General features: G+C 40.1%; 46 protein-coding genes, 1 pseudogene and 1 riboswitch (1 of these 48 cut by a window edge). Of the genes and pseudogenes, 11 read left to right on the top strand and 36 right to left on the bottom strand.

Annotated elements, in window-relative coordinates:
* Together pdsS and BCU84_RS17200 are read left to right on the top strand one after the other, a co-directional pair.
* On the top strand, positions 1-1,272 hold the 3' portion of the coding sequence (pdsS, locus tag BCU84_RS17205) for a proteobacterial dedicated sortase system histidine kinase (RefSeq protein ID WP_102529302.1). 894 nt of this gene lie to the left of the window's left edge; the window shows 1,272 of its 2,166 coding nt (coding positions 895-2,166); its start codon lies off the left edge, out of view; its stop codon occupies positions 1,270-1,272.
* Between the two features lie 117 nt (positions 1,273-1,389).
* Entirely contained in the window at positions 1,390-2,583 is a 1,194-nt protein-coding gene (locus BCU84_RS17200) for a cystathionine beta-lyase (RefSeq protein WP_102529301.1), read from the top strand.
* Between the two features lie 95 nt (positions 2,584-2,678).
* On the opposite strand, the gene BCU84_RS17195 is transcribed toward BCU84_RS17200, so the two are convergent.
* From BCU84_RS17195 to yegD, 3 genes are all read right to left on the bottom strand, one after another.
* Positions 2,679-3,161: a zinc ribbon domain-containing protein gene (locus BCU84_RS17195; protein ID WP_102529300.1), complete on the bottom strand. Its 483-nt coding sequence runs from the start codon at positions 3,159-3,161 to the stop codon at positions 2,679-2,681.
* Positions 3,162-3,231: 70 nt separating this feature from the next.
* On the bottom strand, positions 3,232-3,663 hold the full coding sequence (locus BCU84_RS17190; protein ID WP_198589606.1) for a CreA family protein: 432 nt from the start codon (positions 3,661-3,663) through the stop codon (positions 3,232-3,234).
* 107 nt (positions 3,664-3,770) lie between these two features.
* Positions 3,771-5,135: a molecular chaperone gene (gene yegD / locus BCU84_RS17185; protein WP_102529299.1), complete on the bottom strand. Its 1,365-nt coding sequence runs from the start codon at positions 5,133-5,135 to the stop codon at positions 3,771-3,773.
* A 328-nt stretch (positions 5,136-5,463) separates the two neighbouring features.
* Here yegD and ppk1 point away from each other — a divergent pair, with 328 nt between their 5' ends.
* Together ppk1 and BCU84_RS17175 are read left to right on the top strand one after the other, a co-directional pair.
* Positions 5,464-7,614 carry a polyphosphate kinase 1 gene (gene ppk1 / locus BCU84_RS17180; protein WP_102529298.1) on the top strand — a complete coding sequence of 717 codons (2,151 nt, stop codon included), beginning with the start codon at positions 5,464-5,466 and terminating at the stop codon, positions 7,612-7,614.
* 2 nt (positions 7,615-7,616) lie between these two features.
* The gene (locus BCU84_RS17175; protein WP_241906473.1) at positions 7,617-9,113 is read left to right on the top strand and encodes an exopolyphosphatase; all 1,497 of its coding nucleotides are present in this window, start codon (positions 7,617-7,619) and stop codon (positions 9,111-9,113) included.
* A 156-nt stretch (positions 9,114-9,269) separates the two neighbouring features.
* On the opposite strand, the gene BCU84_RS17170 is transcribed toward BCU84_RS17175, so the two are convergent.
* Complete coding sequence (locus BCU84_RS17170) at positions 9,270-10,247, bottom strand: rhodanese-related sulfurtransferase (RefSeq protein WP_102529297.1); 978 nt, start codon at positions 10,245-10,247, stop codon at positions 9,270-9,272.
* 241 nt (positions 10,248-10,488) lie between these two features.
* Here BCU84_RS17170 and BCU84_RS17165 point away from each other — a divergent pair, with 241 nt between their 5' ends.
* Together BCU84_RS17165 and BCU84_RS17160 are read left to right on the top strand one after the other, a co-directional pair.
* Positions 10,489-11,199, top strand: a complete 711-nt coding sequence (locus BCU84_RS17165; protein ID WP_198589604.1) for a glutathione S-transferase — start codon at positions 10,489-10,491, stop codon at positions 11,197-11,199.
* Between the two features lie 192 nt (positions 11,200-11,391).
* Positions 11,392-11,598, top strand: coding sequence for a hypothetical protein (locus BCU84_RS17160; RefSeq protein WP_102529295.1), 207 nt, complete (start codon positions 11,392-11,394; stop codon positions 11,596-11,598).
* Positions 11,599-11,806: 208 nt separating this feature from the next.
* On the opposite strand, the gene BCU84_RS17155 is transcribed toward BCU84_RS17160, so the two are convergent.
* The 11 genes and pseudogenes from BCU84_RS17155 to hinT all read right to left on the bottom strand — a co-directional run bounded on the left by BCU84_RS17155 (position 11,807) and on the right by hinT (position 20,705).
* A complete protein-coding gene (locus tag BCU84_RS17155) occupies positions 11,807-12,355 on the bottom strand; it encodes an NAD(P)H nitroreductase (protein ID WP_102529294.1) in 549 nt (182 codons plus the stop codon).
* Between the two features lie 91 nt (positions 12,356-12,446).
* Entirely contained in the window at positions 12,447-13,037 is a 591-nt protein-coding gene (locus BCU84_RS17150) for a DoxX family protein (RefSeq protein WP_102529293.1), read from the bottom strand.
* A gap of 94 nt (positions 13,038-13,131) precedes the next feature.
* Complete coding sequence (locus BCU84_RS17145) at positions 13,132-13,977, bottom strand: DUF6279 family lipoprotein (RefSeq protein WP_102529292.1); 846 nt, start codon at positions 13,975-13,977, stop codon at positions 13,132-13,134.
* A gap of 44 nt (positions 13,978-14,021) precedes the next feature.
* On the bottom strand, positions 14,022-15,107 hold the full coding sequence (locus BCU84_RS17140; protein WP_102529291.1) for a phosphotransferase: 1,086 nt from the start codon (positions 15,105-15,107) through the stop codon (positions 14,022-14,024).
* Between the two features lie 68 nt (positions 15,108-15,175).
* Positions 15,176-15,826: a nicotinamide riboside transporter PnuC gene (gene pnuC, locus BCU84_RS17135; RefSeq protein ID WP_102529290.1), complete on the bottom strand. Its 651-nt coding sequence runs from the start codon at positions 15,824-15,826 to the stop codon at positions 15,176-15,178.
* A 42-nt stretch (positions 15,827-15,868) separates the two neighbouring features.
* A complete protein-coding gene (locus tag BCU84_RS17130) occupies positions 15,869-16,129 on the bottom strand; it encodes a YkoF family thiamine/hydroxymethylpyrimidine-binding protein (protein WP_102529289.1) in 261 nt (86 codons plus the stop codon).
* A 148-nt stretch (positions 16,130-16,277) separates the two neighbouring features.
* A complete protein-coding gene (locus BCU84_RS17125) occupies positions 16,278-18,464 on the bottom strand; it encodes a TonB-dependent receptor (RefSeq protein WP_102529288.1) in 2,187 nt (728 codons plus the stop codon).
* A gap of 115 nt (positions 18,465-18,579) precedes the next feature.
* Positions 18,580-18,691: riboswitch (TPP riboswitch) on the bottom strand.
* A gap of 148 nt (positions 18,692-18,839) precedes the next feature.
* Complete coding sequence (locus BCU84_RS17120; RefSeq protein ID WP_102529287.1) at positions 18,840-19,229, bottom strand: YcfL family protein; 390 nt, start codon at positions 19,227-19,229, stop codon at positions 18,840-18,842.
* A 95-nt stretch (positions 19,230-19,324) separates the two neighbouring features.
* Positions 19,325-19,858 carry a PaaI family thioesterase gene (locus tag BCU84_RS21140; RefSeq protein ID WP_347231198.1) on the bottom strand — a complete coding sequence of 178 codons (534 nt, stop codon included), beginning with the start codon at positions 19,856-19,858 and terminating at the stop codon, positions 19,325-19,327.
* Between the two features lie 99 nt (positions 19,859-19,957).
* Positions 19,958-20,338: pseudogene (locus BCU84_RS21135) on the bottom strand (PaaI family thioesterase); the annotation flags it as partial.
* 10 nt (positions 20,339-20,348) lie between these two features.
* The gene (gene hinT / locus BCU84_RS17110; RefSeq protein WP_102529286.1) at positions 20,349-20,705 is read right to left on the bottom strand and encodes a purine nucleoside phosphoramidase; all 357 of its coding nucleotides are present in this window, start codon (positions 20,703-20,705) and stop codon (positions 20,349-20,351) included.
* A gap of 226 nt (positions 20,706-20,931) precedes the next feature.
* Here hinT and BCU84_RS17105 point away from each other — a divergent pair, with 226 nt between their 5' ends.
* On the top strand, positions 20,932-22,689 hold the full coding sequence (locus BCU84_RS17105) for a PDZ domain-containing protein (protein ID WP_102529285.1): 1,758 nt from the start codon (positions 20,932-20,934) through the stop codon (positions 22,687-22,689).
* 144 nt (positions 22,690-22,833) lie between these two features.
* Here the strand turns inward: BCU84_RS17105 and BCU84_RS17100 are convergent, their stop codons facing one another.
* The 16 genes from BCU84_RS17100 to htpX form a co-directional block, all read right to left on the bottom strand.
* A complete protein-coding gene (locus BCU84_RS17100) occupies positions 22,834-23,685 on the bottom strand; it encodes a CsgG/HfaB family protein (protein ID WP_102529284.1) in 852 nt (283 codons plus the stop codon).
* Between the two features lies 1 nt (position 23,686).
* Positions 23,687-24,094 (bottom strand): curli assembly protein CsgF, encoded by a 408-nt coding sequence (locus BCU84_RS17095; protein ID WP_102529283.1) that lies wholly within the window; start codon positions 24,092-24,094, stop codon positions 23,687-23,689.
* 13 nt (positions 24,095-24,107) lie between these two features.
* Positions 24,108-24,698, bottom strand: coding sequence for a curli production assembly/transport protein CsgE (locus BCU84_RS17090; protein ID WP_241906472.1), 591 nt, complete (start codon positions 24,696-24,698; stop codon positions 24,108-24,110).
* A complete protein-coding gene (locus BCU84_RS17085; RefSeq protein ID WP_102529282.1) occupies positions 24,695-25,327 on the bottom strand; it encodes a LuxR C-terminal-related transcriptional regulator in 633 nt (210 codons plus the stop codon). Before BCU84_RS17085 ends, BCU84_RS17090 begins: the two co-directional genes overlap by 4 nt.
* Before the next feature lie 223 nt (positions 25,328-25,550).
* Positions 25,551-26,867 (bottom strand): hypothetical protein, encoded by a 1,317-nt coding sequence (locus tag BCU84_RS17080; protein ID WP_102529281.1) that lies wholly within the window; start codon positions 26,865-26,867, stop codon positions 25,551-25,553.
* Between the two features lie 26 nt (positions 26,868-26,893).
* Positions 26,894-27,442 carry a hypothetical protein gene (locus BCU84_RS17075; protein ID WP_102529280.1) on the bottom strand — a complete coding sequence of 183 codons (549 nt, stop codon included), beginning with the start codon at positions 27,440-27,442 and terminating at the stop codon, positions 26,894-26,896.
* Positions 27,443-27,715: 273 nt separating this feature from the next.
* Complete coding sequence (locus BCU84_RS17070; RefSeq protein ID WP_241906471.1) at positions 27,716-29,572, bottom strand: bifunctional protein-serine/threonine kinase/phosphatase; 1,857 nt, start codon at positions 29,570-29,572, stop codon at positions 27,716-27,718.
* Between the two features lie 115 nt (positions 29,573-29,687).
* Positions 29,688-31,154 carry a NarK family nitrate/nitrite MFS transporter gene (locus BCU84_RS17065; protein WP_102529279.1) on the bottom strand — a complete coding sequence of 489 codons (1,467 nt, stop codon included), beginning with the start codon at positions 31,152-31,154 and terminating at the stop codon, positions 29,688-29,690.
* 11 nt (positions 31,155-31,165) lie between these two features.
* Entirely contained in the window at positions 31,166-31,492 is a 327-nt protein-coding gene (gene nirD / locus BCU84_RS17060) for a nitrite reductase small subunit NirD (protein ID WP_102529278.1), read from the bottom strand.
* Positions 31,489-34,143: a nitrite reductase large subunit NirB gene (gene nirB / locus BCU84_RS17055; protein ID WP_102529277.1), complete on the bottom strand. Its 2,655-nt coding sequence runs from the start codon at positions 34,141-34,143 to the stop codon at positions 31,489-31,491. The genes nirD and nirB overlap by 4 nt, the downstream gene beginning before the upstream one ends.
* 322 nt (positions 34,144-34,465) lie before the next feature.
* A complete protein-coding gene (locus BCU84_RS17050) occupies positions 34,466-35,095 on the bottom strand; it encodes an ANTAR domain-containing protein (protein WP_102529276.1) in 630 nt (209 codons plus the stop codon).
* A gap of 59 nt (positions 35,096-35,154) precedes the next feature.
* Positions 35,155-36,345: a glycosyl transferase gene (locus BCU84_RS17045; RefSeq protein ID WP_157936238.1), complete on the bottom strand. Its 1,191-nt coding sequence runs from the start codon at positions 36,343-36,345 to the stop codon at positions 35,155-35,157.
* The gene (cobA, locus tag BCU84_RS17040) at positions 36,338-37,228 is read right to left on the bottom strand and encodes a uroporphyrinogen-III C-methyltransferase (protein ID WP_102529274.1); all 891 of its coding nucleotides are present in this window, start codon (positions 37,226-37,228) and stop codon (positions 36,338-36,340) included. The genes BCU84_RS17045 and cobA overlap by 8 nt, the downstream gene beginning before the upstream one ends.
* Entirely contained in the window at positions 37,228-40,077 is a 2,850-nt protein-coding gene (locus tag BCU84_RS17035) for a nitrate reductase (protein ID WP_102529273.1), read from the bottom strand. Before BCU84_RS17035 ends, cobA begins: the two co-directional genes overlap by 1 nt.
* A gap of 387 nt (positions 40,078-40,464) precedes the next feature.
* On the bottom strand, positions 40,465-40,800 hold the full coding sequence (locus tag BCU84_RS17030) for a cytochrome c3 family protein (protein ID WP_102529272.1): 336 nt from the start codon (positions 40,798-40,800) through the stop codon (positions 40,465-40,467).
* Positions 40,801-41,086: 286 nt separating this feature from the next.
* Positions 41,087-41,950 carry a protease HtpX gene (gene htpX / locus BCU84_RS17025; RefSeq protein WP_102529271.1) on the bottom strand — a complete coding sequence of 288 codons (864 nt, stop codon included), beginning with the start codon at positions 41,948-41,950 and terminating at the stop codon, positions 41,087-41,089.
* A 393-nt stretch (positions 41,951-42,343) separates the two neighbouring features.
* Here htpX and pepE point away from each other — a divergent pair, with 393 nt between their 5' ends.
* Positions 42,344-43,054 carry a dipeptidase PepE gene (pepE, locus tag BCU84_RS17020; protein WP_102529270.1) on the top strand — a complete coding sequence of 237 codons (711 nt, stop codon included), beginning with the start codon at positions 42,344-42,346 and terminating at the stop codon, positions 43,052-43,054.
* Between the two features lie 131 nt (positions 43,055-43,185).
* On the opposite strand, the gene BCU84_RS17015 is transcribed toward pepE, so the two are convergent.
* Positions 43,186-45,441, bottom strand: a complete 2,256-nt coding sequence (locus BCU84_RS17015) for a TonB-dependent hemoglobin/transferrin/lactoferrin family receptor (protein WP_102529269.1) — start codon at positions 45,439-45,441, stop codon at positions 43,186-43,188.
* Between the two features lie 622 nt (positions 45,442-46,063).
* Between BCU84_RS17015 and BCU84_RS17010 the strand changes: the two genes are divergently transcribed.
* From BCU84_RS17010 to BCU84_RS17000, 3 genes are all read left to right on the top strand, one after another.
* Positions 46,064-47,830 (top strand): sulfatase, encoded by a 1,767-nt coding sequence (locus BCU84_RS17010; RefSeq protein ID WP_102529268.1) that lies wholly within the window; start codon positions 46,064-46,066, stop codon positions 47,828-47,830.
* 96 nt (positions 47,831-47,926) lie between these two features.
* Complete coding sequence (locus BCU84_RS17005) at positions 47,927-49,912, top strand: FAD-dependent oxidoreductase (RefSeq protein ID WP_102529267.1); 1,986 nt, start codon at positions 47,927-47,929, stop codon at positions 49,910-49,912.
* Positions 49,913-50,085: 173 nt separating this feature from the next.
* Positions 50,086-51,087: a hypothetical protein gene (locus tag BCU84_RS17000; protein WP_206747660.1), complete on the top strand. Its 1,002-nt coding sequence runs from the start codon at positions 50,086-50,088 to the stop codon at positions 51,085-51,087.
* Between the two features lie 68 nt (positions 51,088-51,155).
* Here BCU84_RS17000 and BCU84_RS16995 read toward each other — a convergent pair whose 3' ends face one another.
* The 4 genes from BCU84_RS16995 to BCU84_RS16980 all read right to left on the bottom strand — a co-directional run bounded on the left by BCU84_RS16995 (position 51,156) and on the right by BCU84_RS16980 (position 57,587).
* Positions 51,156-52,673 carry an efflux transporter outer membrane subunit gene (locus BCU84_RS16995; protein ID WP_241906470.1) on the bottom strand — a complete coding sequence of 506 codons (1,518 nt, stop codon included), beginning with the start codon at positions 52,671-52,673 and terminating at the stop codon, positions 51,156-51,158.
* Complete coding sequence (locus tag BCU84_RS16990) at positions 52,666-55,815, bottom strand: multidrug efflux RND transporter permease subunit (protein ID WP_102529264.1); 3,150 nt, start codon at positions 55,813-55,815, stop codon at positions 52,666-52,668. Before BCU84_RS16990 ends, BCU84_RS16995 begins: the two co-directional genes overlap by 8 nt.
* A complete protein-coding gene (locus BCU84_RS16985; protein ID WP_102529263.1) occupies positions 55,815-57,038 on the bottom strand; it encodes an efflux RND transporter periplasmic adaptor subunit in 1,224 nt (407 codons plus the stop codon). The genes BCU84_RS16990 and BCU84_RS16985 overlap by 1 nt, the downstream gene beginning before the upstream one ends.
* A 330-nt stretch (positions 57,039-57,368) precedes the next feature.
* The gene (locus BCU84_RS16980; RefSeq protein ID WP_102529262.1) at positions 57,369-57,587 is read right to left on the bottom strand and encodes a hypothetical protein; all 219 of its coding nucleotides are present in this window, start codon (positions 57,585-57,587) and stop codon (positions 57,369-57,371) included.
* Positions 57,588-57,671 lie beyond the last annotated feature (84 nt).

The raw sequence follows: 57,671 nt of genomic DNA, 5'->3' as shown, positions 1-57,671 counted from the left end.
TTAGCAAAATCAGGGGATATTCGCGCGACTAACAATGTCTGGTCTTCAAGTTTAAATGAAACAGAAACAGCCAGTGCTTGGCGCCAATTTAAAAGTGATCACTTATTGCCTTTGTATTATAAAATTCTCACTAAACCACCACAGGACTTTGTTGACTCATTGCAAGATTCAACCGAACTCAATGGCAGTCACATTCAACAGGCTTTAAATGGCAAACGGGCCTCAACTTGGCGTCTAACACCAGATAACAAAGCCGTTGTCTTAGCTGCTGCTAGCCCTATTTGGATTGATGATAAAGTCATGGGCGCTGTCATTGCAGAAGAAACCACCCATGGGATCCGCACGTTACGTAACCGCGCTTTAGAAAAGTTATTTAATGTCATCTTAACGATTATGAGCATGGGCACACTGGCGCTATTCATATTTGCCTCAAGTATCTCAAGCCGCATTCGAAAACTGCGCGACCAATCTGAGCAAGCCATTGATAGCCAAGGCCGAGTGAGACAACAAATTGTGCCGTCTAAAACCCGTGATGAAATAGGCGATTTGTCACGTAGCTTTGCTAATATTGTTGGCAGACTAGGACAATATACCCATTACCTTGAAAACATGTCATCACGCTTATCCCATGAGCTTAGAACCCCTGTGGCAGTGGTGCGCTCTTCTCTTGAACACTTAAGTCTACAACCTCTTGAACCTGCAAGTGAAAAGTATGTCGCCCGCGCCCAAGAAGGTGTGAGCCGTTTACATCTTATTTTAAATAACTTAAGTGAAGCAACTCGTCTTGAAGCCAGTTTATCCCATGTTGAACAAAGTGATTTTTCACTGCAACAAGTTGTCAGCGGTTGTATGCAAGGGTATCAATACACCTATCCTGATAACGAGTTTGCTGTCGCCATTGATGAGCACACTATGTCTATGAACGGTGTGCCAGAATACATTGCCCAATTAATGGATAAACTGATTAATAATGCGATTGAATTTAGTACTGAAGATCCGATTGAAGTTTCGTTGAAACAATCAGGAAAAATGGCCAAGTTAACGGTTAGCAACCGCGGCCCTTTATTACCTCAAGATATGAGTGAGCAAATTTTTGAATCTATGGTGTCGATCAGGCCACAAGGCATGCAAACAAAGCCTCATTTAGGCTTAGGGCTATATATCGTGAGATTAATCACCGAGTTTCATCAAGGGGAAATACATGCACAAAACCTCGCTGATGGTTCTGGTGTGCAATTTAGTTTGGCGTTTCCAATTACAGACCCTAAGTAAGCTAAGCACACGATAAATCGTCATTTATATTCGACTAGCGCTTTATTATGGCCGTATAGATGGTAGGATGGCTAAATTAATAGATAACATCACCTTGTATCAATTGGGAATGAGTTTATGAGTAATCAGCAAGACAAACTAGCCACTCAAATTGTCAGTGTCGGTAGAGAAAAGAAATACTCGAAAGGGATTATTAACCCACCAGTATATCGCGCATCGACAGTCGTATTCGATACCATGGATGACATGCGTTTTGCGATTAAAAACAAAACCAATGGCGAAATGTTTTACGGCCGCCGTGGCACCCCTACTCATTTCTCTTTTCAACAAGCAATCAGTGAATTAGAAGGCGGCGCAGGTACTGCGCTTTACCCATCTGGTGCTGGTGCTATTAGTGCTGCTCTGTTGTCCTTCTTAAAAAGTGGCGATCATTTATTAATGGTCGATAGCGCCTATGAACCGACGCGTGATTTATGTAATAAGCTGCTGGCAGGCTTTGGCATTGAAACCACTTACTACGATCCGCTTATTGGCGAAGGGATTAAAGACTTAATTCAGCCGAATACAAAAGTCTTGTTCCTAGAATCCCCTGGGTCTATCACCATGGAGATTCAAGATGTGCCAACATTAAGCCGAATCGCACATGAACATGATGTTGTGGTAATGCTCGATAATACTTGGGCATCGCCAATTAATTCCCGCCCTTTTGAAATGGGCGTGGATATCTCCATCCAAGCTGCAACCAAGTACATCGTCGGCCATTCAGATGTGATGATGGGCACAGCAACAGCCAATGAAGCACATTGGGAACAACTGCGTGAAAATAGTTATATCATGGGCCAGACAACGTCACCTGACGATGTGTACCTCGCCGCGCGTGGTTTACGCACATTAGGTGTAAGAATGGCCCAGCATGATAAGAATGCGCTTAAAGTCGCCAATTGGTTAGCTAGCCGACCTGAAGTGGATCATTTACGTCATCCTGCCTTTGAAACCTGCCCTGGTCATGAATTTTATCAACGTGATTTTAGTGGTGGTAATGGCCTATTCTCATTTGTATTAAAACAAGGCAACTTAGCCTCTGTCACTGCATTTGTTGAAAACATGCGTCATTTTAAAATGGGCTTTTCATGGGGCGGATATGAGAGCCTTATTTTAGGTGTATTCGGTATTGACAGACTGCGTACTGCAACAACATGGGATACCAGTAAACCACTGATTCGACTTCATATTGGCTTAGAAGATCCTGATGATTTAATTGCGGATTTAACTGAAGCATTCGAGCGCTTTAATGCTGTTATTGACAAATAACACGATAGATTAACAGCCAATAAAAACTAAGGGCCTTCTCAGTGAGAAAGCCCTTTTTTATATTTTTCAAATACAATTAAACGCGCTACAGCAATTTAGTTAGCATTAACAATAGACTGTAATACTTTACGTAATTCATCACTGTTAGCTTTAGATAATCCAATAATCACACTGGGTTTCTGACCACGAGTTTCAATTTCAACCTTGTCCCAAATAATACCGCTACGGTAATTAAACCCTGCAATTTTATTCCATGGTACTTCATCCGTGTTATTCCACAGTCTAAACACACCGGGGGTATTAATCGTGATTTTATCTTCATCGGTTATGATTTCTTGCGGAAGAAGTCGAAACCTAAACAGCAAAGAGGCCAACACTTCCGTGTTGAATGCCATGGACAACTGACCCACATCAACACTTATCTGGCTAAAGCGATAACGACAGTGCATGCACACCTTAGCACCAGCAGGTAATGTCCCATAACAGTCGGGGCAGACATGCTCTGATAAATACTCATGACAATGAGCGCATTTGAGAGCGCCTTCATTCAGTTCACTTTGGCAAAAAGGACAATCCATGTAATCACCATTTATTTGATAAGTTAACCATTAACTTAAGCTATCAGTACCTCAACTAGCAAGCCTAAAGCTAAATCGCAGGCTGCGGCTGACGATAAGCCTTTGTAGCCCACAGAGGTACAGTGGATAAACTGTGCTTGTAACTGCCAGATGTTTCTTTCGTTGAATATGAAACATACATTAAAGTTTGATTTTCTTTATCAAAAATACGTCTAATTTTCATGGTTTTAAAAAAGATGCTTTTTGATTTCTTAAATACAATCTCGCCTGATGCAGACATATCAATTTGTGCAATCATTTCTGGTGTAATTTCACCCGTTTGTCGACATGAAATAGCCGAATCGGACGGATCTGAAAAGCTTAAATCAGCTTCAATACTGGCAACATGACACGTTACACCTGAAACGATCGGGTCGACCATCATATTTAGCTTAATATCTTTGGTCGTAAAAACACCTAAACTGACTTTACCGACATCATCACTGCAACTCATTGTTAGCATGCTAGCCGCCACAACAAGTATTGCCGCAGTAGTTTTAGTCAGCGAAGGCAGTAACGCTTTGTTATTCAGTGTCGACTTTAATGGAGTAAACATCATTTCACTTTTCCTTAAGAATTAAATACTTTACCAGCCCAGCGCACAAGACCACTGGTCACACTACCAAAATGATCACCAACAACGATTTCTGCATCAGTAAATTGCTCGGCAATGCATTGATGAATAACCGGACTTTTTGCGGTGCCGCCAGTAACATAAACCACATCAGGCATAACGCCAGTCCCCTCCACCGCTTGCTTCATAATTGTCACCAACTTAGCAACGGGTTGATCAACCGCAGTTTCAAAATCAGTTTGATTTACCGGCACAGTAAATAAAGGCTCAATAAATGACAAGTCAGCGCTGTACTCAGACTGTGATGATAAACCTATTTTAGATTGCTCCGCTTGGCGTACAAACTGATAACTCATTTGATGTTGTCTTAATGATTTAAGACGTGTTAATAATGCAGGTTTTGACGAATCTTTAATTAACTCATCAATTAATTTTGCCGTGGTAAGCGAGCCAAAATCACGCTGAGCGCTGATATCATTTACCGCAACACCATTCCAAAACGGCTGTCTTGGTACGGTTAAATTGTTTTTCAATTGAGAACCAAGACCAAGGTGCGGCATAAAACAATTCATTGCTACGGCAATATCTAAATCGTTACCGCCAACACGTTGTCCACTATGGCCTAGTACATCTTCACTGCGATCTGTTTTGTGTTGTAAGTCTGGCCCCATTTTCACCATAGAACAATCCGTAGTACCACCACCGACATCAACCACTAATACGGTTTGATTACGTGTCATTGAAGCTTCATAATCCATCGCTGCAGCCATTGGCTCAAACAAAAAACTCACCTCTTCAAAACCCGCGCGTTTAGCTGCAGTTTCTAAAATAGTTTGCGCTTGTTGGTTGCTTAACTCTCCGCCAATGCCTTGAAAGTTGACCGGTCTGCCAATAACGGCTTTGGTAATAGGTTCATTGATCACTTTATTCGCGCGAGACATCACTTCTAACATCATAAGCGTCACGATGTCTTCAAACAGTCCTACCTGCTCAACTCTTAACCCACTGGCACCCAAAAATGATTTTGGCGAACGGACATAAAACCCTTCGTCAGGCAGCTCCAAATAAGCTTCAATCGCCTCAGGGCCAACAAAAACCACTTGCTCATCTGGGTAAATATCCAAATCATGGCGAACCATTCTTGCGCGGCTAAGTTGTGCAGAGCGCAGCTTGCCATATTCAGCTTTTAGCTCTGGTGCAATACGCTGATAAACAGCTTCGGCAATTAATTCTCGGTCCATTGCATATAAAGTCGATGATAAGAAATTACTGTCGCCATTGATCGGAATTAACGTCACTTCACCGTTTTTTTCAATTCCTACGGAACAATTAGCACTGCCATAATCAAACCCAATAAACATTTCTTACCACTCAAAAATTCAAATCAATGCTAAAAATAACACAAGCGCTATATAGGATCTTATAAAGTTTAGCGTTCACTGTTATTTCGCTGACATTTTCATCAATTGGTTTAATTTGCTTAATCAATTTGTTGCGTCTTTGAATTTACTGAAAACAGTGTTCACACTCAATGTGTTCACATAGCTGTCATATAACTGCAGTAAAATACCTTCCTATTTTTATTCATATTAAACAGCTGATTAGCTACCTCTATCCGATAGTACTATTTAAGCGCTACCTATTTAGTGATAGATTAATTTTTGCAGCATTGCTTTGCAGGAGCCCATCATGAACGAACCTCGACATCACAGATTTATCGATAAAGAACTCTCTTGGTTATCATTCAATGAGCGCGTATTGCAAGAAGCTTATGACACATCAGTGCCATTAATCGAGCGAGTTAGATTCTTAGGGATTTTTTCTAGCAATATGGATGAATTTTTCCAAGTCAGAGTGGCTGCAGTTCGCCGAGCTATCTTGGTATCGGGGATCAGTTCAAAGCAACTAGAATATCAAAGCTTGATGGCTAAGATTCAAGCTAAAGTATTAGATTTACAAGAAAAGTTTGATCAAATATATCCAGTGCTAATGAAAGAGCTCGCTCGCTGCAATATCTTTTTAATCAATGAAACTCAACTAAGCGAGTTTCATAGTGCCTGGCTTAAGAAGTATTTTAAAAATCAACTTAAACGACATATTGCACCACATATTATCAATGAAGATAGTGACTTGGTTCAGCACTTAGTTGATGGCACAACTTATCTCGTGGCCAGTTTACAAAGCGGTGAAAACAAAGAATACGCATTAATTGAAGTGCCGAATAAAAATGTACCGCGCTTTCTTGAATTACCTACTGAAAAAACTTCTAAAATAAAGCACTTAATATTGCTCGACAATATTATTCGTCATTGTATTGATGATTTATTTAGACCCTTTTTTGAATTCGATACCATTAACGTGTTTTCAATGAAAATGACCCGAGATGCTGACTACAATATCAGTAATGAACTTGAGCAAACAACTTTAGAGCGCATGACTAAAGGGATTAAGAAACGCTTAAAAGCTCAGCCTGTAAGATTGGTTTACGATAGAAATATGCCTGATGATATGCTCGAGATGTTAAAGTCTCATTTGCATATCAGCTCGACAGAATGCTTAGTTCCTGGCGGTCGTTATCACAGCTTTAAAGATTTTATGGACTTCCCTAATCCAAGTCGTAAAAAACTAGTCAATGAAAAGCTTCACCCTATTGATAGCAGTCAGTTTTTAGCCTTTGATAATAGCTTCGATGCCATTAGGCATAGAGATATCATGCTCAATTATCCATATCATAAATTCTCGCATTTCACAGAGTTAGTCAGACAAGCCGCTTATGATCCAGCAGTTAAATTCATTAAAATAAACTTATACCGTGTGGCTAAAAAGAGTCACATAATGCAATCACTTATTGATGCGGTTAAAAACGGTAAACGCGTCACCGCTGTAATTGAATTAAGAGCGCGCTTTGATGAAGAGTCCAATATTAACTGGACTCGCCGCTTAGCTGAAGCAGGTGTAAAAGTTCATCACGGTATCCCTAGTTTAAAAGTGCATTCAAAACTGTGCCTAATTGGTCGTAAAGAAGAGAATAAAACCCAATATTATTGTCATATTGGTTCAGGTAATTTCAACGAAGGAACTGCACGCTTTTACACTGATTTCTCGTTATTCTCAGCAAACCAAGATATTGCCGGTGAAGTAAAACAAGTCTTTGACCTCATTGAACGACCTTACCGCAAAGATGAATTCAACCATTTAATTGTCTCACCTTATAATTCTAGAAATAAGCTCATTGGTTTAATCAATAATGAAATTGAACAAGCTAAGCAGAATAAGCCTGCCAGTATTCAACTGAAATTAAACAATCTAGTCGACGACATCATGATTAATAAACTCTATGAAGCGTCACAAGCGGGTGTCAAAATCACCATGCTAATACGCGGTATGTGCAGTTTAATTCCTCAAGTCCCTGGGCAAAGCGATAACATTAAGGTTTTCAGTATTATTGACCGCTATTTAGAGCATTCGCGCGTTATGTTGTTTCATGCTGGCGGTGAACAAAAACTGTTTATAGGGTCGTCAGATTGGATGACACGAAATATTGATGAACGAATTGAAGTCACTACGCCTGTATATGATAAGCAGTTGAAACAGATGGTTATTGCTATACTTTCACTGCAATTTAAAGATAATACAAAGTCTAGGGTGATTAACCAGCAGCAAGACAACCGATATCACCCAAGAGGAAATAAACGAAAGCTTCGCAGCCAAGTGGCCATTCATCAATACCTCAATGGCTATGAGAAAAAAGTAACAAGTGCACTCGCTGCAATAAGTAACACAACAACTCATTGTTTAAATAACAATAAGAAACTACAAGAATTACCACAAGAGGCGTAGATTTGGCAGATGTTATTGCAGAAGACTCACAACATTTTGTCGCTATCGACATGGGGTCTAATAGTTTTCACTTAGTCATAGCCCGCGAACAAGATGGGCTATTACAAGTGCTGCACAAAGAAAAGCGCCAAGTGCAATTGGCTAAATATTTAGACAACCAAAATGTGCTAGATGAAGTTGCTATCGACAATGGTGTTCAGTGTCTTAAAGATTTCAGTCAACGTTTTTCAAACTTAGCCAAGACGCAAGTCAAAATAGTCGCAACCCACACACTTCGTGTTGCTAAGAACCGACAATCATTTTTAAAAGCCGCCAGAAAAATACTGCCCTATCCCATTGATGTGGTCTCAGGGCATGAAGAAGCTCGCTTGATCTACACTGGTATTGCCCACAGCCAAGTACTGAAACAGAAAAATATTGTCATTGATATTGGTGGTGGCTCAACAGAAGTCATTGTGGGGAATGAAAAACGCGCAAAACATTTAGCCAGTTTAAAATGTGGTTGTGTCAGTTATAACAAGCGTTTCTTTATTAATGGTCAGTTATCAAAAGATGCTTTTAAGCAGGCGATTTTAGCAGCAGACAAGCAGTTTGCAGGCTTAAGTCAAGTGTACTTTAATCAAGACTGGTCACTTGTATTGGGTAGCTCAGGTTCTGCTAAAGCCATTTCGCTTGCGATTAGTGAAATTACCGATAACGGCGAAGGCATTACTGCTAAAAACCTGCTGGCATTAAAGAAACACCTGATTAATATTGGCAGTATTGAAAAACTTGTATTTGAGCATTTAGATGACAGAAGAATCCCATTATTGGCTGCAGGCCTAGCTATTCTTATCAGCTTTTTCAGGCAGTTAGGTATTGAAAGCCTACAAGCAGCTAAAGGCGCTCTACGTGAAGGGGTATTGTACGAACTGGCTAAAATTGAGCAGCAAAATGATATAAGACAACGCACGTTATCAAGTTTAACTCAGTTATATCATACTGATTCAAATCAAGCGCTTAAAGTAACCAATACTGCGCTGACATTATTTGAGCAAGTCACAGAAAAGTGGCAGCTAACGGATTATCGCTGGCTTTTAGAAGGTGCCTGCCAGCTACATGAAATAGGTATTTCGATTAACTCAAAGTCTCACCATAAACACGGAAGTTACATTCTTGAAAATAGTGATTTACCAGGATTTAATCAGCAACAGCAACAATTATTAGCCTTGCTCGTTGGCAACCATAGAAAGAAAATCAATTACCTGTCAATCACCATTGCAGATGAAACACAGCGCCTTGCCTTTTTCAGATTATTGACCCTTTTGCGATTAGCAGTGCTATTTAATCTTGGCCGTACATCCAGTAGTTATCAGCACATAATAGTAAAAGCACAGCAGGCAGATTTCAATGTCATATTTTCTGGTGAGCAAGCCAAACATAATGAATTATTACTGCAAGATTTATACGCTGAGCAAAAGAGATTGGCCACAATTGGGATTAACCTCAGTTTTGGCTAGTCTCGGTTGTCATTAATCTGAACAGCTAGTTTTAAAACTAAAAAAGCATCCATATGGATGCTTTTTATACTTTGGTTAATCACTAAAACTCTGATACGAAGCTAGAAATTTAACCAATAAATCTTAGCGTGCAACATAAACTAGCTTACTTAACTTTTACTTTTCATTTTGCGCTTGTTTTAGTGACTCTTTGTCTTTACGACGCTGGGCAATCACTTGCTTTACTTCGCTACCAATATGCGCTTCGCCGCGCTGTTTCGCTAGCTGAACTTGGCGTTCACGTTCGATAAAACGTTGGCGTTGCTCATCAGATATTTTATCAATGCAGTGGGGACAACTTACTCCTTGCACATAAGCTTCTGATTGCATTTCTTCTAGAGTGATAGGCATACGGCATGCGTTGCACTGATCGTAAATGCCTTTTTCAAGGTCATGATTTACTGCAACTCGATTATCAAATACAAAGCACTCACCTTCCCACATGCTTTGTTCAGGCTTTACTTCTTCAAGGTATTTTAAAATGCCACCTTCAAGATGATAAACATCTTCAAAGCCTTGCTCTTTTAGATAAGCAGTCGATTTTTCGCAGCGAATACCACCGGTACAAAACATAGCTACTTTTTTGTGTTTTGCCGGATCAAGGTTTTCTTTTACATAATCAGGAAACTCTCGAAATGTCTCTGTTACTGGGTTAACGGCATCTTTAAAGGTACCGATTTTAACTTCGTAATCATTACGCGTATCAACCAGTAATACTTCAGGATCGGAAATAAGTGCATTCCAATCCTTTGGTTTAACGTAGGTACCAACGACTTCACGAGGGTCGATACCCTCTACACCCATGGTCACAATTTCTTTTTTAAGTTTTACCTTAGTGCGATAAAAAGGCATGTCTTCATCAAAAGAAAACTTACAGACAATATCAGCTAAGCCTTCTTGAGTTGCCAGCCATGCAAGTAACCCATCAATGGCTTGCTGACTACCTGCAACGGTGCCGTTAATACCTTCTTTAGCGAGTAATAAGGTACCGCGGATCTCAGCATTTTCCATATGGGCTAATAATGGCGCTCTAATGGATTCGAAATGAGGTAACGCAACAAATTTATATAAAGCACAAACAACGACTTGTGACATGGGGTTCTCCGCAAGCTGGAACTTAATTTCCAGAGCATTTAATGTAAGCTGACTAATGCAAGACTACTTAAGGTGACAGACCTCAAATAAAGGCGCGAAATTGTACCCTAATCACAGTCTTTACGGCAATTTAATTTGATTCAGATCACACACTTTGATGGTCAAGTTAGGATTTATCACTAACAATTCATTTATTAACCTTTTAAAATGAATCAAATACTTAAAAAAAATAACTCAAATTATGATCCTATATAGTTTTAGACGTTGCCCATATGCTATGCGCGCCCGCTTAGGGTTACACTTATCTTCATTAAACCCGCAAATACGTGAAATAATACTAAAAAATAAACCGACTCAATTACTCGACATTTCACCTAAAGGCACGGTACCTGTATTAGTGGTAAACACGCAGCAAGATACTGGCGGCGCTGGTGTAGACCATCACACTTTTGTACTAGAAGAAAGCCTAGACATTGTCCATTTTTCTCTAGGTAATTATCCTGCAGTCAATAGCGAATATTTATGCAAAGATGAATATGATTTATTAATTCACTCTCTAAATGATGCCAATGCTAAAACACTAATTGAAAAAAATGATAACGAATTTAAAACCTGGCTAGATAAATACAAATACGCAGATAGACACCTTGAGTATTCTGAAGAGTATTATCGAGAAAACGCATGTAAATTCATTGCATTACTGGAACAGAGATTAAGCGACTCCACGCACTTATTTGCTGACAGCCCTACCTATGCAGATTTTGCTATTTTTCCGTTTGTCAGACAGTTCGCCCATGTAAATAAAAATTGGTTTGAGCAGAGCCAATACTCCAAAGTGAGGCAGTGGCTAAAACTTCACATTGAAAGCAATTTATTTCAGGTAGTTATGCGTAAGTATCCACTATGGCTTGATGATATTAATCAACAAATGAGTTTAAAAAGCACACTATAGTTTAGTAACTGCTTAATTAAACAGCTCAACTTCAAACTTTTGTATAAATATTCATAAAAACCATTGAATTAGTAAGACTAATTAGAGTAAGTTATATCAACTTAAAGATGGATTTTTAATTGTTTTTACTGCGAAATCCTAAAATGAGATTAAGCTTAAATAAGTCTCTTTGCAGTAATCAAGGATGTAGACATGGAACAAATGGATTTGGTGATGTTATTAATACTGTTATTAAGTATTTTGCATATCATGTTTTGTCATCGAGCAATAACAACGGGTGCTCATATCGACAATGTACGAAGGTATCTATGGGGAACAATTAGCTTGATTTTTGGGCCTTTAGGTTATTATATTTATCAAAATTTACTCCCGCTAGACTCCTTAGACCCAAGTGAATAAAAGCTCAAGTATATGACGCTGATACATTACAGCGTCATATTTTATCTACAGATGTTTTCACCTGATAGCGCCGAATCCTTCACTATTTATTAAAGCCTATATTTGATGAATCAATACTCAAACTTATTAGACTTAAGCTCATTAGACTCAAGGTTTGTATTAGCCCAGATTTTATCTAAGCTAGTCATTTATCTAGGCTGAGCAAATATCAAAGAAAGCGAGCAAATTGACGTCCAGGCTTTAACGGTTTAACAGGTGCGTTAACTGCTGGCGTACCTACGTATAAGAATCCCACTATTTGCTCATCTTCGGCTAAGCCTAAACCTTCATTAACAACCGCGCTAAAAGCAAAGTCACCTGTGCGCCACACTGCGCCAAGCCCTAATGAAAAAGCCGCTTGCTGCATTGCCATCGTGGCACAACCTGCTGCCAGTTGTTGCTCAAGTAAAGGAACTTTAGGGTGCTGCTGATTTTTGGTCGCGATAGTGATGACCATCGGGGCACGGTGTGGCATATTTTTAGCTTTAGCGATAAAGGCTTCTTCAGCTCCGTTTGCAGTCGCTGCTTTAACAAAAATATCGCCTAACTTATTAAGACCATCACCAGTAGCAATGATAAATTCCCATGGCGTTAATGCACCATGATCAGGCACACGTGCGCCAGCATTAAGAATGAAATCAAGTTGAGACTCTGAAGGAGCAGGTTGAGTTAATCTCGGCGTTGATTGTCGGGTAAGTAATAATTCTGATGCGTCCAATGAAATGTCCTTTTTATCAATCACATTAATTAAATTCTGACTGATACTAACAAAAATCCCACATTGAAGTGGGATTTTTTAATGACTCAATTTATGACATAAAACGCTTTCGAATAAAGTAATCAACGCTAGTGTATCGGCCACCACCCATCATGAGTAGAGCCAGCAACATAAATAAATAGGTAATGGCAAACTCTATACCATTATTTAAGATAACAAAGTTACCTGAGCTAGTAAGCCATTCATAATTACCGTGCTGTTGCAAAATTGACTTCGCAGCAGCCAATTTTTCAGCAGATGCGGCAACATTATCATTCGCAAGCCAAGAACTAGCATCAGCAATAGCTAACCAGCCGTTATCAATGTGAACAGCAAATGCCGCAACCAACATGGTAAACATCATTGGAATAGCCACTAATCGAGTCGCTAAACCAACCAATAATAAGAAACCACCAAATAACTCAGTACCTGCAGCAAGTGCTGTCATCACCTCAGGCATTGGTAGTCCCAATCCCCAATCTGGATTACCAAACCATGCAGCAGTATCGCTAAAATGCGACAATTTATTATAACCTGCCTGCATTAATACCGGCGCAAGATAAATACGTAATGCTAATGGTGCTAAACCTTCAAGGTGTTTTAAAAAATTTAAAAACTGCTGGTAAAGGTTGGTCATATTTATTCCTTAAAATATTCATTCATTACGTCAATAGACCAAGCTTAGTCGAAAATTATTTCATCACAGGTAATTAAAACAGCCTAAAATAGTACCTGAATTATTTTATCTCACTTGAAAGATCACTTAAGTCAGTAATTAGTTCTTCCATTTTACCGGTAAAATGTTGCCTCTGTTTGGCGGATAAACTGCGATTAATATCAATCACCAATTGACCAAATAATCGAGAATTTTGATCAACATGTTGCTGGTAAACCTCTGACTTTAATTCATCTGGTGAGGTCATTAATAAACGCATACGTTGTTCTAATAAGCGTTCATCATCACGCATTTCAATCGCTTGTTGAAACTCTCTTAACCATTCAAGTCGATATTCGAGCCACATATCTAAGGTCGCAATGCGCTGTTTATTATAGTTTTTGACTAAACTTTGTTGTTCTGTAGATACACTGCCTAGCCAATCATCAATACGATCTAATATCTTGTCATTGGAATCTTCTAATAACTCTTGTTGTGTCTTTCCTGCATACTTTTTGTTTAAGTCTTTATTATCTTGTTTGAGCTGTTCAATCATGCCATTGGCTTGTTCATCAGATAAGCTTGCAAGGATGGGTAATAAATCAGGTAGGATAAAGTCGAAAATACGGAACCAGTGAGCCTTTGCATCCGTAACTTGTTGCTGCCACATTTCGGGCGTCACAGTTTGCGTTTCAATCGCAGTAGAAAGTGTATTGAGTTGTTGGCTATACCTTAATAATTCATCTTTTTGATGCCAGATGAGGAATTTATCTAGTAGAACATCAAATTGTTTTTGCTGACTCTTATCTAAAGTCACATATTCCTCGACCCGCCATTCTATGGCCCAATCAAGAAAAAAATAACTAAATTTAGTTGAGCAGCCAACTAAAAATACCACCAGCAATATTGGAACGAATGACTTCTTCAACGGACGTTCTCCTTAATCTTGGCTATTGATTAAGAATAATAGTCTTATGATATTAAAGATAGGTATTTGTTGAATAACGTAAAATATGAAGCTTTTACCTCAGCAATATCTGTCAGCTTGTTACCTACAATTGGTGCCTCAGCCTCCTTTCCCGTGTCTTCAACCTCTGTTCCTGCCATCATTAATGCCCAAGCGGCAGCAAACATCCAAAAACAATTAATGATTTGCCTTACATACTGGCTAGCGCCAACTTTAAGATTTGGTTGCTCAGCAAAATATTGTTTACATAAGCTGGTCACTTGATGCGAAGTTAATTGGTGAGTTGTCAAAACAGAGGCCAAATCAAACATTGGGTGACTGGCCGCACAATATTCAAAATCAATGCATTGCAATTTATCATCGCAAAACAACAAATTATAGGGTGATAAATCTCGATGGCAAAACTGAGGAGCTATCAAGCATGATTCCAAATCAGCCAACCAAGCATTCATCTCAACTTGTCGTTGCTTTAACTGTCTGAACGAACTCTGCCATTGTTGATTTTTTTCAACTTGAGAAATGGTTGTTAAAGACTCGAGGTAAACTTGCCATTGCTGCGTTAAGCTGATGACTTTAGGTGGCAAAGGTAGCCTTGATAACTCGCAGAGTAATTTTAACAGGTGCTCAACGGGGTCAAGTGCTTGTTGTTGCTTATTTTTTAATAGCGTTTGATCCTCTGCGGATTGAGATATTGGATTTAGATGAAAAACAGAATTAACCGGGCGTTCTCGGGAATTAAAGCCGTATTCAGAGTATATAGATGACCAATCAAACCTATCTTGCTTAATAAATTCGCTCAAATAAAACTGTTTATTAGCACTTTTCCAGATCAGCTTTGGCGCTAATTTAACTGCTTCAACCATCTGCCAGCAAATGACTTCATTGTCTCTATCACACCATTGTTGAACATTTTTATTATCACGCAGCACCCAATCTTGATGAAGCATGTGGAGCCGATAATTACTATTGCTTAAACCAGCAGATAGCTTAGTGACGCCAATACAATGTGAACTTATCTCATCCACTAAATTAGACGGCAGTAGTCTTTGAAATGATGCAGGCAATACAGACCAAGGATTAAATTTTTTCATCTATTTCTGCATTTTAGTTCAGGCTCCACTCTTGCTCCACTCTGGCTTTAAAGTCATTCTAAACGCCTTTATTTTGCTAGAGATAAATTAACGTCAAGGTTATCTTGCTGCATTTTCTTGCGCCACATGAAATAACCACTGACAGCCATGAACAGATATAAAATAAGTAAACCAGATGTGAGCATCAAGCCTTTCTGTAAGTATAAATAAATCGATAGTGAATTAATCACCATCCAGTAATACCAATTCTCAATGACCTTTTTCGCCACTAGATAGGTTGTCATCACAGCAAAGCATGTCGTTAATGCATCAAGATAAGGAAACGAAGCTGAGGTATTCGTTGCCATTAAATAACCTACGACTAGAGAGATTATGCTTGTGACGGCAATAATAATTAGATGTGTCTTCAGTGACCAACTGATAATGGGAGAAGCCGTGTTGTGGACATCGCTGGCACCATAACGCCACAACCAAAAACCATAAATAGCCATTGCCATGTAATATACATTCAGCAATGACTCCATCAATAATGAGACCTTCCAAAACAACACGGTGTAAATAGCCGTACTGACAAATGCTGCAGCCCAGCACCAGATATTAGTTCTCATGGCGAGAACTAAATATGCGATGGCCAATATGACAGCAACCGCCTCCCAGCCAGTCATAGCTGTGGCTTCAGCGATGGCCGTTTGTATTGATTGAAAAATCTCAGCAAGCATAATAAGGCGCTTCTTTTTCTATATTGTGCGAATTAACAAGTTTTATTCTGTATGGCTTAAATCTAATTCGCCACCGATAAACTTACATACAAAAACAGCCTTGCCCCACTTTTGATGGGCGGCTTCCATTTCTACCGCAAGCATTGACATCACATCTGCATATTCGCCACAGATTTGTGTTGCCATCGCATTGGTTTTTCTTTCAATATTTGAATAGCTATCAACACGACCAATAAACCATTTAATCGGATCTAAATAGTTTTCGTTAAATGGATACATACTGATTTCAGCAGTTAATTTCATCAGGAATTCCTTAGGTACGTCTCAATTAAAAATACCGCCATAGTCTAGCAAATTATGGCGGTATTTCACTGAAATACGTTGTAAAAATATATTGTTAAAACTATTGTAATTATTAAAGAAAATGATCTTTAACGATTACTCATTAACGCTACATAAACTTCACATCAAGGGTAATACCTAATTGACGAGGGTCGCCATAACGAACATATTGTTTGTCAGCCCAATCTAAATCTGGCTCGTTACCAAAGTAAAAGCCTCTTACACCATATTGCTCATCAAATAAATTCCTGCCCCACAGGTATGCTGACCACATTTGTGACTCATAGCCAATGCGAGCATTGAAGATAGTATAAGCATCGGACTTTGATTCATTACTGTCTGAGTAATAAAAATCACTTTTGCCACTCGCATTAAGGTTAGTAAACCAACCTGAATCACTGACATAACTCATACCAGCACTATAGGTAAAGTTAGGCGCATGCGCTTGGTCACGACCTGTCAAATCAATCACGTTGCCATACTTATCGTTATATTGATAATCACCGTATTCAGTTTCTAACCAACCAACACTGCCATAAAACTGAATATTATCTGTCGCATAGTATTTAAAATCAGCTTCTGCACCGTAATTTTTGGCGCTGCCTGCATTTTCTGTATACAGAATAAAGCGCTGCTGATCATCTGGATCTTGTTGTGACGCTGATACTTGCTGGTTTTGACGGTCCATATAAAATAACGCCATATTCGTCGCAACCACACCATCTAACCAAGATGACTTAAGACCTAATTCGTAGTTATATAAGATTTCAGTATCGAACTCTTTTTTATCAGCCAATTCCGGTGGTAATGTCATGTTAAAACCACCAGCTTTATATCCTCGTGCGATTCTGAAATAAGCATTATGATCTTGGTTTAAGCTTTTCGAAATCGCTAAATGACCGCCCCACATATTCTCTGTTGGGTCGAACTCATCACCGTTGCTATCGCTGTATTCACTTTCTCGGCGCTCTAAACGCACACCAGCAGAAAAGACATAACCGTCGCCAAACTGGGTATCTGTTTGAGCAAAAACAGCATAATTGGTTGCTTCATATTCAGATTGTAAAACCTCGTCAGGCCAGCCGTTATATTCAGAATATAAATCATTATCTTCTTTTAGATTCATACCATATAAACCCAATAACCAATCAGTTGAATCATTAAAGATTCGACCCGCTTCGTTTGAACTGATCCTAAACTCTTGTGAAATAGTTTTACGTTCGCCTTGTTTATCCCATGTGTAATCGTACACACACGGCTCAGTGCCAATAACAGCCCAACTGTCATCATAGGCTGGACATTCTTTAGATGCCCAATATTCAGGGTTAGCCCAGTCACCGTCATAATTATGATGATGATCAGTTTGCGCAAATGAGGTTAACGAGGTGAGTTCAAATTTTTCAAACTGAGAGAAAATAGCTTTTAAACCTACACCTGTGGTTTTTTGAGCATCAACACCTGGGGCATCTGTAATGGTATCAAAACCATTGTTATCCAGTGTCCAAGCATCATAACCATTATCAAAGTTCGCGTGTAATAGGGTTAAATCTAATTGGACATCATCAGATGCGTACCAGCGCAGTTTAGCTCTAGCCGTAAACTCGTCGCGGGCATTGGTATCTTCACGTTCAAGGTAAGTATTATCGCGGTAACCATTTTGAGAATGCTGCTCTAGAGAAACGCGATAAAGTAATTTTCCTGAATCAGAAATTGGACCAGAGCTGAAACCGGAGAATGTCTGTAAGTCGTCGTCGCCCATTGATACTTGAGCGCCATGTTCAAACACATCTGTAGGGTCATTACTTTTTAAATAAATCAAACCCGCTAACGCATTAGCACCGTATTGCGTACCTTGAGGCCCGCGCAAGACTTCAACTTGTTGCATATCGTACATGCTCGAAACCATGCCAATACCAGACAAGTCGATATCATCAACAATAAAACCAACCGATGAATTAGGTGCGCCTTGATACTCTTCTTGTTCACCCACACCACGGATTTGGAAATATTTAGGGCGAGAGCTGCCACCAGACCAGTTAAAGTTAGCAATGGAGTTCAAAACGTCTTCAAAATGTTGAGCGCCTTCATCTTGCAATTGTTGACTGTCAATAACGGTGACACTAGATGGCGCTTTTTCAAGTTCTATACTGCTAAAATCAGCATTAACAACAATCACTTCCATTTTTTCAGCGTCGGGAGCAACGCGTTCGATATTTTCTGTTTGAGCAACAGCGGAAGTTGATAAAGCAGCGAGAATGGCTATCGCAACAGGCGATTTAGATTTTAATAAAGACATAGGACCTCAAATAATAATTTTGAGATCCGGCAAGCATAGCGAATGAGTGATGTGCATCTGTGACAAACGGGTCTTATGTGCGTTGTGCTAACCGCGCTATCGTAACTGTGTTGTCGTAAATAAATGCAGCCTATTCCTACGCCGGTATGAGCCGGATCAGGTTCTAAGGGTTTGTCATTAGACATCTCAGTTAGCTCATTAATGAGCTAACACCCCTTGGCGAGGCGGATTATAAACGATTCAACTTAAGTACGACACTATTACCGTGAACTTTTCATTAACTATTTAAGTACAAATTTGTATCACACAGCAATAAAAAATATATAGCGATAAAAAAACACCCAATTAGGGTGTTTTTAATACTCAAAATACAGATTAGTTAGAGAATGCTTTACGCACGTACACATCAAAACGTGTCGCATTGGCATTAGGCGCTAACGCTGTTACTTGCATTTGCTGTTTGCCATGTAACTTTAACGACTTCCAACTTGTGGCCTCATCTTCGATAGTAAAACCGCTGACATCATACCAAGTGAACTTATATTGTAGGCGTAAATCGCTGCCAACTTGGCTCATAATAAGTGCTGAACCTTGTAGCAAATCCCCTTGAGTACGTACTCTTACTTGCTCAACGGCAACTTCTTGACCAAATGAGTAATTATCCACTCTCGTGACACCATTTGAACCCGCTGAAACCCCTGCAGTGTGATTGGCACAAGCAGACATCATTAATACTAATGTTACAACAACGATAGACAGTTTCATGATTGTTCCTCTGGGTACTATTTACTTATTAAGAATACTTATTAAGAATACTTATTAAGATTACTGTAAAAAATGGCTTATGTTTAATTTACACTTTATTGGTCTAATAAAAAATGGGCTCTAGCTGTTGCTATCAACTGCTTTCTATTAGTTTGCCAACAATTTATCGTTACGTGGGCGACTCTGCGCCCCTGACGAGTAATTTTACACTCTGCAAAGGTATCTTGGTGTAAGCCAGCACGTAAGTAATCAATTGAGAAGTCAATGATCTTAGGTACCTTCTTCGCCTGCATAAATACCATTAATTGCACAATCGCCGACATTTCCATAAAGCCCGCGATAACACCGCCATGGATGGCAGGTAAAATAGGGTTACCGATATTGTCGTCTTTTTGTGGCAATTTAAACACCATTTCATCACCGAAACGGTTAACACTCATGCCAATAAATTGCGTGTACGGCACTTTTGCCAGCAGATAACTGTAATCATTAAGATCAATAGCACGCTTCACAATATCATGAACGTTTAATTCATCGTCAACGAGTACTTCGCTGTCAGTTTTTGAAGAAGTGCCAGTACTAAGGTTTTTATTATCAGCGAGCTCATCGCTGGTGCTAGTGTCTCCCATTAATGCTTGGCGGAATTCTTCGCCGACCATTTCTGGACTTATTCGCATAAAAGAACCAACAGCATGAGCAATAGGATCATCAACACTGTCTTGATAAGCAATGGCTCTTGTAAAAGCAACGTTGGCTGATAAACGGTAACACTCAGCAATCGCATAAAGTGGCTTATCAGGTTCAGCGGGTTTCATATAGTCAACACGCAAATCCAAAGTTGGCGATATCTCTAGAGACTCATATTTAGCTAAAATTGCACTCACAACCGACGTACCTGATGCCGTGTCGATTAACGTAGTTACCACACCACCATGGATAACTCCGGTATCAGGATCACCAATAATATCTTGGCTGTATGGCAGTTCGAGTAACACATGATGCTCACTCGCCTCAAGTACACTAATGTTCAGGCGTCGACATTGGGCTAACTGGTTCACGAAACGAGTCGCAACTTGCGTTAGCGGAAAAAATTCACTGTTTATTTTCATTGGGTTAGAACTATCCTGCATGATTAAGCATTGAACCTAACGGTTTGCCGCCTACTAGATGCATGTGGATATGATAAACCTCTTGGCCACCATGCTTATTGCAATTCATGATTAAACGATATCCGTCTTCAGCTATCCCCGCTTCATCAGCAAGCTTTGCCGCAACAGACATCATGCGTCCTAAAGCTAACTCATCGGACGCTTTGATATCGTTAGTCGTTGGAATAAGGTGATTTGGGATAATTAAAATATGCGTTGGAGCTTGCGGGGAAATATCACGAAAAGCGGTCACCAACTCGTCTTGAAATAAAATATCCGCAGGAATTTCGCGGCGAATAATTTTACTAAAAATGGTTTCTTCGGCCATGGGTAATCATCCTTATCGTTATTTGTGAGGTGAACTTTACTATAGAGCGCGCCAACTAGATTATCTTATAGTATCAACTACGACCTTTGTCACTCCAGTAAATGTACATTTTAGATTTTGTCGTCTTGTACATATGCATTTGCACATTGGCAGTGATTTTGGCAGCATTGTGGTTCTTCTAGCTCGCATTTCTTTTTAGCAACACCAACTTATTTGGAAATTGTTCATGCATTATCACATCATTGCTATCGATCCTAAAGCGCATTTATTTGAAGTCACTCAAACAATTAGCAAAGCAAAACTGCAGCAAACACTGTCATTGCCTTCTTGGTTACCAGGAAGCTACATGATCCGTGATTTTGCAAGAAACCTAATCGATATAAAGGCAATAGATAAAAATGGGCAACCAATTGAGGTGCTTCAGCTAGATAAACAAACTTGGCAATGTCAAAACAGCGACAGTTTTATTAACATTTCTTATCAGGTTTACGCTTGGGACTTATCCGTGCGATCTGCTCACCTAGATACGACTCACGGATTTTTTAATGGCAGCAGTGTTTTCTTATGCGCTGAAGGGCTTGAGCAAGAAAAACACACATTAACCATTGAAAAACCAGTATTGCCTGAATTGAGTGATTGGAAACTTGCCACCAGCATGAAACGAACCTCTGGTGAACAATTTGGCTTTGGTGACTTCTACGCTGGTAGTTATGATGATTTTATCGATCATCCTGTAGAAATGGGCAACCTCGCGATTGCCAGTTTTGAAGCATGCGGCGTACCTCACGATATCGTTCTCAGCGGTAAACATCGCGCATCACTACCCCGTTTATGTAAAGACTTAAAAGCCATTTGCGAGTACCAAATAAACCTCTTTGGTGGCAGTGCACCATTTGAGCGATATGTGTTTCTTACCACAGTATTAGGCAATGGTTTTGGCGGTTTAGAACACAGAGCAAGCACGGCGCTAATGTGTTCAAGAAAAGATTTACCTACTGATATGTACCATGAAGTGAATAAAGATTATCGGGTTTATTTATCCTTATGCAGCCATGAATATTTCCACAGTTGGAATGTAAAACGGATTAAGCCTGCTGAATTCACCCCGTTTGATTTATCCAAAGAAGCTTATACAGAGCAATTATGGGCTTATGAAGGTATCACATCCTACTTTGATGATTTTTTAACTTATCGTAGTGGCTGTGTCGATCAAACTCAATATCTCACTATGTTAAGCGAGATAATGACCCGAGTATATCGTTCACAAGGGCGTTTTAAGCAAACCTTAAAATCATCAAGTTTTAATGCCTGGACTAAGTTTTATAAACAAGATGAGAATGCCAATAATGCCATTGTGAGTTATTACACTAAAGGCGCCTTGTTCGCCTTATTCTTGGATCTCACCATCAGAATTGAAACAGAAGGCAAACAGAGTTTAGATGATGTCATGCGCACGCTTTGGCAAGAGTTCGGTGCAAAAGGAATTGGCACTGAGATTAATACTCACCAACAAATTGTCGAAAGCCTGTTAAATCGCAATTGTGACGAGTTATTTGCTTACCTCGATAACACCCAGGATATCCCGCTTGAGCCTTTGCTTAACCAAGTCGGTATCACACTTCGCCTTAGAGCCAGTGCCGGCAATGCTGATTTAGGCGGTGGAGAAACCAAAGGTTATGAAATAGCATTTGGCGCAAAAACGAAACCTGAATCTCTAGGCCTTAAAGTCTTGACGGTTACCCAAAGCAGCCCTGCTCATCAAGCTGGACTGAGCGCGGGTGATTTATTGATCGCAGCAAATAACTTACAAGTTGATGCGCAATTTGAAGCACAATTACAATCAATGAGTTTGGGCGATGAAGTCACGTTAACTTGGTTTAGAAGAGATGAGTTAATGCAAGGTGTTATGACAATTAGCTCTGCAATAACTGATACCGTTAGTCTTGATATTCACGACCAAGAAAAACTGAATATTTGGCTGTAGCGCTATAGGCATTACCTAAATATCAAATAAAAATTGAATATGCTTTTATTTCTGAATATAAGACATATTCAATTATTTACAGCAATAAAAAAGGTGCCATATAGGCACCTTTTTTTACTGTAAATAATTGAGCTTTAACGTGTGTTAGCCGCGCTTAATTCTTGCACTCACTCTGGCTTCACTGTGGGCTTCTAACCAATACTTTTGCAAAGTTTCATTTTGCAGACCGGTGACAGAATCACCTAAGTTCCAAGCACCTTTCCAAATACCATCTGCAATTAAATGTACTACAGCACTTTCAATCGCTGACACAACACAAAGGCTTACAGGTTCATTTGAGGTGTAACCGACTTCAGCTTCTAGTAAATCTTGAGCGTCAATAAACTTAAATACACCAGCGGTGATTTCTTTTGAAATTACCGATTTAGTTGTAGTAACACTACTTAAAAGGCGACCAGTTCGAATATCAACTGCACGTAGGTTTACAGTAATACTATCCACACGATACTGACCAGAAGCACCAATACCTAAATATCGCGCGCCAGCACCACCTGTTTTGATGTTAGTGTCATAAGCAACAATACCGCCTTCCATCAATACTTGGGCGCTGTTTAATTGAGGCAGTTTATTCTTATTACCATTTAAGCCAGCACGTAAAATTTTACGCTCGGTTAATAAGTTTTGCAGCCCTTCTCGCTCAACAGGTATAAACCATGCAGAATCATTCAATGATTGCGCTAAAAATGCAGTTCCAGATTGCGGCACCGCAGTTGAAAAGTTACTAGACGGGATTGGTTTATATTGACCTGTTTGATCTCTAAAGTCATAAACTGCAGCAATCATGGCACCTTGAGGAAAAGGCAAGCTGACCAAATCGTAGTAAGTCTCACCTTTTGGCATTAAACTCGATGTTGCGTCTATGTCTGCAAACTCATCATCAACAGAAGAACATGCTGTTAACGAAAGAAGAAATAAACTGACTAAAATCTTATTCATTTTATCCTCCTGTAGACACTAGGCCGCCGACTTCGATTATCGTCGTTTCACCCGTTAGTAGATCTGTAATATGTACGAGTAACGTTCCATCTTCATTAACAACGTTAATTTCGAAGTCATCGGTTTTAAGATAACCTTCATTACCATTAGCTGCATCATTAAAGAGTTGAGACATTAACCTAGATTCTAACGAGCTTGCTAAACGTTCCAAAGCTGTTGGCGCGACATATCCCGTTCCACCTGAAGATTCAGGCTCATGATCATTTTGAGCAAGTGCATTATTTAATAAATACTGACCATTTAAGTAGCTACCACCAAAAGCGGGATTAACCGGAGTATAAACTAACTGAGTGGCGCTAATATTTGCCGAAAAAACTAACGCCGCGGAGGTAAATAATATTTTTTTCATGTGCGGTCCCTGCCTATATTTCATCGGGAGCTAAGTCTGGGTCTAAAAAAGCTCCCAAAAGCGCCCGTTCATTTTCCTGTTTAATCAGTGTGTTAACTCTTTTCGCAGCATAATTTGCTTGATCATCCAAGTTTCTACTGATTGGGGAAACAAAGGTGACGAAAATAGTTTTTCGATTCTGTTGAATCAACATTTTACTACCGCTTCTGGCAGTAGCTTGTTCGATAATAGTAATGCCTGAATGTTTCGTTATTCCGCCAATATCTCTATAAGCCCCGACAAACTGACGATAAAAACGATGCCCAAGACGTGTCATTGCACGATTTAGAATGAGTCCATCGATTAAGTCAGTTTCATCTTTAGGAATAGAATCACTCGTATCTTGAGGTTTTACTTTAATTTCTTTTTGTATATTTTTATCTGTAGCAGAGGTTACAGGCTCTTTAGCATCTTCTTGACGTTGAGCCTGTGTTTGATCAATCACTTCATTTGGAGCTTTATTGATGGTCTCTACTGTATCCACAGATTGAGATACAGAAGAGTTTTCAGCAAATACGTTGCCTGAAATTAATAGTGTTAAAAACATCAAATTGATGTTTTTCATACTCTAACCTCATGCATATGAGTTTGTGCCCAAGCAATTGCCTGGCCTCGACTTGAAACACCTATTTTTCTAAAAGCACGATATAAATGTGTTTTAATGGTACTTTCACTGACAAACAGTTGGTTAGCAATATCCAAGTTTGTGCTACCTGATAGTAAAGCTTGTAGCACTTCCCTTTCTCTAATCGTCAAGTGCTCACTCTCATCATCAGCAATATCACTCAATAATGATTTATGTAAATCATTCGGAATAATACTTCTTCCTTTCAATATTTCATTTAATCCACTACTAACTTGACTTAATTCTGCATCACAGTAAAAAACACCGGCAGTTGTAGCAGGATGAATTAGAAATTTTGCATCGACTTGCTTAGGAAAGTTTAAAAAAACAGTTTTTACAGCATAATGTTCCCTTTCTATCAATTTTTGTAATTGATAGACCTGCTGTAAGTCAATTGTCGCTAAATCAAATACGACTAGAGAATTTTGATGAGATGACAGTTGCGAACTCATTGTTGCTGGGGTGGCTTTAGCTAACTTCACAAGAAACTCTTGCGGCCAACGACAGTCTAATAAATCAACTAATAACTGAGAACGAGAAACTATCATCCAATTGACAACTTTAAACATTAATTACACTCCATTGTGACTAGATGATTAAATTGAACATGAATTGATAAATCATTTACAAGGTAATCTGACAATCCAAGTACAGATAACATTAACTTGTAAAGCAAAGAGCTAGCACTTAACAACGTACTAGCTCTTGTTAAATATTATCAAGGTAGATATGTAATAACTATTAGCCTAACGGGTGTTTTTACTTACTCCAATAGACGAAAGTATTACGATATTACATGCCTTGGTTAACCGTAATGTTGTTACCCGCACCTGAGGTTACTGCAAATGAGCTGTTACCATTACCTATTTGAGATACCGATACAGTACTACCTGAACTCATGTAACCACCAGCGAATGAAAGGTTGCCTTCACCTGTTTGAATAACTGAAACAGTGTTAGAGTCACCCATTATTGCACCAGCATATGATTCATTTAAATCACCAGTCTGAACTAAATCAACTGTAGAACCTAAATCATCAGTCAAAGTGAATGAATAGTTGTCATTACCAGCTTGAGTAACGTTAACCATATCGCCTGCACCGTACTGTTCGTTTTCAGCGGTATTTAAATCACCAGTTTGGGTTAATGTTGCTTGGTCACCAGCACCAAACTGTTGCGAAGAAACCATGTTACCTAAACCGCTAGGTGTAGAAGTTTGTACCACGGTAGCAGTATTATCAGTCCCTGATTGTGCCACCCCTGCCTCATTAGAATCTTCATTTTGAGTTACAGAAGCTTCATTATTATCACCTAATTGTGCAGTAACTGCGGTGTTCGCATTACCAGTCTGAACAACGGTAGCCATATTTGAGATAGAGAAATCTTGAGCAGTCGCTGCAATGTTATCGTTACCTGTTTGAGTAATGACTGCAGAAGTATCATCACTACCTGCACCTAACAAATGGTTGTCAGTTCGTTGCCCTATTAATGCATCATTACCTGAGCCAGTTTGATTAACAGTACCGACAGCAGCATTAGAAACAACTTGAACAATCGCAGCTCTATTAAAGCCAGAACCGCCACCATATTGGTTAATCGTTGCCACAGCATTATCTGATTGAGTATTTACTGCAGCTGCATAATCATCATTACCATACTGATTAATTGTTGAATTAGCTGTATCACCACTATCTTGAATAATACGACCCCAGTTATTATCACCCATTTGAGTAACAGTGGCTGCAGCATCAAGGCCGTTATTAAATCTTTGTTCAACTGTTGCTAAGTTACCAGCACCAACTGACGTAATTGTCGCTGTTGCAGAATCTGTTGCGTCATGCTGATAAACACTACCCATATTTTCAGAACCATCTTGGGTAATAAAAGCATGTGAATTAGTGGTATCAGCTTGTTCAATACTTGCAACACTGTCAGAGCCGTACTGCATAATAGTCGCATCATTATCCATGCTATTTACGACTTGCGTTACGGTTGCAGACTGGTTCGTCCCCATCTGCTCAACCCATGCTTCATTATCATCGCTAGATGCATTAACAGAAGATGCTAAAACCGCTGCCGAAACAAGTATTGCTAATTTTGAATATTTCATGTCGTCTTTCCCTTTACTGAATTAAATTAAAGATTTCCTTGGGTTACTTGGTAATTCTTAAAAGCACCCACCTGATGAAACGTTATATCGTGATTTGAGCCTAATTGGTTGATCTCAATATTGTTATAGAAACCAGCTTGGGTTACTTCAGCATTGTTGTAATCTCCTTCTTGATATAAATCGATAGAAGAACCAACCCCACCTTGCCCAACAAACGCTGTATTATTTGTCCCTATTTGCATTATTTGTAATTCTAAATAAGCACCAGTTTGTATTACTTCTGCGCTATTTTCTTGCCCTTGTTGCTGTACATTAAGAAAGTTGCTTTGACCAAATTGATTCACGTTTGCCACATTACCTTGCCCAGACTGACTTACAATCAAGTCATTAGACCAACCAAACTGCGTAATTGTTGCCTCGTTAAACCCATGGGACAATTCATCAATCTCACTGATATCTTGACCTGCAAAACTCGGAAATGATAAGCACAATCCAATAGCACTTAATACGGCCATTTGAAACATACGAAAATTCGCATTATATCCATTGCAGATTGAACACTTATTCAAGGTCATGCTTCCTGCCTCCTTGTTTTTCGATGTATATCAATTATGACTTGATATATGAACTTTTAAATCCGCCCCGAGTATTAAAGGGAGCTATACCAATAGGTTAAAAAAATTCTCAACCCCCACTTTAGTACTAGACTGACAAATAGCACTAATAGAGATAACAAACTGTTATTAAAGGCAAAAAAATTATTGAGTTACTTAAAGGGGATATTACGAAAGAATGAGGAAGAAACTATAGACGGCAAGAAGCATCAAACTCTATTGCATTCAAATAAGTCAACTTAGCAGTAAGTACATAACCCATATAAGCAGAGTTGCGCACGTACTTTGCCAGAACTTAATTGGGTTTCTTTGAATAAAAGGAATGAAGGTTTTAGAGTCGGTTTGACTGGGCGTAGTTAAGGCGTGAATGAACTCATTGGTGTCAACAAAACGTAATGATGGCTCAACTGATAAAGCCTTTTCTAATGCTTTATCCATCCACTCTGGCACCATAGGGTTGGTTTTATACACAGGCACATAGCATAATTTAACAAAATCATTTCGACTATGACACTTGGCTAATTGACCTTTAAAAGGTGGTTCACCCGCCAGCATTTCATAAGCTATGACTGCAAATGAAAATAAGTCTGCCCTACCATCTGATTGATAACCTAAGATCACTTCAGGCGAGGTATAGTCTGCGGTGCCAAGAATTTGATCGCGTTTAAGTGGTGTATTAATTTCAGCTATACCTTTTATATGGCAGGCGCCAAAATCAATAATTTTAACCACACCTTCACGAGTGATAAAGATATTGTCAGGTTTCAAATCTTGATGAAGGGTTTCTTTACGGTGAAAGGCACGAATACCAGTTTCAATTTGTTTTAATAACTGCAGCACATCTTCAACTGGGCCACGTTGATGCTGCACCATCCAATCGGCGAGGCTTAACCCTTGTAAATATTCAGTAAGATAATATAACGCTGACTTATTCAGGTGATGATCGACGACTTTCACCACATGCTGACTACTTATTCTGTGACCAATCCAACTTTCAAGCATAAAACGCTCAATATAAGCAGCATCATCAATATAATTAACCGATGGGGTTTTCATGCAGCGTTCTTCGCCCAGCTTATTTTGTACAATATACACCTGGCTTCGCTGACTTTGATGAAGCACCTTAGTGACTTCATAATCATCGAGCTTCATGCCAACCTCCATGGGTGGCGGAAATGGACGACTAGACAGTTTTTGGTATACATCATCGATAGCTTGGGTGGGCAATTGTTTTATGCTGATAAGTTGTGCACTTAAATTATCGCCACTGTCCAACTCATAAGCTTTATCGACTAGGTTTTGACAAAAGGTTTCACAGGCATCATCTGTTAATAAAGGGCTTCTCTGTTGAAATTTTACTAAACTTTTCAATAATTCATGATCGGTCACCACATCATGAATTCCATCCGTGGTTAGCAAATATATGTCATCAAGTTCAATATTAAATTGTTTGTAATCCACCTCTAAATTGACATCCATCCCTAACGCACGGGTTAAGTAACTGGTAAATTCATTAACAGAAGTACTATGATCACGGCTAAGTTTAACAAGTTGACCTTGGCGAAAACGATAAATTCTTGAATCACCAGCATGTAACATGTGCGCCGAGCAAGATTTAAATACTAATGCGCTGAAGGTACAAACGTAACCTTTACGCGCATCACGATAGTCTTGACCTAACCCATAAAGCCAGCGATTTAATGCTGTTAAAACACGGGTGCTGGAAGTCAATACGCTCCAAGACTCAGGTGTTGAATAGTAATCAGCGATAAAGTTAGACACACTAATAGCGGATGCCTTAGCACCACCTTCAGCCGCACTTACTCCATCGCTGATGACACTCACAATTCCTTTTGTCGTTAAGGTCAATCCCGTAGGTATTTTAATCCCAATTGCATCTTCGTTTTCTGGTTTACGGCCTTTGCTCGACACTTGTCCAGCAAACACTGCTAATGCGCCAGAGATGGGTAATTGTTCTTGTTTTTCTGGGCTAGATTGAATCGACTTAGATGTGATTTTAGAGCGGCTAGTCTCATGTTTTGTCATAGCATCAGTTTCAGACTCTACATTTTGTTTAAGATTCAATTGCATCTCAATCCTTTAAAAGTCTAACACCGTAAAGTGGATACAATACGGTGTTAGCTGTTGATATAAAAGCTTAAACACTAGGGCCGGTTCAATGCTTTATGATGATTAACCTAGCGCTTTAGTTAACACTGATTAATGTCACCTCACCTTTTTCATTAACTTCTGTCATATGACCTTTAGGTTCTGCCATAAAGAATAAAGTGATAAACCCAAGTACGGCACTCACAGCAATCACATAGAAAAAGGTTGATGTGGGCACCATCGAATAAACGGTCAGAAAGAATACTGCACCGACATTACCATATGCGCCTGTCATACCCGCAATCTGGCCAGTTAAACGACGCTTAATCAAAGGAACTGCAGCAAATACCGCACCTTCGCCACCTTGTACAAAGAAAGAACAAGCCATAACTACCACAATTGCAACTGGTAATGACCAAGTGCCATCAATTTGCCCGACGGCAAAATAACCCACCGCTAAACCCGCAGTTAAAATTAATAAGGTATTCTTTCGGCCAAACTTATCACTTAACCAACCACCGCCAGGACGAGACATTAAGTTCATAAAGGCATAGCTTGAAGCGACCATACCTGCTTGTGCCATACCCAAACCAAATGTTTCCGCAAAAAATAACGGCAACATAGACACCACTGCCAATTCAGAGCCAAATGTGGTGAAGTACAACACATTTAACACCGCTACTTGCTTAAATGGATAACGCTCAAATTCAGGCACTTCTTTAACAAAAATATCCTTGTTAACCTGATAAGTCTGATACAAATCGACAAAGAATACTCCTACCAACGCAGCATAAATAATGTTAGTGGTTTGCTCATCTAGCATACTGACGCCAGCAGGAGAAAGCTTCCAAGCAAGTAACGCAAGGGTTGCATACATAGGGATTTTCATGAAGATCAGTAAAGCAAAATCACCTTTACTGGTGACTTCCAAGCCACCCGCTTTTTTAGGCTTAAAATAAGTCGAACCTTTGGGTGTATCGGTGACATTAAAATAATAAACAAAAGCAAACACTAAACTCATCAAGCCTGTTAGGCCAATGGCATAGCGCCAACCATCTTCACCACCAAAAAATATGGCGATAGCAGGTAAAGTAAATGCCGCTGCTGCACTACCAAAATTACCCCAACCACCGTAAATTCCTTCAGCAGTGCCAAGCTCTTTCGCTGGGAACCATTCACTAACGATACGGATCCCAATCACAAAACCCGCGCCAATAAAACCAATTAAAAAACGCGCTAAAGCTAACTGCTCAAAGGTATCTGCTACAGCAAACATAAAACACGGTATCGAACACACACCCATTAACACTGAATAAGTGAGCCTAGGGCCATATTTATCCGTCACCATACCAATGATAATTCGAGCTGGAATCGTTAACGCCACGTTTAAAATGAGCAGGGTCTTTATTTGTGATGTAGTCAGACCTAAGGTATCTGCAATCACACTGAGTAAAGGTGCAGCATTAAACCAAACCACAAAAGTGATAAAAAAAGCCATCCAGCTTAAATGCAGCGTTTTCATCTTGCCCGAAAACGAAAATAAGTTAAATTTTTCAGCACTCATATAAAGGCCCCTTATGACTTAGCCAAGATCAGAACTTGGCCAGCTTCTTTTTTAATTTCATAGGGAGAAGCCACTAACGCTTCATCTTCGATACAAATACCCGTTTCAAGGCTGTAATGTTGTTTATAAAGCGGTGATGCGACACATAACACCCCTTCCATATCACAAATTAATCCTCTCGCTAATAAGCTCACGCCAGTAGCAGGGTCAACATTATCAATGGCATATAAACCATGTTGACCTAAATCAAATATTGCGACGGCTTTTCCTGCAACCCAAGCTGCAACACCGGTTCCTTGAGGCAAAGTAGACTCATTACACACGTTTACCCAACTCATACTAATTCCTCCGCTACCGCTTGCTTGTTTTGTTCAGTGGTGATGTCTTTAATCGCAATATTTCCGGCACCTGAAGATTCAGGGCTTAACGGGAAACGTTGATCACGAACTCGTTCATATAAGTGTGTTTCACCATCAGGTTTAGCATCAGGGTTTACGAACTCATTAAAGCGAGATAAAAACTCTGGTTTTTCAAGACTGGTCTTCCATTCACACTGGTAGGTATCAGCAACATTATTCATTTGTGCATCAAGTTCTGCAGCAATGCCTAGGCTATCTTCAATTACGACTGACTGCAGGTATTCAAGACCACCTTCTAACGACTCCATCCAAACAGACGTACGTTGAAGCTTGTCTGCCGTTTTAATATAGAACATTAAAACGCGATCAATGTATTTAACTAAGGTTTCGGTATCTAAATCTGTAGCAAATAAATCACCATGGCGTGGGCGCATTCCGCCGTTACCCGCTACATACAAGTTCCAGCCTTTGTCTGTTGCAATCACACCGATATCTTTACTCTGCGCTTCGGCACATTCACGAGTACAACCCGAAACAGCAAACTTAATCTTATGAGGACTACGCAGGCCTTTATAACGATTCTCTAAATCAATCGCAGTACCAACTGAATCTTGAACACCATAGCGACACCATGTGCTTCCCACACAAGATTTAACCGTTCGCAGTGATTTACCGTAGGCATGACCTGTCTCAAATCCTGCATCAATGAGTTTATGCCAAATAATCGGCAAGTCTGACAATTTTGCGCCAAACATATCAATACGTTGACCGCCAGTAATCTTAGTATATAAGTCAAATTCTTTTGCAACAGCGCCAATAGCAATTAAGCCATCTGGCGTGATTTCACCGCCCGCGACACGTGGCACAACGGAGTAAGTACCGTCTTTTTGTAAGTTACCTAAATAGGCATCATTAGTGTCTTGAAGCTGCACATGACTGCTTTCTTGGTTTAATACATATTTATTTTGTAATGAAGCAAAGATTGAAGCGGCAGCAGGCTTACAAAGGTCGCAACCAAAAGTAGTTCGCTGACCTGTTGGGGATTTTTTACCGTGCTTGGTAATTAAGGTGTCAAAGTCAGTAATTTTCTCTACCTGACATAAATGATAAAGCGACTGTCTATCATGCTCAAAATGTTCACAAATACCGGTGTTACATTCCACGCCTTCAGCAATCAATGCTTGATCCATCACTTGTTTTACTAGCGCTGAACAACCACCACAACCTGATGCTGCACGTGTACAAGACTTAATTTCTGCAATGGTGTGATTGCCTTCTTTCACTGAATTAACAATGTCAGCTTTAGTCACTTGATGACAAGAACAGATGATTGATGTGTCTTTTAATTCAACCGCAGATTCATCACCTGTCATCAGTAATTCAACCGCATTACCTTCAATTTCATCTTGTGAAAGGTAACAATCTAATAGACGGTTATAATCGCTGTTGTCACCAACAAGCACAGCACCTTTTAAATACTTGCCAGTTTCGTCTAGCCACAGCTTTTTATAAATCCCAGACTGGTTATCTGACAGCTCAACAAACTGCGCATTTTCAAAGCCGCGACTTTCACCAATTGCAGCAACATCCACACCCAGTAATTTAAGCTTGGTGCTCATGTCTGCGCCAGTAAATGTCGTCGTTGAATCTACCTCATTAGCACTGGCTGCGATATGTGACACTGCAACACGCGCCATTTGATAACCTGGTGCAACTAGGCCAAAAATTCGATTCTGCCATAATGCACATTCGCCAATGGCGTATACGTCTGGTGCAGAAGTTAAGCAGTTATCATCAATGGTAATACCGCCGCGCTCGCCCATGGCTAAACCACTTGAACGCGCTAATGCATCCTGGGGGCGAATACCAGCTGAAAACACAATCATGTCGGTTTCAAGGAAAGTGTCATCATTAAATGTCATACGGTGCATGGCTGACTCGCCATCAACAATCGCCGTCGTCGCTTTTGAAGTATGAACAGAAACACCCAGCTCATTAATTTTGCTTTTCAGTAAATCGCCAGCTTTGTCATTTAACTGTACAGGCATTAATTGCGGTGCAAACTCAACAACATGAGTGGTCACACCCAATGCCATAAGGGCATTTGCGGCTTCTAACCCTAATAAGCCACCACCTACAACCACACCCACTTTAGACTGGCTGGCTGCGGCTTCAATATCTTGTAAATCTTCAATGGTACGATAAACCACACAGCGTTCACGATCATTACCGTTAATCGGCGGTACAAAAGGATATGAACCCGTTGCCAACACTAAGCTGTCATAAGTGCTTGTTACGCCATCTTCAGTAGTAAGGGTTTTATTTGCTGTATCAAGTGCTGTAATACGGGTTTCGAGGTGTAATTTTACGCCCCAATCTTGATAATCTTGCGCACTTGTCAACATCAGCTCATCAGCGCTGCCGGTTTCAAAATACTTAGATAACTGCACACGGTCATATGCTGGACGTGGCTCTTCACCAAAAACTTCAATATCAAATTGATTTTGTAAGCCTTGAGTGCATAACTGCTCAATAAAATGGTGCCCGACCATGCCATTTCCGATCACAACAAGTTTTGGTTTTACACTTGTCAGTTTCGTTGAATTCGACGTTCCTGTTGAATCAGCCATCGTAGGCTCCTTTTTTATTTTGAATTGAAAACAAAAAGGCGCCACTCTCTGAATAAACAGAGATGGCGCCTTTGCCTAAGATTCAAATTTTAAATTTTAAAAATATAAACTAAATAACATGCATGATGATAACGAATTCAAGTTCGAGTTATTCAGACGCCATTGCCTGCGGTAACACTCATCATGATTAAATTAATGATTACGCTTAACACTTTATGCTTTACCTAACTAATGCATTGACTATTGCATTGACTATGCCAATCAATAAATTAACTTAAGCTTCTGATTTTATGTGAAATATTAAAGCTTCCTGTTAACAACTTTACGCTTCTTTGTTCACCGCAGGAGCATTTGCACCAAATTGATGCATTTTCTTTGCCTCAAGTTGTTGCGCTGCAATAATGACTTGTTGTGCCATGTCAGCCAAACTGATGCTTTTACTCATTGCCTGTTGCTGAATTAATTCATGTGCTTGAGACTCAGAAAGTCCTTGTGTTTGTAAAAGTGACTTTGCTTTAGATAATTGCTTTAATCCAGTGCATTGCGCGTCAAGCAGTTTGACTTTCTCCAGCATATTAGAGGCACTGTTAAAACGAATTTTAGCGAGGCCAACTAAAGAGTTTAATCGCTTTGGGGTCATTTTTTCTGGCACAAAAGTGACTCGACCACATTTCAGTAAATTCTCTAGATGCGTTTCATCCCAAGAGTATGCATTGACAATGATCGGCAACGCAGTACTTGCCAGTAATCGTTCAATAAATACTTGCTGTAATGGTTGTAATGCCTCAGTGAAAAAAACCAAACATAAACCATTACCTTTCAAGGCTTGGCGCTCTAATTGACTCAATGATGTCATCTCGATACAAGGCTCTTCACTGCTCAGTTCAGACATGCAATCAAAAAACAAATCTTCATTTTTAAACGAAGGATCACGATAAACTAAATTAACCATGGGCTAGCTCCTAACTTTCTGGTTAAACAACAAATTTGATAACGTTAAGTTCAGTTGCTTCATGTTCTTTGTTCACAAAAATTTGCATTAGCATTGAACGAGAACATAAACATTTCATCAGGCTGACTGAATGTATTTTTCAAAGAGTTACTATTGTTACGAAGCAGCCAATCTTTGTTCGCTCTTTTTATCGATTTATCAATAGTTAATGAAGGCGACAATAAGACATAAACCAATGCCATAGTTGCAGTTATACTGCTGATTGCTTGCTGTAACTGTAAGTCAGTCAAATCAGTTTCTTCAATGTCAGAACCGCGCCATAGTTGTGCAAGTAAGTAAGCAGGTAAATCAGACTGACCGACTTTTGCACCAACAAAAGCTTCGAGTTGAGTGGGTAATTCAAACTGAGTGCTTTGAGGTAAAAATGTTGAACCTTTAGCACTAAAACGAAGCATGCTCACTTGAGTCGCTACTCGAGGATTTATTTCGGTTTCACCCTGCAAGCCTTTAAAAATAGCAATGTTCGGTGGTTTACCTACTGCGCTAGGCAAGTGATTTTCAGCCAATAATGATGCTACTTGTTGGTGCTGTTTATCTAAACCTGGATGAAAATAACTGCGTAAACTGAACGGCGAATTGGTTGGGTTGATGCAGCGCACTGACATCTGGATCAAGCTGCGTAAACCTAATTCTTGATGCAAACGGCGACAATCATTTAATACCGGAACAATATCTGCGGAGTTAACGTATATGATCCCTGAACTAGCAAGATTGACTTTCGCTTGTTCGGCGGTAAAACAACGCGGGATATCTAATGCAGAAATAAACCCTTCAACATGTCGTCGGTGAGGCAATGATTGACTATCACCGTGTAAAATAATGGTTTGACCATTTTTGGCTAAGGTTTTAGCCGCTAACAATAACCAAGGTAATTGCTCTCTCTTACCTGCATAAACGGGCCAGTCAATATCGGCCTTAATCGATTGCCATTCTGCGGGAACTAACTTTTTAAGTCCGCAAGTGACACCCGCTAATTCTTCGATTGATTCACCACGAACCCGCATTAACATCATCGCTGCAGCCATTTGACTGCTTGAAACATCGCCTTTTGCAAATGCGGTTATCAGATGAGAAGCTTCAGCAAAATTTAAGCTGCGACTACCTTTGATGCCTTTACCCAATGTTTTAACTAATTTACGATGGTCAAAATCTTCAGATTCGAGCATTGCCTGTGTGTGTTGTTCAACCATTAACAACCTCTGCCATGTCATATCGGCCAAATGCATCTGCACTGCGATCAATATTATTAAGTAATTCAGTCAGCTCTTGCCCTACTGCAACCACTTCACCAATAATAATTAACGTCGGGCCACTGTCTTTAATTAAACTGGCTTTGTCAGCCATATTGCTAACGGTTGCAAACGTGACTAACTGATTAGGTCTGCCACCATTGGTAACAAATGCAACGGGTAATTCAGCTGGTGCATCGACGGCCATTAAGCCTTGCGAAATTGCAGTAGCTTGCTCTTTTCCCATATAAAATACGAGGGTCGATTCCGCAGCAAGTAATGCTTTCCATTGTGTGGGGGCTTGATGATTGCCTTCACTGATAAAGCGAGTTCCTGTCACCAAAGTAACCGAGCGTGCAGTACCTCGATAGGTTAATGGTATGCCAGTTGTTGATGCGCAACCTAAAGCCGCTGTCACCCCTGGAGTGAATCGACTGACAATGCTTTTTTTAGCAAGATATAACGACTCTTCAGCGCCGCGGCCAAAAATGTGTGGGTCGCCACCTTTTAAACGCACAACTTTTAATCCTTGCAACGCAAGTTTTGCAAGTAAGGCATTAATATCATCCTGCTTGTAGCTAGGTTGACCACAACGCTTTCCAACAAAGTGACGTTGACAATCTGGTGACACTAAAGAAAGGATATCGCTACTGACTAAGCTGTCATAAACCAAAGCTTCAGCTTGCGATACAATACGCGCGGCTTTAATGGTCATGAGATCTAACTGACCACAGCCTGCGCCTACAATTTCGACTTCGCCAGCGTCTAAGGTGTTAGCACTCGATTCGTTAACAGAAGTGATAGCCTGGTTAAAGTTCACTAACTGATTAAATGAATGGCTCATCACGCCACCTCCTCTTGTGTTGATTTACGTTGCTTTTGTTTGCCGTCAGTATCTTGATTGCTCAGCGCTGCAGTTTCTAAACCCATATCTTCAAGGCCAATCAACCAAATATCACTAGCACATTGCACAACTTCACTGTGGCAACTTCCGCACTGCTTACCGCAGCCAAGTGCAGATTGGGTCTCGTTAAGCACCGTATCAAAATCATCTTGGTTAATCGTTGCATTAGCTTCTGAGCTGCGTTTACTGAACACCATATTGTCGAGCTTTTGCAGCATTGCATCTTGAATCTTTGCTTCAGTTACACCTGTACAAGCGCAAATTAATGGGCTGTTACCTGCTTTAATTAACTGATGTAACTGCTGCATTAATCCTGTATCGACTTCTTTGCCAATTAACAAATGCATGGGTTCTAATGCCACCTCAACTTGGGTTTCACTTAATAATTTAAGCGATACCAGCAGGCCTTTATTGATATTGCATTGAACATGAATAAGTTGCTGGCTAATTAAGCTAACCGTCCACTTTAGTGAATACGCAGTTGATTGGAATGCAAAACCTTGTTCTGCATCAGCAAACGCAATGTGGTAACACTCCCCAGTTGAAAGGGTATGCTGAACATTCCAACATGCACCTTTAAACGCTGGGTCATGCTCACCAAAAATAACCCCCTGTAAAGCTGTTTCAACTTTTGATATGGAGACGGTTTGACATTTAAATGCGGGTTGCTTTGAAACAGGATCGTAAGCACTGGATAATGCTTGATTCACGCCTAGGCCAATTGAAAACTGTGAAGACCAATGCATTGGCATAAAGGCGATTTCAGGTGCTTGGTTATCATCAGCTACTACCCTTGCTGAAGCATGTTTATTGCTGTCATTAAAACTGATTAAGTCACCTTCAGATAAGTTAAGCTCTTGAAGTTTAACTGGATGTATTGCAATAAACGGCTCAGGAATGCTGGCGCGTAAACTGGCTATATGCCCCGTACGAGTCATGGTATGCCATTGGTCACGGCTACGACCACTATTCAGCTTAACCTGATGTTTACTGACTATTTCTGTAGATTGATTGTCATTGGTAGCGATAAATTGTGCTTTATTGCTGGCGGTTGAAAATGTCCCAGTTTGAAAGACCCTTTGATTGGATTGCCCAAGCTGTGATGGCGTTGATATAGGCCATTGGGTTGGCAATAATGCATCATACTGTGCATCGGTTAATTCGCTCATGCCTGTTAAATCAAATTGTTTTTCAGGAAAGCGAGCTTTGACTGTTTTTGATAATTGCGCAAATTCTTTAAATACAGCAGCACTATTGCTAAATTCAAATGCGCTTTCAAAACCCATTAATTTACCGACTTCAGCCAATGCCCACCAATCTGCTTTGGCTTCTCCTTTAGCTGGAATAAAGCCGCGCTGACGAGTAATCGTTCGTTCACTATTGGTGACTGTGCCACATTTTTCTGACCAACCTAACGCAGGAAGTAAAATATCAGCTTCCTTAGCCGTCGCTGCATCTTGCGTAATGTCAGACACCACCACAAAAGGACAAGTATCAAAAGCTTGTTTGATTTTTGCAGTATTAGGTAAAGATACTAATGGGTTTGTTCCCATAACCCATACCGCTTTAATTTTACCCTCTGCCATCGCATCAAAAAGCTCAACCGCGGTTAAGCCCTTTTCTGTTGCAATCACACTTTTGGTATTATTTACCTGCCAAAAGTCTGCGAGTAATTCACGTTCTGGATCTGAAAAGCCCATATGACAAGCAAGTTGTGTGGCTAACCCGCCAACCTCACGTCCGCCCATTGCATTAGGTTGACCTGTGAGCGAAAAGAAACCACTGCCGGGCTGGCCAATATGACCCAATGCCAAATGACAGTTAATCATCGCATTGGTGGTATCTGTTCCTGAAAGTGTTTGGTTAACTCCCTGACAGCTCGCTGTCATCACTTTATCGTTGCCAATAAAGAGTTGGTAAAAATAAATAAGCTCACTACTTGTAAGGCCTAACTCTGTAGCAAGGCTGTCAATGTCATAACTGAGTTTGTCTTTTGACAAGTGCGCAAGAAGCTCATCAAACCCTTGTGTGTGGGCTTCGACATAATTTGAATCTGTCGCATCGTTATCCACGATAAATTGCAATAAACCATTGAACAATTTGTAGTCTACACCTGGCGTAATTTGGAGATGTAAATCAGCTTGGCTAGAGGTGGCTGTTTTCGCGGGATCGATAACCACAATTTTAGTGCCCCGTTGTTCGCGGGCTTTTATCATGCGTTGAAATAATACAGGATGAGTCCACGCACTATTAGCGCCAACTAACACAATCACATCGGCTAACTCAAAATCTTCATAACACCCTGGCACAACATCTTCGCCAAATGCACGCATGTGGCCACTCACTGCAGAAGACATACATAAACGGGAATTAGTATCCACGTTTGCAGTTCCAATAAATCCTTTAGCGAGTTTATTGGCAACATAATAATCTTCAGTGAGTAGTTGTCCTGACAGATAAAATGCAACCGAATCAGGTCCATGCTCAGCAATGGTTTGCGTAAATGTTTCAGCAATTGTGCTTAACGCTGAATCCCAGGAAGTCGGTTTACCCGATTTAAGTTTTGGGTAACGTAAGGTATTAGGTTGAACCAAGCTTTCAAGAAGGCGTTCGCCTTTAGCACAAAGCTGACCTTTATTGGCAGGGTGAGCTTGATCGCCAAATAGTTCATCAACAGATTTTTGCGCCTCAGCAGCAGGTAAACCCGTTTTATACGAGCCTGAATTTAAAGAAACAGTAACGCCACAGCCTACTCCACAATAAGCACAACTCGATTGGATATTAGACATGCAACTTCCCTTTACTGACAAAATTTTATGTCAATAACATCGCAAAAGTTGTGCCAATTACTAAGGTTATGATTTAACAGTGGTTTAACAAAAGGAAATCTAGGAAGTACCGAGAAGTGTGCAACTCAAGTGCATTATTTTGCACCAAACCTGCGCAAGCTATTGAAAACAAATGAATTTAAATACCTCTTTAGGGGTAGTTAAATTCATAGCATTAGTCATATCTAGAGCAAAAAACCTCATCACAATAACCAGCTTAAGATTAATAGGCATAAAAAAACGCCAACATCTGTGGCGTTTTTTACACTATCTCGCATCGTTCTGTACAAGCGCTCTTATATAAGCAATATGTGTTTCCGATGTAAAATAGCAGTCGATTCATCTCATTTACTGAGCAGAACGTCCATCATCATGACAACTGTCACATGTTGGCACATCACCAACATTCATGTCATGAGGTGCGTGACAATCGGCACACATTAACATTCCATCATGTGGTGCGTGATTATCATCCATTTCAGCAAGTGTTCCGTGACAGCTTTGGCATTGTTCAAACTCATACTCACCATCAGCTGATGGTTCGCCGTCAGCATGACAGCTTTCACATCCACCCATTTCGGCGTGGAAATCTGCTAGATTTTCATCAGCAGCAAAAGCATTCGATGACAATGTTAATACAGCAAGAGCTGCTGCAAACAATGCGACAAGAATTTTATTGCTCACTATAGTACCCTCCATTTGTGATAATCGAGAAAGTAATCATCAAGTCACTTTTTCGATATCGGTTATCAGCACGACATTTATTTGCTCATTATAAACTTAGCTAACACTGGTTGATTTAGCAACAGCAAGCGCAACCACTTAAACCTAACAACCAGCTCAACCCTTTAATATGCGTTACTTTATGTATCCGCAAGATTAAAGTGGTCATTATTCTACTCGTTCAAGCGCAAATTGAAAGCAATAAAAAAGGAGCCTTCAGGCTCCTTTTTTTAGATATATTAAGATATTAACTGTTTTTAAGCGCGCTAATACGCTTATCTAATGGCGGATGGCTCATTAGGAACTCAGCCATTGAACGTTTACCATTAATACCTAAGGCTGACATTTGTGCTGGCATAGCGCCTGCTTCTGGGCCTGTTTTTAAACGCTCTAATGCAGCAATCATTTTATGCTTACCAGCTAGTTTTGCAGCGCCTTCATCTGCCTTAAATTCACGAATACGTGAGAAGTAAGCCACGATCATTGATGCTAAAATACCAAATAACATGTCCATGACGAATACAACGGCCATATAAGCAAACATGCCTAGGCCTTCACCATCTTCACTGTTATTAGCAACAACATTATTCACAATGCCAGCAACCACACGGGCAGCAAAAATAACAAACGTGTTCACAACACCTTGAATTAGCGTCAGTGTCACCATGTCACCGTTAGCTACGTGGCTAACTTCATGAGCAAGTACACCTTCGATCTCATCTTGAGACATACCGTAAAGTAAGCCTGAACTTACCGCGACTAATGCATTGTCTTTACTCGGGCCAGTAGCAAAAGCATTCATTTCCTGTGACTGGTAAATCGCCACTTCAGGCATTTTGATGCCAGCTTGCTCTGCTTGACGAGCAACAGTCTCAACCAACCAGCGCTCAGTGTTATCACGTGGCGAAGTAATGACTTCACAACCCATGGTCTTTTTAGCCATCCATTTTGAAATAGCTAAACTGATGAATGCGCCGCCAAAACCGAACATCGCAGCAAAAATTAATAAACCGCTCATACTTGAAGTACTGACACCAAGTAGAGACATAACAATTGAAGCCACTAGCAAGATTGCTAAGTTAGTTCCAATCAATAACATAATACGTAACATTACAACTCCTATCTGGCACAAATGCCACTTTACACTTAAATAGCTTGAACCAATCAGTTCGCGTTAATCGCGGTACTGTTTACACTCTTTCGAATTTCTTATTCAAACAATTGATGAACACTTAATGACATAATATGTCCTAAAAATCGTTTTTCAAGGGCAGGAAGTTAAAAATTGAAAATTAATTAACGACGATATAGAAAAATATCACAGCAAACCTTACCTAACCTGAATGTGTCGCTTGTTTGCCGCAGAGTCTAGGTAGCTAGCATTAATCTAATCTTAAAATTTACACCTAAGTCATTAGTTAAGTTATGGAAAGCGATTAATCTTTGTTAATATCGATATATACAAGAATAAAAAGTTAATAATTAACCAGTTAAGGATTTTTACATGGCTATGAATGCATTGATGTTAAGCAGTTCTCGTGAAGGCAATACCGATTATTTAGCCCATGCTATTGAGTACATCAAACCTTTGACAACTCATGCTAAAAAATGGGTCTTTATTCCCTATGCTGGCGTGAGTGTTAATTACGATCAATACCTTAGTATGGTCACAGAAGGCTTAGCTCCACTTAATATTAATGTGAGCAGCATTCATCAATACAGCGATCCTAAGCAAGCCATAAATGATGCTGATGGTATTTTAGTTGGTGGTGGTAATACTTTCCAATTATTAAACGAGCTATACCGCTACGACCTTATCCATTTAATCAATGAGCAAGTCTCAAATGGTAAACCTTATATTGGTTGGAGCGCAGGATCTAACATTACCGGCTTAAGTATTCGCACTACTAATGATATGCCGATTGTTGAACCAGCATCTTTTACTGGGCTTAAGTTATTGCCGTTCCAATTAAACCCTCATTACACTAATTACCAAGCCCCTGGTCATAATGGTGAAACGCGCGCACAGCGTTTACTCGAGTTCACTCTGGTTGACCCGATTACCCCAGTGATTGGCATTCAGGAAGGCACAGCCCTTTGGCGCCGTGGTGATACCTTAACGCTTGTGGGTGATAAAGAGGCATACTTATTTCACGGCAAACAACAAGAAGTCGTTATTCCTGTTGGTAGTGATTTGAGCAGTTACCTTGATTAACATTAACAAGAATTGGAATAAAACAATAACAAGCATTTGATTCAAAAAGCCTAATCTAATTAAGCAAAAAGCCTTAAACTCAGTAAGAGTTTAAGGCTTTTTCAATCAATAAACCGCAATAATTCTGCGCTTTAGAAGGTGTAGTTCACTTTCACACTGAAATAACGACCTGGCTGGCTGTAGGTTTCTTCAGTCACACCTAAGTTAGACATCAAGAACTTAGATTGACCTGCCACATCGGCATAATCAATATATTCTTTGTCTAATACGTTGAATACACCTGAACGCAGTGTCCAATTATCACTCAATACAAAATTAGCGGTGATATCAACCACGGCATAACCAGCAGTATTAAATACTTCGTTAAACCCCATATCTGGCATACCAGGAATCGGTGGGAAAATATCTAACTCTGTTGTGCGGTCCATACTGTCAGCAAAACGTACTGTTAAGCCAAAGTCCATTTCTGTATTGGCAAGATGAGTATAATAATTAACCCCAACGTTGCCTTTAAGCGGACTGACTGAATTTAAATAGTCACCGTTTTGATCTTCGCCGTGGGTATAAGCAATATTACCCCAAAGTTCAATCTCATCAGTAAACCACTGGCTAAATGATGCTTCAGCGCCATATAAGGTTACTTCATCATAGTTAATATATTGGTATTCAAGTGAGCGAGGCATTACACAACCTAAAGGACCGCCACAGCCAACAAATTCCCAATCAATGTAGTCATTGGCTTGAGTGTAGAAAGTGGTGAATTCATATTGAGTATCACCATGATGTCCACGTACACCAAGCTCAATGGTATGGCTTGATTCAGACTCTAAATCATAGTTAGCTTGGATCATTACTGGGAATGGCATTTTGCCATCTTTCACTTCAAGCTCACCCCATTTTTGATCAGGTGTTGGCATTTTGTAGCCGTAAGCGTACTGAGCATACACATTAACGTTTGGTGTCATGTGATACACAAGGCCTAGCTTTGGCGACCAAAAACCATCACTCATTTCTTCGAAATCAGCTGGGTCGCGGCCTGCTTCTTCAGCTTGGTTTTGATCTGGCGTGTTTTTAAAGTAGTCATAACGCAGACCTAAAATCGCGTTTAACTTGCCATCATAGAAAGTGATGTCATCTTGAATGAACGCGCCAACTCGAAGGCTTTTAGTATCAGCGAATGAGAAAGTGTCTGTTTCAGAAGGCGACCAATTACCATTATCATCTTTAACTTGATAATCACGTGGACGACTCATTTCTGACTGCTCAACATCAACACCGTAAATGATGTTGTGATCGTGACCCGTTAACGATAATGATTTGCTGAAGGTGCTGGCGAAACCAACACGGTATTCGTCAAATTGGTAGTCTCTGTGCTCGGTAATATCACGTGCACCGCCCTGCGCGCCGTCGTAATAATCACGCTTTTCACTTTGGTCAGTCTTACCGTAGTACAGCACAAAGTCGACATTGTCATGGATAACACGGTCTTTAGTCGAACGAAGACGCAATGACGTGTTTAGTGACTGGGTTTGGCGATCATAATCAATCGAACTTGTGTTATCTAAGCTGTTTTCCCAACGGTCTAACTGCTGATTCATGTAATCAACAGTTAACTGCAGGTTAGTATCATCATTGAAGTGATATTTACTTTTAATGAGAAAGCTATCTGTGACTAAGTCGCTATCAGGGAGTGTTTCTGAGTAGTTTTGCTGCTCTTCACCTTCACGGCGTTGGTATGAAACTAAGTTGTCAAAGTTACCTGCACTAAAAGCACTGGTAAATCCAGCGCTGTACTCATCATTCATGCCGGTATAGCCAGCATTCGCTGAGAAGTAATAATCTTCACCACGTAAATAGTCATCAGCATCTTTAGATGTCATCACTAATACACCGCCAAGCGCGTCTGAACCATACATGGTCGATGCAGCAGCCTTTAACACTTCAACTTGTTTTAAGCCTTCAACTTCAGTTAAACCACGGCCAGTACCTTCAGCACCTGGGCCTAATGGTGAAGCATATTGGTTGTTAACGCGAACACCATCTTTCACCATCATCACACGGTTACCACCAATACCACGGATTGTCACCGAGCTTGGTTTACCTGCACCGCCTTTAACATCAACTGCCGCTTCATTTCTGAATAACGTTGAAAAATCAGTGCTCATGTTACGTGCAATGGCTTCTTCATCAATCACAACGACAGAGCCCGCAACTTGATCAAGCGTTTGCTCCATACGTGAACCCGAAATAACAATCACTTCATGGAAGTTTGAGATAGATTGTTTAATTTCTTCTTTTGATACGACTTCTTGAGTCTCTGCAATAACTTGAGGTGATAATGCAGTAGCAATTGCTGCACTAATTAATTTAACTGAAAGTGGTTTCATCAACGCTATCCTTAATTAAACCTTAATAGGAATTAATCTCATCTTTAATGGCGCAGGAGTCTACCATGAAGAATATTTCACATAGCGATCACGATCCCAATATCAATTGTTTATAATGATTCCTATGCAAGATTCAGCTTGATACGCAAAACAAAAACACACTATTAACTCAAAACCCAATCAAAAAACCACTTTCGCAAACAAGAAGCCAACTTTTGCAAACAAGAAACCAACAAAACCTCATTTAAAACATGTAAGCAGCACAATGATTGCTTAACAGCATCAAGTCCGACTGCAACAACAAACCTAAATAATGAAAAAATTAAGTGCTGAACGAACGTCGAATCGAATTAATCTACGACCAACAAAGCAGACATTATCCCAACTATTAGATAGACGGACTGAACAATTTAAACTCAGCATTGATTGATAATAACCTCCAAGTACATACCGAAAATCCAAACCCTGTAACTTCCCTCAATCACTTATTTCATTGAGGAGCATAAACATGACCTAGCAATAAATAGACAAATAACATCTGAGATAGTTGACAAAATGACCAATTCAAAAATAACATAACATCATATGTTTATTTAGATGCAATGTTTAAGTGGTTGAATAAATGAAAGGTCTCCAAGTGGCTATATATACAAAAATAAATCTCAAAGTCGTGATATCGATACTTTGGGGGTGCTGTTGTTTATCCTCTGTTGTTGTAGCAAATACCTTCGATTCTAGTATTAAACCTACAGGTTTAAATAAGAGCGATCTTAGCCAACCTAATGTTGTATTCATCGCAATTGATGATTTGAAAGCGGGATCAGGCGCAATTACTCCAAACATTGATGCAATAGCAAAGGGAGGAGTCCGATTTACTCAAGCATATGCACAGCAAGCAATATGCGGTCCTTCAAGAGCAAGTGTACTAACAGGAACGCGCCCTGATACCACAGGGGTAATTCATAACTACATTAAATTTCGTGATAAATATCCTGATATCATTACTTTGCCCCAGCACTTTAGTGCCCACGGATATAATACAAGTTACGTTGGTAAAATTTTTCATCATGGTGATAAAGATGACAAACTTTCTTGGAATTGGCCTGCGGTTCAAACCATTCCAAATCAAATAGCAAAACCTAGACGCTACGCATTGAGCATTAACCAACAGCAGCAAATAGCCAATAAAAAAATTATGAAACTGCGTTATGGCGAGCAAGCCAAGTTTGGGCTTGGAAGTGGACCAGCATTTGAAAAGGCAAAAGTTGCGGATACCGCATATAAAGACGGTTACAATGCTCAGTTAGCTATTTTGACTATTCAAGAATTAACAGAACAATCACATAAACCATTTTTTTTCGGCTTTGGTTTGAATAAACCACACCTTCCATGGGTTGCTCCACAAAAATATTGGGACTTATATCAAAATCATGATATTGAATTAACTACGCTAAGAGCGCCTCCGAAGAATGGCGCTAGCGTAGGACTGCACTCTTCCTTTGAGCTAAGAACTTTTTCTAACATCCCCAAAAAAGGTCCTATTAATGACACATTAGCTATTGAACTGAAACATGCTTACCTTGCATCGGTGAGTTACGTTGATGCACAAATAGGTAAGCTAATTAGAGCTTTAGAATCTCAAAACATCATGCAAAACACCATAATTGTCTTGTGGAGCGATCATGGATATCACATAGGTGAAATGGGAATTTGGGGTAAGGCCAGTAACTATGAAACAGCAACGCGTGTTCCGTTAATAATATCTACCCCTGAGACCAGAAAAAATCCGAAATCAGTCACTTCACAAGCATTAGTTGAATTAGTGGATCTTTATCCAACATTAACAGAGCTTGCAGGTTTTTCAGCCCCCGTTATCACCCAAGGAAAAAGTATGGTGCCTTTACTGGAAAACCCTAATCAAATTTGGAAACAAGCCGCTTTCAGCCAATTTCCAACACCTGCACTACGTGAATGGGGAGCATACCCTTTACGAAAAGGCATGCGAGAAACCTATTTCGGACCATTATTACAACAAGTAGAAACTCAAATTCAGCATCAATTCAAACACAACCAACATGCTACTAAAATAAATGAGTGGAATAGAGAGCTTTTTGAGAAATTCCTTATGGGGTATGCCATGCGTACCTCTCAATATCGCATTATCGCTTGGAAAGACCACAGAGATCCGCAGCTGAGTCCACTTTTTGTAGAAGTGTTTGATCATCATCAAGACCCTCATGAAACAGTCAATATTGCAGAGTTAAAACCAGATTTAACAACAGCTCTGTTGGCTCAATTGAAGGAAACCTGGCCGAATAGCTCTGTCTCATCTATTGAACAAAATAAGGGACGCATCAATTCAGTAGATACTATTAATAAAGATCATTAAACAGCCTAGATAATCGCTTCTATTGTATTACACCTTTAACTAGCTGGTTTCACTGAGTGATTTTGAATTCAATTGTTAACAAGGAAGAACTAAAACATGAAAAGAAGAAGCTTTTTTAAAGCTGCAGCTCTAGCATCTGTATTTCCAGCAAGTGCTAGCCAAATGGCTATTGGTATCGGCTCTGCTGATAAAAATAAAAACTCAAATACAAATACACCACTCTCCGATGGGTCCAAAAGTCAATTCAATCAACAAGACCGCACTAAAGACAAATGGCTAAACTTAGGTACGAATAACAATACAGATTTAAATCGGCCCAGTCGAAATGTCAGCCTTAGTGCTGATATTGTTGTCATCGGCGGTGGCGCCGCTGGTATATGTGCAGCCGTCTCTGCAGCAAGATTAGGCTCTAAGGTGGTACTGGTACAAGATAGGCCTGTTTTAGGGGGCAATGCTTCAAGTGAAATGCGTGTGCACTTAAATGGCGTCAACCGTTTAAACTCAGGCCTTGCAGAGCGTGAAACTGGTATCATTGAAGAAATATTATTGCATAATCGTTTCGAAAACCCACAAGAATCATTTCCTGTTTGGGACCATGTTTTGTATGACTTTGTCATACGAGAACCTAACATTGAATTGATGTTAAACACCCAAGCTATAGCAAGTATCGTCAAGGATAACCAAATTCAGCAGGTTCGATGCTGGCAACTCACAACGGAAACTGAATATTTAATTAGCGCACAATATTTTATCGACTGCTCAGGCGATGGACTTATGGCCGCTACTGCTGGCGCAGAATATCGAACTGGACGTGAAGGAAAATCTGAGTTTAATGAACAATTTGCCCCAGATGTTGCAGATGGGTGGCAAATGGGCGCATCATTACTAATGTCTGCGAAAGACATGGGCCGTGAAACCCCCTACACCGCGCCTTCATGGGCGATCAAATTTGATGCTAAAAATGCCCATAAGCGCCGAAAATTTGCAGCTTACGATGAAGGTATTTGGTGGGTTGAAGTCGGTAGTGAATATGACATTGTTGGTGAGCAAGAGATTAATCGACACAAATTAATGGGTTACCTTCATGGTGTTTGGGATCATATTAAAAATTCTGGTCAATTCCCTGAATCAGCAAACCTCGCTCTAGATTGGGTGGGTTCATTGCCATCAAGGCGTGAATCTCGGCGCTTTATAGGAGACTATATACATAATGAACGAGACTTAATTGAACTACGACACTTTGAGGATGCTGTTGCATTTGGCGGTTGGGGAATTGATGAGCACAATCCAGGAGGTATGGATAACATCCACATGGCACCTACTATCTTTCATGCTCACTTTGATGAAGTCTACCAAATTCCTTTTAGAAGCTTATATTCACGAACAATAACTAACTTATTATTTGCAGGAAGAAACATCAGTCAAACTCATATCGCACTTGCCTCTTCTCGTATCATGGCAACTTGTGCCCTTATGGGCCAAGCTGTGGGTACCGCTGCAAATTTATGTCAAAAGTTGAACGTAAGCCCAAGGCAGTTAGGGAAGAGTCATATCAATGAATTACAAGAGCAATTATTACGTGATGATGTCTTTATTCCGAAAAGGCCAGCAAAAGCACCGAATGATCTAGCACGTAAAAGTACTTTATTTGCTTCAAGTACCTTGTCTGGAGATATCAGTCTCCTATTAAATGGCATTTCACGAGATATAGACAATAAAATCAATCACTGGCAATCTCGAAATTTGCCAGCCAATATACAATTGGAATGGCCTAAGCCTGTTGGTATATCAACAGTTGAAATAAAATGTGACACCAATGTGAAACGCAATATCATGATGCGTAAAGATTCCAAGAATGACCAATACTTTAGTAATAGCGTGCCTGATGAAATGGTTAAAGATTTAAAGCTTCAAGCTAGAGTTAAAGGTCAATGGATTGATGTTGCTAGCATTAAACAAAATCGAACACGCTTAATTAAAGTCAACTTCCCATCCGTTAATGCTACAGCGTTAAAACTAGAGATACTATCAACATACGGTAAACCAACAGTAAAACTTTTTGAAATAAGAGCTTATAGCTAATGTCTATTTTAAGGCGAGTATCTATTTTATTGTTAACTATATGTTTAACGGCTTGTAGTAAACCTGAGCCGTTAATCAGTATTTCGGTAAACTTTACTCACCCAGGTAGCAAAACGAGCGTAGCGGAAAGTAACATATTATATGTCTCATCAGAATCAATTCGCAGATCAGATTTGAGCAAAAGCTTTTCAGGCTTACCAGAAGAGTTAACTCGTAACTATTCGATGAATGTCATATCCGTTTTTTGCGGCGAAGATCTTTGCAAGACAGATCTTGTGACTTTACATTGGGATGCAATAGGTCAATTCACCCATTACACTATGGCCGATAACCTCAAACTGGAAAAAGGCCAAGCACAGGATTTTGAGCCGCAAGATTACGTAAAGTTAACAAGTATCTTATCGAATAAGCAATCAGGCTTAGCAGATTTAAAAGCCAGTGAACTGATCAATAAGACAAGTAGCGGGTCAGCGCCTACTGTCGGCGCAGATGCTGTTACAGGCGCTACTGTAGCCATTAACAAACAAGATTATATTGAAGGGGCAATTTGGACTTGTTATACACTTTGGCATTTTGCTCAAGGTGAACTAGTCAGCATTGTCGCCAATATTACAGGCAGTGAACTTAACCAGTTGGAACTGCTGAACTTACTCAAACATGAAAAAAATGAGTTACAGCAATTTGCCATTTCACAGCTAGCCTACCAGCAATATCAAGATAACAAAACAATCGCAGCAGTCACTGAATTTGCTTTAACAAACCAGTCAGGTTTTGAAAATGACATCATCGCGTTCTCCAAGAATTTAGCAATGCCGCAGTACCAGAAAATGGTTACAGAACTCACTTTATATGGCAGTCACTCTCTCAGATTGAGAATATTGCAATCTCTACTCGAATCAGAGGAAATAATTAAACTAAATAGCACGTTAATATTAGCATTAGCGAAACAAATATCCGCTTGGCAAGACCCACAATCTTTACATAGCTTTCTGCAGCTATTGCAGAAGCAAAATAATCAGAGTCCACAGCTGATTCAAGCATTGATTCCCTCATTACAACAAGCAGATTTTATCAGTGCAAGAAACGTGTATTATTATCTAATTAATCATGTGACTCATACTCAGCATCAACAAAAGTTGACTTTATTTCAGCAATTACATGCTGAGAAACTATAGTCATAAATCATACTTGCACTAAAAGCTTATTCCGCTAATCTTCCAAACTCAATCAAGAATGAATCATGCTAACTTTCGCTTCCAATAATTGCACTTGATTCAAGTTCACTTAAATTATGAACATCTAGCAATTCTTGTTCTGTTAACACACCACCGCCTAACGAGCGATAAAGGGTAATCATTGATAACAAGCGGTCACGCCTCACTTGGCTTAAGGTTAGCTCGGCATTGAATAAGCTTCGCTGAGCATCCATTAAATCTAGTGAGCTAGAAACACCATTTCGGTATCTCAGCATGGCTAAACGAGTATATTCCTTCGAAGCAGCGACTAAATCTTGCTGCGCCTCGATAGCGAGTTCTGAGCGCCTGAAACTATTCATCGCATCATTCACTTCAAAATAGGCACTTAGTACCGTACTGCGATAGGCAAGATTTGCCTGTTTATATTCTTGTTGCGCAATCTCGTATTGAGCTGAAATACTACCAGCATTAAATATAGGCGCAGTAATACCACCAAGCAGCGACCATGTTAGTCCTTGGCTATCAAAAATGCTGCTGAGGTCATCTGTTTCTGTGCCGTAACTGCCGCTAATGGTAAATTGTGGGAAAAATGCAGTCTTAGCCACACCCACATTCGCATTCGCTGCAATCAATGCTTGTTCCGCTGCTTTTACATCTGGCCGTTGAGATAACATTTGCGATGGCACGCCAACCACAAAGCTATTGGGAAATAACGTTATATCTTCAAGTAGCTCACCACCTGTTTTAGCTTCTAACGGATAATTAAATTCCCCAAGTAATATTTTTAGCTGGTTAGATTTGGCTTTCCTTTCAAAATCTAAATCTGGCAAGGTCACTTTCGCGCTTTGATATTCGACTTCAGCTTGGCGTACTTGTAAGCCTGAAATCACCCCGTTCTTTTTACGCAAACGCGATAAGTCACGCTCTTTTAAACGAATCTCAACGGTATTTAATGCAATTTGATAACGCTGTTCAATATCAAGCCACTCGTAATATCGACTAGCAACATCACTAATAAGGCTAATTACCGCTAGATTTAACGCATCTTGTGCTGACAAAAAGTTTGCGTACTCAGCTTCACTTCGACGTCTATTGGCTCCCCAAATATCTAATTCCCACGAAACCGTGCCAGCAAGATTAAACTCATTACCATGCTCAGGATCTGTGCTAGTAATCGCACTATCAATAGCGCGCTCAGCGCCAGCTTCAAGCCCTAGTGATGGATATAAGGCAGCGCCTGTTACTGTAACCTTTGAACGAGCGGCAATTAAACGCGAGCGAACAGATTCAAGATCTAAATTTTGCGATAACGCATGCGAGATAAGTATTTGTAAGTCTGGGTCTAAATAAAACGATTTCCATTTCGATAAACCAAGATTCGTCTGTGGTTCTTGGGCTAAATCATCGTGATACTGGGCAGGCAGCTCCATCTCAGGGCGTTGATAATCTGGCCCCATCGCACAGCTTGTTAGCAATATGCTTAAACCAAGTGGAACAAAGGCTCTAACTGGTTTCTGAACAAGACCGTTTTGAACTAATATTTTTTGCACAAGTAATTTAAACACTGTCAGCCCCCTTTACATCAGTAAGCTTGTTGATGTGTTTATCTTCTGACACTTTAGACTTTAACCAACCTGCGGTGGTGACAAAAAATAGCGGCACCATCACAATACCGATACTGGTCGCAAATACCATTCCGCATAGTATAGGGATAGAAATACTTTGGCGACTGACAGCGCCTGGACCTACTGATAACACTAGCGGTAACACGCCTAATATGAATGCCATCGAAGTCATTAAGATAGGTCTAAAACGCATGGTCGCGGCTTCTAATGCAGCATCCACTCGACTTTTACCTTCTTTATGGAGTTGATTAGCAAACTCAACAATTAAGATTGAATTTTTAGCCGCCATACCAATCAAGGCAATAAAGGCCACTTGGAAAAATAAGTTACTTTCCATGCCGCTTATCAAGGTGCCTAATGAAGCGCCTAACATCGCAATCGGTGCTATTAACAACACTGCTATAGGAATCGTCCAACTCTCATAAAGCGCGGCTAAAAATAAGAATACAAACACCATAGCCAACGATACGGCAATGCTGGTTTGGTTTGCTGATTGCACTTCCTGATAAGTAATGCCTGTCCACTCGTAGCTGAACTCATTCGGAAGCATAGGCTTAGCCACCCGCTCAATGGCTTTAATTACATCACCAGATGCGTAGCCTTGTGCTGGCGTTGCGTTAACAGAGGCGCTACTGAACAAGTTATAATGGGTTACTGAAGCTGGTCCAACGGTGTAGTCATACTTAGCAAGCACACCAATAGGCACCATCGCACCAGTATTTGATCGAACGTAGTAATCTTTAATTTGTTCAGGGAATTGACGGTACTGCTCTTCAGCCTGCACTTTTACCCGATAAACACGGCCAAACAAATTAAAATCATTCACCGTTGAGGAGTCAGTAAAGGTTTTAATCGTGCTATAAATATCTGCGACATCCACTCCAATGGCCATAGCCTTAGCTTCATCTACAGTTAAATGAAGTTGCGGAATGGCACTTTGCAACGACAAACTTGCTGAGGCAATTTCAGGTTGTAATTTTAACGCTTCAACCAGTTCATCCGCCGTTTCCATTAACCCTTTAAAGTTAGTCCCTGATGTATCTTGCAGTTCCATTTCAACACCTGATCCATTACCAAGCCCTGGCACAGCAGAAGGTAAATACAAATTAAATTCAGCTTCTAGCACTTTATGTAATGAAATGCGGATATCTTTCATCACTTTTTGTACTGTGGCATCACTTTCTGCCCTGTCCGCCCAAGGCTTTAAAATAACTTCAAATTGACCATTAGCCTGGTTAGAACCTGAGCGTTTATTTTCGCCCGCTAAGGTAAATGAATATGCAATTGCAGGATGGGATAACACATGAGCTTCAGCTTTTTTCAGCACAGCTTGCGAGCGGTTAACTGTTGCACCATTTGGCAAGGTCATATCAATAAAGAATCGGCCTTGATCTTCATCAGGCATAAAGCTTGAGGGCAGCGACGACATAATGAAATAAACACCACCGACCATTAATGCAAACAAGAAATAACTGTGCTTTGCATGTTTTGTGGTCAGCGCGACTAGAGCACTGTATTTGCTGGTACTGATATCCAGTTTATCGTTCATCCATTTGAAAAAGCCGCTCGTGGCTTTATCACCCGGTTTTAGCAATAATGCACATAAGGCAGGCGACAGGGTTAACGCCACGACGGTTGAAATGAGCACTGCGACGGTAATCGCAACCGCAAACTCACGGTACATAATGCCAGTGATACCTGACAAAAATGACACTGGCACAAATACAGCGGCGAGCACTAAACTGGTAGCAACTAATGCTCCTGATAGCTCTTTCATTGCCACTTTTGTGGCTTCGACAGAAGACATACCATTTTCATTCATTAAGCGTTCAACATTTTCAACCACCACAATGGCATCATCAACTACGATACCAATCGCAAGCACTAATGCCAGTAAACTCACTGTGTTAATCGTAAAGCCAAACGCTAACATCGCTGCTAACGTACCAATCAAAGAAACAGGCACCGCAATAGCTGGAATCAATGTTGCGCGGACATTTTGTAAAAATAAAAACACCACTAGAATCACTAAAATCAGCGCTTCTACCAGTGTCTTAACCACTTCATCTATTGAGTTTTCGATAAACACAGAAGCATCAAAAAAGACTTCCCAGTTCATGCCTTGGGGGAATTTTTCTGCCAGCTTTGCCATTTCTGCTTTTACGTTTTTTGTCACTTCTAACGCATTGGCACCTGGCAATAAGTACACCTGTAAAATGGTAGCATTAGCGCCATTTAACTGCGATTGCAAAGTGTAAGATGAGGAGCCTAATTCGATTTGAGCAATATCACGTAAACGGATAATTGAGCCATCGTTATTTGCTCGCACAATGATTTCTTTAAATTGCGGCACACTGCTCATACGACCTGCCGCAGTAATCGGCAATGTCATGCTAAGTGAGTCACTGTTAGGTTGTGAGCCAATAGAGCCAGCTGGTGATTCTTTATTTTGCGCTTTGATTGCACTTATCACATCGGCAGTTGTTAAACTGTAGCCAGCCATCATGTCAGGCCTTAGCCATACTCGCATTGAGTAACTTCTTGCACCTGTGTTTCTCACTCGGCCAACGCCTGGGATCCGCTTAAGTGCTGATTCAATATTAATGGTGCCGTAGTTACTGAGATAAATTTCATCAAAGCGTTCATCACTTGACGTTAGTGCAAGCTTTAATAGCTCAACTGAAGCTTCTTTAGAAACCGAAACACCTTCGGTTTGTACGTCAATCGGCAAACTTCCTGTAGCTTGTTGCGTTGAGTTTTGTACATCAACAGCTGCAAGGTCGGGATTAGTCCCCACGTCAAAAGTAATGGTGACATTGGCACTACCTGAGTTGGTGCTTTTTGAACTCATGTAAATCATATTCGGCAAGCCGTTTAACTCTTGTTCAAGCGGCGTTGCGACAGATTCTGCTGCAGTGGTTGATGTTGCTCCGGGGTATGACGCTGATACTTTGACTTGCGGCGGCGTAATGTAGGGATACTGATCAATTGGTAGCTGAAACATGGCAATAAGCCCAAGTAACACGATAACAATTGAAATCACGCAAGCATAAACAGGTCGATTAACAAAGAACTGAGCCATCAGTTTTGCTCCTGTTCTTGTTCTAACTCCTGCTGCTTAAGCGCCTGTTCTTTAAGAATCACATCTTCTTTCTTATGATATTCCTCTGCTGTTAATGGCTCAGCTAATTGACCATGGCGAACACGGTGCATGCCTTCAACAATCACTAACTCCCCTGCTTTTAAGCCACTTTTAACCACAACGCCCATTTCGCCTTGATGCTCAATGACAATAAATCGACGTTCCACTTTATTGTCTGGTAGGACGACCATCACGTAGACACCGCCCTGCTCCACTTGCGTGGCTTTTTGAGGGATGACGATGGCATTATTCACTTCATTGAGTTTAATGCGCACATTAGTATATTGGCCCGGAAGCAACTCTCTATCAGGGTTGGGTAATTCGGCTCTGACTTGGAATGTACCGGTTTCTGGGTTGACTGAAGGATCAGTAAAACCAACATCGCCTAAAAAACGGTATTGACTATTATCAGGCAGTGTAATTCTCACAAAACCCTCAACTGCTTTACCTTCAGCTTCTGCTTCTTGCTGTGCAGAATAACTGGTCATACGACGGCGGGCATTAAGGTAATCCAGCGCCGACATATTAAACGTCACATAAATTGGATTGACTTGTTTTACGCGAGTCAATAATGACTGGCCGCTGCTACCGACTAACGCGCCAATATCCACTTCAGAACGACTAACAAGCCCAGATATTGGCGAGCGGATTTCGGTATAACTGAGTTCAAGTTCAGCTTCTTCTAATTCAGCTTTACTGGCTGCTAAACTTGATCTTGCTTGTGACAATATCGATATCGCATTATCAAAATCTAGCTGACTGGTGGCATCTTGCTCATAAAGAGGCTTTAACCGCTCAACATCACGTTTAGATTTATCTAGCACTGATTGTTGCGACTCAACATTAGCTTTTAATCTATTAACCACAGCAAGATAAGGTCTATTATCGATGGAATATAACAGCGCACCTTCTTTCACAGCGCTGCCTTCAATGAAGCTTTTTCCTTCTACAAAACCGTCAACACGGGCTCTAACCTCGACATCTAAAGAAGCTTTCGTTACCCCGACATAATTACCATATAAAGGCACAGTCGCGGTATTCACTTGCTCTACTACCACTAATTTAGGGGTTATTTGAGGAGCTGGCTTTTCACAGCCCGATAAAGATGCTGCTGTAATAATAACTGCGAGTGAAAATGTTGGAGGAGTGAAAAACGATGCCATAGCTATCCCTAAATCCTTGATGGTGAGTGCTAATCCATTACTTGCTTTTTGTCCATAAAAACATAATAAAACAGCAAGAGGTTACAGTTACACTTTTATAACAGTGTAAGTTCAATTATCTAACACATCAAGGAATGGATAGGATTAGTTTTTACAGCAAGCACAGGGAGTTAGCGACTTTGTCTACAATGGAAGAATAAAATAATGCTACTGGCTAGAAACATCATTTATCCAAGGTAAATATGCTTAAGCCGTAGAGTTAGTTAGCGCAATGAAGTTTATTATAATAGGTTCGCAGTAGAGGCATATTCTCAAAACAAAACGACTAGTTCAGTTCAGTCGAGTCACATCAGTGTTATCGCCCCTAGCACTTTCATGAAAGATGTCGCCTAAATACCGAGCAAGCTCACTTTCTAGTAGCTCACTTGGGATCACAACATCATAAACTCGAGTACGAAGGCCAGTATTTGAATCTATAAATAACAGCCATTCGCCGTTTTGTCTATTAACCGACATCGACTTACCAAAGACATCAAATTTTAACAACATATCACCTCTTTAAACTCAATGAGAAATGATCCAATGACTAATGACTAATGACTAATGACTAATAACTAATGACTAATGACTAAT

It is taken from the genome of Shewanella sp. 10N.286.51.B7 (assembly GCF_002873615.1).
Taxonomy (GTDB): domain Bacteria; phylum Pseudomonadota; class Gammaproteobacteria; order Enterobacterales; family Shewanellaceae; genus Shewanella; species Shewanella electrodiphila.
The sequence above is the reverse complement of the archived record's forward strand: the minus strand, read 5'-3'. Positions and strand labels throughout refer to the sequence as shown.

Coding starts and splice junctions, on each gene's coding strand:
- BCU84_RS17195 (WP_102529300.1), bottom strand. CDS start 3,161: ATGGATTGTCCTTTTTGCCAAAGTGAACTGAATGAAGGCGCTCTCAAA.
- BCU84_RS17190 (WP_198589606.1), bottom strand. CDS start 3,663: ATGCTAACAATGAGTTGCAGTGATGATGTCGGTAAAGTCAGTTTAGGT.
- BCU84_RS17035 (WP_102529273.1), bottom strand. CDS start 40,077: ATGTCTAATATCCAATCGAGTTGTGCTTATTGTGGAGTAGGCTGTGGC.
- BCU84_RS17050 (WP_102529276.1), bottom strand. CDS start 35,095: ATGGTTAATTTAGTTTATCGTGATCCTTCGTTTAAAAATGAAGATTTG.
- BCU84_RS17005 (WP_102529267.1), top strand. CDS start 47,927: ATGAAAAGAAGAAGCTTTTTTAAAGCTGCAGCTCTAGCATCTGTATTT.
- BCU84_RS16990 (WP_102529264.1), bottom strand. CDS start 55,815: ATGGCTCAGTTCTTTGTTAATCGACCTGTTTATGCTTGCGTGATTTCA.
- BCU84_RS17080 (WP_102529281.1), bottom strand. CDS start 26,867: ATGAAATATTCAAAATTAGCAATACTTGTTTCGGCAGCGGTTTTAGCA.
- BCU84_RS17075 (WP_102529280.1), bottom strand. CDS start 27,442: ATGACCTTGAATAAGTGTTCAATCTGCAATGGATATAATGCGAATTTT.
- BCU84_RS17105 (WP_102529285.1), top strand. CDS start 20,932: ATGCATTATCACATCATTGCTATCGATCCTAAAGCGCATTTATTTGAA.
- BCU84_RS16980 (WP_102529262.1), bottom strand. CDS start 57,587: ATGTTGTTAAAATTTGATGTCTTTGGTAAGTCGATGTCGGTTAATAGA.
- BCU84_RS17010 (WP_102529268.1), top strand. CDS start 46,064: ATGAAAGGTCTCCAAGTGGCTATATATACAAAAATAAATCTCAAAGTC.
- BCU84_RS17090 (WP_241906472.1), bottom strand. CDS start 24,698: ATGAAAAACATCAATTTGATGTTTTTAACACTATTAATTTCAGGCAAC.
- BCU84_RS17130 (WP_102529289.1), bottom strand. CDS start 16,129: ATGAAATTAACTGCTGAAATCAGTATGTATCCATTTAACGAAAACTAT.
- nirD (WP_102529278.1), bottom strand. CDS start 31,492: ATGAGTTGGGTAAACGTGTGTAATGAGTCTACTTTGCCTCAAGGAACC.
- yegD (WP_102529299.1), bottom strand. CDS start 5,135: ATGTTTATTGGGTTTGATTATGGCAGTGCTAATTGTTCCGTAGGAATT.
- BCU84_RS17165 (WP_198589604.1), top strand. CDS start 10,489: ATGATCCTATATAGTTTTAGACGTTGCCCATATGCTATGCGCGCCCGC.
- BCU84_RS17070 (WP_241906471.1), bottom strand. CDS start 29,572: ATGCAATTGAATCTTAAACAAAATGTAGAGTCTGAAACTGATGCTATG.
- BCU84_RS17125 (WP_102529288.1), bottom strand. CDS start 18,464: ATGTCTTTATTAAAATCTAAATCGCCTGTTGCGATAGCCATTCTCGCT.
- pepE (WP_102529270.1), top strand. CDS start 42,344: ATGGCTATGAATGCATTGATGTTAAGCAGTTCTCGTGAAGGCAATACC.
- BCU84_RS17095 (WP_102529283.1), bottom strand. CDS start 24,094: ATGAAAAAAATATTATTTACCTCCGCGGCGTTAGTTTTTTCGGCAAAT.
- BCU84_RS17170 (WP_102529297.1), bottom strand. CDS start 10,247: ATGTCACAAGTCGTTGTTTGTGCTTTATATAAATTTGTTGCGTTACCT.
- hinT (WP_102529286.1), bottom strand. CDS start 20,705: ATGGCCGAAGAAACCATTTTTAGTAAAATTATTCGCCGCGAAATTCCT.
- BCU84_RS17120 (WP_102529287.1), bottom strand. CDS start 19,229: ATGAAACTGTCTATCGTTGTTGTAACATTAGTATTAATGATGTCTGCT.
- BCU84_RS16985 (WP_102529263.1), bottom strand. CDS start 57,038: ATGGCATCGTTTTTCACTCCTCCAACATTTTCACTCGCAGTTATTATT.
- ppk1 (WP_102529298.1), top strand. CDS start 5,464: ATGAACGAACCTCGACATCACAGATTTATCGATAAAGAACTCTCTTGG.
- BCU84_RS17100 (WP_102529284.1), bottom strand. CDS start 23,685: ATGAATAAGATTTTAGTCAGTTTATTTCTTCTTTCGTTAACAGCATGT.
- nirB (WP_102529277.1), bottom strand. CDS start 34,143: ATGGCTGATTCAACAGGAACGTCGAATTCAACGAAACTGACAAGTGTA.
- cobA (WP_102529274.1), bottom strand. CDS start 37,228: ATGAGCCATTCATTTAATCAGTTAGTGAACTTTAACCAGGCTATCACT.
- htpX (WP_102529271.1), bottom strand. CDS start 41,950: ATGTTACGTATTATGTTATTGATTGGAACTAACTTAGCAATCTTGCTA.
- BCU84_RS17065 (WP_102529279.1), bottom strand. CDS start 31,154: ATGAGTGCTGAAAAATTTAACTTATTTTCGTTTTCGGGCAAGATGAAA.
- BCU84_RS17140 (WP_102529291.1), bottom strand. CDS start 15,107: ATGAAAAAATTTAATCCTTGGTCTGTATTGCCTGCATCATTTCAAAGA.
- BCU84_RS17160 (WP_102529295.1), top strand. CDS start 11,392: ATGGAACAAATGGATTTGGTGATGTTATTAATACTGTTATTAAGTATT.
- BCU84_RS17015 (WP_102529269.1), bottom strand. CDS start 45,441: ATGAAACCACTTTCAGTTAAATTAATTAGTGCAGCAATTGCTACTGCA.
- BCU84_RS21140 (WP_347231198.1), bottom strand. CDS start 19,858: ATGGGAGACACTAGCACCAGCGATGAGCTCGCTGATAATAAAAACCTT.
- BCU84_RS17085 (WP_102529282.1), bottom strand. CDS start 25,327: ATGTTTAAAGTTGTCAATTGGATGATAGTTTCTCGTTCTCAGTTATTA.
- pnuC (WP_102529290.1), bottom strand. CDS start 15,826: ATGCTTGCTGAGATTTTTCAATCAATACAAACGGCCATCGCTGAAGCC.
- BCU84_RS17045 (WP_157936238.1), bottom strand. CDS start 36,345: ATGGTTGAACAACACACACAGGCAATGCTCGAATCTGAAGATTTTGAC.
- BCU84_RS17200 (WP_102529301.1), top strand. CDS start 1,390: ATGAGTAATCAGCAAGACAAACTAGCCACTCAAATTGTCAGTGTCGGT.